Source organism: Leucobacter chironomi DSM 19883 (genome assembly GCF_000421845.1).
In the GTDB taxonomy this organism is placed as follows: domain Bacteria; phylum Actinomycetota; class Actinomycetes; order Actinomycetales; family Microbacteriaceae; genus Leucobacter; species Leucobacter chironomi.
Genome location: NZ_ATXU01000006.1, coordinates 1 through 51933, shown reverse-complemented (window position 1 = coordinate 51933; position 51933 = coordinate 1). Strand labels below are relative to the sequence as shown.

General features: G+C 67.3%; 74 protein-coding genes and 1 pseudogene (1 of these 75 only partly in view). 55 read left to right on the top strand and 20 right to left on the bottom strand.

Annotation, left to right across the window (positions count from 1 at the left end; genetic code table 11):
• Nucleotides 1-371, bottom strand: partial view of a UTP--glucose-1-phosphate uridylyltransferase GalU gene (gene galU, locus H629_RS0107860; RefSeq protein ID WP_024356740.1) — the 5' portion only. It extends 556 nt beyond the left edge of the window; the window shows 371 of its 927 coding nt (coding positions 1-371); its start codon is at nt 369-371; the stop codon falls past the left edge of the window.
• Between the two features lie 102 nt (nt 372-473).
• On the opposite strand from galU, the gene H629_RS0107855 reads away from it, so the two are divergent.
• On the top strand, nt 474-1070 hold the full coding sequence (locus H629_RS0107855; RefSeq protein WP_024356739.1) for a 5-formyltetrahydrofolate cyclo-ligase: 597 nt from the start codon (nt 474-476) through the stop codon (nt 1068-1070).
• 172 nt (nt 1071-1242) lie between these two features.
• The gene (locus tag H629_RS0107850; RefSeq protein WP_024356738.1) at nt 1243-1506 is read left to right on the top strand and encodes an FmdB family zinc ribbon protein; all 264 of its coding nucleotides are present in this window, start codon (nt 1243-1245) and stop codon (nt 1504-1506) included.
• 17 nt (nt 1507-1523) lie between these two features.
• Here H629_RS0107850 and H629_RS0107845 read toward each other — a convergent pair whose 3' ends face one another.
• The 8 genes from H629_RS0107845 to H629_RS0107810 form a co-directional block, all read right to left on the bottom strand.
• Complete coding sequence (locus tag H629_RS0107845; RefSeq protein ID WP_024356737.1) at nt 1524-1769, bottom strand: hypothetical protein; 246 nt, start codon at nt 1767-1769, stop codon at nt 1524-1526.
• Complete coding sequence (locus tag H629_RS0107840; protein WP_024356736.1) at nt 1766-5566, bottom strand: ATPase AAA; 3801 nt, start codon at nt 5564-5566, stop codon at nt 1766-1768. Before H629_RS0107840 ends, H629_RS0107845 begins: the two co-directional genes overlap by 4 nt.
• Nucleotides 5567-5777: 211 nt before the next feature.
• Complete coding sequence (locus H629_RS0107835) at nt 5778-7139, bottom strand: uracil-xanthine permease family protein (protein ID WP_024356735.1); 1362 nt, start codon at nt 7137-7139, stop codon at nt 5778-5780.
• A gap of 77 nt (nt 7140-7216) precedes the next feature.
• Nucleotides 7217-7576: a cupin domain-containing protein gene (locus H629_RS0107830; RefSeq protein WP_024356734.1), complete on the bottom strand. Its 360-nt coding sequence runs from the start codon at nt 7574-7576 to the stop codon at nt 7217-7219.
• Nucleotides 7573-8991: an NAD(P)/FAD-dependent oxidoreductase gene (locus H629_RS0107825; protein ID WP_024356733.1), complete on the bottom strand. Its 1419-nt coding sequence runs from the start codon at nt 8989-8991 to the stop codon at nt 7573-7575. Before H629_RS0107825 ends, H629_RS0107830 begins: the two co-directional genes overlap by 4 nt.
• Nucleotides 8992-9094: 103 nt before the next feature.
• The gene (locus H629_RS0107820) at nt 9095-9304 is read right to left on the bottom strand and encodes an HPP family protein (RefSeq protein ID WP_024356732.1); all 210 of its coding nucleotides are present in this window, start codon (nt 9302-9304) and stop codon (nt 9095-9097) included.
• 9 nt (nt 9305-9313) lie between these two features.
• A complete protein-coding gene (locus H629_RS0107815) occupies nt 9314-10048 on the bottom strand; it encodes a CYTH domain-containing protein (protein WP_024356731.1) in 735 nt (244 codons plus the stop codon).
• 44 nt (nt 10049-10092) lie between these two features.
• Nucleotides 10093-10965: an EamA family transporter gene (locus tag H629_RS0107810; RefSeq protein WP_029746728.1), complete on the bottom strand. Its 873-nt coding sequence runs from the start codon at nt 10963-10965 to the stop codon at nt 10093-10095.
• Between the two features lie 33 nt (nt 10966-10998).
• Here H629_RS0107810 and H629_RS0107805 point away from each other — a divergent pair, with 33 nt between their 5' ends.
• From H629_RS0107805 to H629_RS0107790, 5 genes and pseudogenes are all read left to right on the top strand, one after another.
• Entirely contained in the window at nt 10999-11529 is a 531-nt protein-coding gene (locus tag H629_RS0107805; RefSeq protein ID WP_024356729.1) for a hypothetical protein, read from the top strand.
• Nucleotides 11530-11694: 165 nt separating this feature from the next.
• The gene (locus H629_RS0107800) at nt 11695-12300 is read left to right on the top strand and encodes a helix-turn-helix domain-containing protein (RefSeq protein ID WP_024356728.1); all 606 of its coding nucleotides are present in this window, start codon (nt 11695-11697) and stop codon (nt 12298-12300) included.
• A gap of 38 nt (nt 12301-12338) precedes the next feature.
• A pseudogene (locus H629_RS15645) lies at nt 12339-13055 on the top strand (EamA family transporter); the annotation flags it as partial.
• 145 nt (nt 13056-13200) lie between these two features.
• On the top strand, nt 13201-13611 hold the full coding sequence (locus tag H629_RS0107795) for an antibiotic biosynthesis monooxygenase family protein (RefSeq protein ID WP_024356727.1): 411 nt from the start codon (nt 13201-13203) through the stop codon (nt 13609-13611).
• A complete protein-coding gene (locus H629_RS0107790; RefSeq protein ID WP_024356726.1) occupies nt 13608-14504 on the top strand; it encodes a dihydrodipicolinate synthase family protein in 897 nt (298 codons plus the stop codon). The genes H629_RS0107795 and H629_RS0107790 overlap by 4 nt, the downstream gene beginning before the upstream one ends.
• Before the next feature lie 21 nt (nt 14505-14525).
• Here the strand turns inward: H629_RS0107790 and H629_RS0107785 are convergent, their stop codons facing one another.
• The gene (locus H629_RS0107785) at nt 14526-15071 is read right to left on the bottom strand and encodes a dihydrofolate reductase family protein (RefSeq protein ID WP_024356725.1); all 546 of its coding nucleotides are present in this window, start codon (nt 15069-15071) and stop codon (nt 14526-14528) included.
• A gap of 69 nt (nt 15072-15140) precedes the next feature.
• Between H629_RS0107785 and H629_RS0107780 the strand changes: the two genes are divergently transcribed.
• Together H629_RS0107780 and H629_RS0107775 are read left to right on the top strand one after the other, a co-directional pair.
• Nucleotides 15141-15383, top strand: coding sequence for a ribbon-helix-helix domain-containing protein (locus H629_RS0107780; RefSeq protein ID WP_024356724.1), 243 nt, complete (start codon nt 15141-15143; stop codon nt 15381-15383).
• On the top strand, nt 15383-15724 hold the full coding sequence (locus tag H629_RS0107775; RefSeq protein ID WP_024356723.1) for a type II toxin-antitoxin system PemK/MazF family toxin: 342 nt from the start codon (nt 15383-15385) through the stop codon (nt 15722-15724). Before H629_RS0107780 ends, H629_RS0107775 begins: the two co-directional genes overlap by 1 nt.
• A gap of 86 nt (nt 15725-15810) precedes the next feature.
• Here the strand turns inward: H629_RS0107775 and H629_RS0107770 are convergent, their stop codons facing one another.
• The 4 genes from H629_RS0107770 to H629_RS0107755 all read right to left on the bottom strand — a co-directional run bounded on the left by H629_RS0107770 (nt 15811) and on the right by H629_RS0107755 (nt 18534).
• Nucleotides 15811-16095, bottom strand: coding sequence for a hypothetical protein (locus tag H629_RS0107770; RefSeq protein WP_152485681.1), 285 nt, complete (start codon nt 16093-16095; stop codon nt 15811-15813).
• Between the two features lie 104 nt (nt 16096-16199).
• On the bottom strand, nt 16200-17420 hold the full coding sequence (locus H629_RS0107765) for a tyrosine-type recombinase/integrase (RefSeq protein WP_024356721.1): 1221 nt from the start codon (nt 17418-17420) through the stop codon (nt 16200-16202).
• Between the two features lie 125 nt (nt 17421-17545).
• On the bottom strand, nt 17546-18028 hold the full coding sequence (locus H629_RS0107760) for a hypothetical protein (protein WP_152485680.1): 483 nt from the start codon (nt 18026-18028) through the stop codon (nt 17546-17548).
• A gap of 8 nt (nt 18029-18036) precedes the next feature.
• The gene (locus H629_RS0107755) at nt 18037-18534 is read right to left on the bottom strand and encodes a hypothetical protein (RefSeq protein ID WP_024356719.1); all 498 of its coding nucleotides are present in this window, start codon (nt 18532-18534) and stop codon (nt 18037-18039) included.
• A 167-nt stretch (nt 18535-18701) separates the two neighbouring features.
• Between H629_RS0107755 and H629_RS0107750 the strand changes: the two genes are divergently transcribed.
• The 16 genes from H629_RS0107750 (at nt 18702) to H629_RS0107675 (ending at nt 27291) form a co-directional block, all read left to right on the top strand.
• Nucleotides 18702-18965, top strand: a complete 264-nt coding sequence (locus tag H629_RS0107750; RefSeq protein WP_024356718.1) for a helix-turn-helix transcriptional regulator — start codon at nt 18702-18704, stop codon at nt 18963-18965.
• Nucleotides 18962-19192, top strand: a complete 231-nt coding sequence (locus H629_RS15195; RefSeq protein WP_152485679.1) for a hypothetical protein — start codon at nt 18962-18964, stop codon at nt 19190-19192. Before H629_RS0107750 ends, H629_RS15195 begins: the two co-directional genes overlap by 4 nt.
• A gap of 85 nt (nt 19193-19277) precedes the next feature.
• Nucleotides 19278-19577 (top strand): hypothetical protein, encoded by a 300-nt coding sequence (locus tag H629_RS0107740; protein ID WP_024356717.1) that lies wholly within the window; start codon nt 19278-19280, stop codon nt 19575-19577.
• Between the two features lie 211 nt (nt 19578-19788).
• Complete coding sequence (locus H629_RS0107735) at nt 19789-20169, top strand: RusA family crossover junction endodeoxyribonuclease (protein WP_024356716.1); 381 nt, start codon at nt 19789-19791, stop codon at nt 20167-20169.
• A 31-nt stretch (nt 20170-20200) separates the two neighbouring features.
• On the top strand, nt 20201-20536 hold the full coding sequence (locus H629_RS0107730; RefSeq protein ID WP_024356715.1) for a hypothetical protein: 336 nt from the start codon (nt 20201-20203) through the stop codon (nt 20534-20536).
• A complete protein-coding gene (locus H629_RS14535; RefSeq protein WP_024356714.1) occupies nt 20533-21567 on the top strand; it encodes a YqaJ viral recombinase family protein in 1035 nt (344 codons plus the stop codon). Before H629_RS0107730 ends, H629_RS14535 begins: the two co-directional genes overlap by 4 nt.
• The gene (bet, locus tag H629_RS14530) at nt 21567-22475 is read left to right on the top strand and encodes a phage recombination protein Bet (RefSeq protein ID WP_024356713.1); all 909 of its coding nucleotides are present in this window, start codon (nt 21567-21569) and stop codon (nt 22473-22475) included. Before H629_RS14535 ends, bet begins: the two co-directional genes overlap by 1 nt.
• The gene (locus H629_RS0107715) at nt 22472-22918 is read left to right on the top strand and encodes a hypothetical protein (protein ID WP_152485678.1); all 447 of its coding nucleotides are present in this window, start codon (nt 22472-22474) and stop codon (nt 22916-22918) included. Before bet ends, H629_RS0107715 begins: the two co-directional genes overlap by 4 nt.
• A complete protein-coding gene (locus tag H629_RS0107710; RefSeq protein ID WP_024356711.1) occupies nt 22918-23103 on the top strand; it encodes a hypothetical protein in 186 nt (61 codons plus the stop codon). Before H629_RS0107715 ends, H629_RS0107710 begins: the two co-directional genes overlap by 1 nt.
• Nucleotides 23100-23459 (top strand): hypothetical protein, encoded by a 360-nt coding sequence (locus H629_RS14100; protein WP_024356710.1) that lies wholly within the window; start codon nt 23100-23102, stop codon nt 23457-23459. Before H629_RS0107710 ends, H629_RS14100 begins: the two co-directional genes overlap by 4 nt.
• A gap of 5 nt (nt 23460-23464) precedes the next feature.
• Nucleotides 23465-24214, top strand: a complete 750-nt coding sequence (locus H629_RS0107700) for a helix-turn-helix domain-containing protein (protein ID WP_161608004.1) — start codon at nt 23465-23467, stop codon at nt 24212-24214.
• Nucleotides 24198-24545 carry a hypothetical protein gene (locus tag H629_RS0107695; protein WP_024356708.1) on the top strand — a complete coding sequence of 116 codons (348 nt, stop codon included), beginning with the start codon at nt 24198-24200 and terminating at the stop codon, nt 24543-24545. Before H629_RS0107700 ends, H629_RS0107695 begins: the two co-directional genes overlap by 17 nt.
• Nucleotides 24542-25858 (top strand): replicative DNA helicase, encoded by a 1317-nt coding sequence (locus H629_RS0107690; RefSeq protein ID WP_024356707.1) that lies wholly within the window; start codon nt 24542-24544, stop codon nt 25856-25858. Before H629_RS0107695 ends, H629_RS0107690 begins: the two co-directional genes overlap by 4 nt.
• 3 nt (nt 25859-25861) lie before the next feature.
• Nucleotides 25862-26398: a single-stranded DNA-binding protein gene (gene ssb / locus H629_RS0107685; RefSeq protein WP_024356706.1), complete on the top strand. Its 537-nt coding sequence runs from the start codon at nt 25862-25864 to the stop codon at nt 26396-26398.
• A 12-nt stretch (nt 26399-26410) separates the two neighbouring features.
• Nucleotides 26411-26656 carry a hypothetical protein gene (locus H629_RS0107680; RefSeq protein WP_024356705.1) on the top strand — a complete coding sequence of 82 codons (246 nt, stop codon included), beginning with the start codon at nt 26411-26413 and terminating at the stop codon, nt 26654-26656.
• Nucleotides 26653-27291, top strand: coding sequence for a hypothetical protein (locus H629_RS0107675; protein ID WP_051137845.1), 639 nt, complete (start codon nt 26653-26655; stop codon nt 27289-27291). The genes H629_RS0107680 and H629_RS0107675 overlap by 4 nt, the downstream gene beginning before the upstream one ends.
• A gap of 425 nt (nt 27292-27716) precedes the next feature.
• Here H629_RS0107675 and H629_RS15190 read toward each other — a convergent pair whose 3' ends face one another.
• The gene (locus H629_RS15190; RefSeq protein WP_152485676.1) at nt 27717-28094 is read right to left on the bottom strand and encodes a hypothetical protein; all 378 of its coding nucleotides are present in this window, start codon (nt 28092-28094) and stop codon (nt 27717-27719) included.
• 47 nt (nt 28095-28141) lie between these two features.
• Here H629_RS15190 and H629_RS0107660 point away from each other — a divergent pair, with 47 nt between their 5' ends.
• The 3 genes from H629_RS0107660 to H629_RS15185 all read left to right on the top strand — a co-directional run bounded on the left by H629_RS0107660 (nt 28142) and on the right by H629_RS15185 (nt 30057).
• The gene (locus tag H629_RS0107660; RefSeq protein WP_029746717.1) at nt 28142-28837 is read left to right on the top strand and encodes a DNA cytosine methyltransferase; all 696 of its coding nucleotides are present in this window, start codon (nt 28142-28144) and stop codon (nt 28835-28837) included.
• Nucleotides 28838-28921: 84 nt separating this feature from the next.
• A complete protein-coding gene (locus tag H629_RS15490) occupies nt 28922-29296 on the top strand; it encodes an ASCH domain-containing protein (protein WP_024356700.1) in 375 nt (124 codons plus the stop codon).
• A gap of 134 nt (nt 29297-29430) precedes the next feature.
• Nucleotides 29431-30057, top strand: coding sequence for a hypothetical protein (locus H629_RS15185; protein WP_152485675.1), 627 nt, complete (start codon nt 29431-29433; stop codon nt 30055-30057).
• Nucleotides 30058-30062: 5 nt separating this feature from the next.
• On the opposite strand, the gene H629_RS15180 is transcribed toward H629_RS15185, so the two are convergent.
• The gene (locus tag H629_RS15180) at nt 30063-30497 is read right to left on the bottom strand and encodes a hypothetical protein (protein ID WP_152485674.1); all 435 of its coding nucleotides are present in this window, start codon (nt 30495-30497) and stop codon (nt 30063-30065) included.
• Nucleotides 30498-30522: 25 nt separating this feature from the next.
• Between H629_RS15180 and H629_RS0107640 the strand changes: the two genes are divergently transcribed.
• The gene (locus H629_RS0107640) at nt 30523-31158 is read left to right on the top strand and encodes a hypothetical protein (protein WP_152485673.1); all 636 of its coding nucleotides are present in this window, start codon (nt 30523-30525) and stop codon (nt 31156-31158) included.
• On the opposite strand, the gene H629_RS15175 is transcribed toward H629_RS0107640, so the two are convergent.
• On the bottom strand, nt 31151-31567 hold the full coding sequence (locus tag H629_RS15175) for a hypothetical protein (RefSeq protein ID WP_152485672.1): 417 nt from the start codon (nt 31565-31567) through the stop codon (nt 31151-31153). The genes H629_RS0107640 and H629_RS15175 overlap by 8 nt on opposite strands.
• 474 nt (nt 31568-32041) lie before the next feature.
• Between H629_RS15175 and H629_RS15170 the strand changes: the two genes are divergently transcribed.
• From H629_RS15170 to H629_RS0107620, 3 genes are all read left to right on the top strand, one after another.
• Complete coding sequence (locus H629_RS15170; RefSeq protein WP_152485671.1) at nt 32042-32749, top strand: FxLYD domain-containing protein; 708 nt, start codon at nt 32042-32044, stop codon at nt 32747-32749.
• Nucleotides 32750-32825: 76 nt separating this feature from the next.
• On the top strand, nt 32826-33125 hold the full coding sequence (locus tag H629_RS14520; RefSeq protein WP_024356695.1) for an HNH endonuclease: 300 nt from the start codon (nt 32826-32828) through the stop codon (nt 33123-33125).
• A complete protein-coding gene (locus H629_RS0107620; RefSeq protein WP_152485670.1) occupies nt 33122-33349 on the top strand; it encodes a hypothetical protein in 228 nt (75 codons plus the stop codon). Before H629_RS14520 ends, H629_RS0107620 begins: the two co-directional genes overlap by 4 nt.
• Here H629_RS0107620 and H629_RS15165 read toward each other — a convergent pair.
• Entirely contained in the window at nt 33346-33813 is a 468-nt protein-coding gene (locus H629_RS15165; protein ID WP_152485669.1) for a hypothetical protein, read from the bottom strand. The genes H629_RS0107620 and H629_RS15165 overlap by 4 nt on opposite strands.
• Nucleotides 33814-33848: 35 nt before the next feature.
• On the opposite strand from H629_RS15165, the gene H629_RS0107615 reads away from it, so the two are divergent.
• The 23 genes from H629_RS0107615 to H629_RS0107500 all read left to right on the top strand — a co-directional run bounded on the left by H629_RS0107615 (nt 33849) and on the right by H629_RS0107500 (nt 51027).
• Nucleotides 33849-34064: a hypothetical protein gene (locus tag H629_RS0107615; RefSeq protein WP_024356693.1), complete on the top strand. Its 216-nt coding sequence runs from the start codon at nt 33849-33851 to the stop codon at nt 34062-34064.
• Between the two features lie 2 nt (nt 34065-34066).
• Nucleotides 34067-34315, top strand: coding sequence for a hypothetical protein (locus H629_RS0107610; protein WP_024356692.1), 249 nt, complete (start codon nt 34067-34069; stop codon nt 34313-34315).
• A gap of 290 nt (nt 34316-34605) precedes the next feature.
• Nucleotides 34606-34893 (top strand): hypothetical protein, encoded by a 288-nt coding sequence (locus H629_RS15570; protein WP_024356691.1) that lies wholly within the window; start codon nt 34606-34608, stop codon nt 34891-34893.
• Nucleotides 34856-36349: a hypothetical protein gene (locus H629_RS0107600; protein ID WP_024356690.1), complete on the top strand. Its 1494-nt coding sequence runs from the start codon at nt 34856-34858 to the stop codon at nt 36347-36349. Before H629_RS15570 ends, H629_RS0107600 begins: the two co-directional genes overlap by 38 nt.
• A complete protein-coding gene (locus tag H629_RS0107595) occupies nt 36274-37650 on the top strand; it encodes a phage portal protein (RefSeq protein WP_152485668.1) in 1377 nt (458 codons plus the stop codon). The genes H629_RS0107600 and H629_RS0107595 overlap by 76 nt, the downstream gene beginning before the upstream one ends.
• Before the next feature lie 221 nt (nt 37651-37871).
• Complete coding sequence (locus H629_RS14510; RefSeq protein WP_024356688.1) at nt 37872-38456, top strand: hypothetical protein; 585 nt, start codon at nt 37872-37874, stop codon at nt 38454-38456.
• A 65-nt stretch (nt 38457-38521) separates the two neighbouring features.
• Nucleotides 38522-39484 (top strand): phage major capsid protein, encoded by a 963-nt coding sequence (locus H629_RS0107585; protein WP_024356687.1) that lies wholly within the window; start codon nt 38522-38524, stop codon nt 39482-39484.
• A 3-nt stretch (nt 39485-39487) separates the two neighbouring features.
• Nucleotides 39488-39793 (top strand): hypothetical protein, encoded by a 306-nt coding sequence (locus tag H629_RS0107580; protein ID WP_024356686.1) that lies wholly within the window; start codon nt 39488-39490, stop codon nt 39791-39793.
• 20 nt (nt 39794-39813) lie between these two features.
• Nucleotides 39814-40230 (top strand): hypothetical protein, encoded by a 417-nt coding sequence (locus H629_RS0107575; protein WP_024356685.1) that lies wholly within the window; start codon nt 39814-39816, stop codon nt 40228-40230.
• Complete coding sequence (locus H629_RS0107570; RefSeq protein WP_024356684.1) at nt 40211-40561, top strand: hypothetical protein; 351 nt, start codon at nt 40211-40213, stop codon at nt 40559-40561. The genes H629_RS0107575 and H629_RS0107570 overlap by 20 nt, the downstream gene beginning before the upstream one ends.
• On the top strand, nt 40561-40830 hold the full coding sequence (locus H629_RS0107565) for an HK97 gp10 family phage protein (RefSeq protein WP_024356683.1): 270 nt from the start codon (nt 40561-40563) through the stop codon (nt 40828-40830). The genes H629_RS0107570 and H629_RS0107565 overlap by 1 nt, the downstream gene beginning before the upstream one ends.
• Nucleotides 40820-41269: a hypothetical protein gene (locus H629_RS0107560; RefSeq protein ID WP_024356682.1), complete on the top strand. Its 450-nt coding sequence runs from the start codon at nt 40820-40822 to the stop codon at nt 41267-41269. The genes H629_RS0107565 and H629_RS0107560 overlap by 11 nt, the downstream gene beginning before the upstream one ends.
• 66 nt (nt 41270-41335) lie before the next feature.
• Nucleotides 41336-41917: a hypothetical protein gene (locus tag H629_RS0107555; protein WP_024356681.1), complete on the top strand. Its 582-nt coding sequence runs from the start codon at nt 41336-41338 to the stop codon at nt 41915-41917.
• Nucleotides 41918-42001: 84 nt separating this feature from the next.
• A complete protein-coding gene (locus tag H629_RS0107550) occupies nt 42002-42421 on the top strand; it encodes a hypothetical protein (RefSeq protein WP_024356680.1) in 420 nt (139 codons plus the stop codon).
• Nucleotides 42364-42786 carry a hypothetical protein gene (locus H629_RS14090; RefSeq protein WP_036084678.1) on the top strand — a complete coding sequence of 141 codons (423 nt, stop codon included), beginning with the start codon at nt 42364-42366 and terminating at the stop codon, nt 42784-42786. The genes H629_RS0107550 and H629_RS14090 overlap by 58 nt, the downstream gene beginning before the upstream one ends.
• A gap of 13 nt (nt 42787-42799) precedes the next feature.
• Nucleotides 42800-45355, top strand: a complete 2556-nt coding sequence (locus H629_RS14505; RefSeq protein ID WP_024356678.1) for a phage tail protein — start codon at nt 42800-42802, stop codon at nt 45353-45355.
• The gene (locus H629_RS0107535) at nt 45352-46296 is read left to right on the top strand and encodes a hypothetical protein (RefSeq protein WP_024356677.1); all 945 of its coding nucleotides are present in this window, start codon (nt 45352-45354) and stop codon (nt 46294-46296) included. Before H629_RS14505 ends, H629_RS0107535 begins: the two co-directional genes overlap by 4 nt.
• A complete protein-coding gene (locus H629_RS0107530) occupies nt 46296-47774 on the top strand; it encodes a Gp37-like protein (RefSeq protein WP_024356676.1) in 1479 nt (492 codons plus the stop codon). The genes H629_RS0107535 and H629_RS0107530 overlap by 1 nt, the downstream gene beginning before the upstream one ends.
• 9 nt (nt 47775-47783) lie before the next feature.
• Nucleotides 47784-48494, top strand: coding sequence for a hypothetical protein (locus H629_RS0107525; RefSeq protein ID WP_024356675.1), 711 nt, complete (start codon nt 47784-47786; stop codon nt 48492-48494).
• A gap of 11 nt (nt 48495-48505) precedes the next feature.
• A complete protein-coding gene (locus H629_RS0107520; RefSeq protein WP_024356674.1) occupies nt 48506-49255 on the top strand; it encodes a CHAP domain-containing protein in 750 nt (249 codons plus the stop codon).
• Nucleotides 49256-49361: 106 nt separating this feature from the next.
• On the top strand, nt 49362-49775 hold the full coding sequence (locus H629_RS0107510) for a hypothetical protein (protein ID WP_024356673.1): 414 nt from the start codon (nt 49362-49364) through the stop codon (nt 49773-49775).
• Nucleotides 49775-50014, top strand: coding sequence for a holin (locus tag H629_RS0107505; RefSeq protein ID WP_024356672.1), 240 nt, complete (start codon nt 49775-49777; stop codon nt 50012-50014). The genes H629_RS0107510 and H629_RS0107505 overlap by 1 nt, the downstream gene beginning before the upstream one ends.
• Before the next feature lie 320 nt (nt 50015-50334).
• Entirely contained in the window at nt 50335-51027 is a 693-nt protein-coding gene (locus tag H629_RS0107500) for an SOS response-associated peptidase (protein ID WP_076623957.1), read from the top strand.
• Here H629_RS0107500 and H629_RS14795 read toward each other — a convergent pair.
• Nucleotides 50990-51325: a hypothetical protein gene (locus H629_RS14795; protein WP_024356670.1), complete on the bottom strand. Its 336-nt coding sequence runs from the start codon at nt 51323-51325 to the stop codon at nt 50990-50992. The two genes, H629_RS0107500 and H629_RS14795, sit on opposite strands and share 38 nt — an antisense overlap.
• A gap of 59 nt (nt 51326-51384) precedes the next feature.
• Nucleotides 51385-51933: transposase (locus H629_RS14790; protein WP_161608002.1), on the bottom strand; the 549-nt coding region annotated here is incomplete at its 5' end.

The window sequence follows — 51933 nt, the reverse complement described above, 5'->3', positions numbered from 1 at the left end:
GCGCAGGCGACGGCGTGCCCGAGGCCGAGGGGCTGGCCCTGGCGCAGGAAGTGGATCTCGGCGAGTTCGCTCGACTCGTGCACCTTGCGCAGCTTGTTCTGGTCGCCCTTCTGTTCGAGCGTGCGCTCGAGCTCGGGGACGCTGTCGAAGTGGTTCGAGAGGTTGCCCTTGTTGCGTCCGGTGATCACCAGCACGTCGTCCAGCCCGGCGGCGACGGCCTCTTCGACCACGTACTGGATCGCCGGCTTGTCGACGATCGGCAGCATCTCCTTGGGCGTCGCCTTGGTGGCGGGCAGGAACCGCGTTCCGAGGCCGGCGGCGGGAATGACCGCCTTGGTCACTGAGCTACGGGCGGGCTGAGTATCAGTCATGACGGCCAGCCTAGCCCCAGGCGCAACCGCGGCAAAGTCGCCAGTCCGGGGTCTTCCTGAGAGCTGCGACGCGTCTCCCCGCGGGCCTCTAAGCTGGCTCGCATGGGGTTCGGAGCCGCCGAGGCGATCGCGCAGCAGAAGTGGCATGTGCGCGAGGAGGTGCGCCGTCGCCGCGTCGGCATGGAGGCGGAGGAGCGGCTGCGAGCGAAGGATGCGCTCACCGATCACCTCGTGTCGCTGGTTCGGGATCGCGGCGCCTCGACGGTCTCCTGCTACGTGCCGCTGCCCGGCGAGCCCGACACCTCTGGTTTCCTGGACTGGGCGCACGATGCCGGTGTGGAGGTGCTGCTGCCGGTCTCGCTGCCCGGGAGCCGCCTCGCCTGGACTCGCTCCGACGGCTCGCCCCTCGTCCCCGGACGGCACGGCATCCTCGAGCCGAGCGGCGAGCAGCTGCCCGCGTCGGCCGCCGCCGGGCTCGATCTCATGCTGCTCCCGGCCTGCGCGGTCGATCTGCGGGGCACCCGTCTCGGCTGGGGCCTCGGCTACTTCGACCGCTGCCTGTCCGAACTGGATCGCCGACCGCCGCTCTTCGCCGTCGTGCACGAGGCCGAGGTGCTGCCGGCGCTGCCGGGCGAACTCCACGACATCCCTGTCGACGGCGTCGTCACCCCGGAGGCGATCCGCCTCTTCCCCCGCTGACGCGTCCGCCGCTGATCCGCTTCACGCCCACGCGGCAGCTCTCACGAAATCCGGGTCACTTTTGGCCGCGTGTCGCCGCACGACACGGCCAGAAGTGACCCCTATCCCTGCAGAGGGCATCGCGGCGCCAGCCGTCCCGGCCCCTCAGCCGCGGACGGTAGAATCATCTCTCGTGCCTACCTATGCCTACCGCTGCGCCGACTGCGAGCACGCCTTCGACATCTACCAGTCCTTCTCCGACTCCGCGCTGACCGAGTGCCCGGAGTGCGGCGGCAAGCTGCGCAAGGTGTTCGGCTCGCTGGGCGTGACCTTCAACGGTTCGGGCTTCTACCGCACCGACTCCCGCTCGGGCGGATCGGGGTCGGCTGGCGGATCGGGCTCCGCGTCCTCATCCAGCTCGTCGTCGACGCCCTCGAAGTCCTCGTCCGGCTCCTGACCGGGGCGGCGAAGGCCTTACCCCCAGTGGGGCGGGCGGTCGCCGAGCAGTCTGGCGTCGTTCTCGCGCTCCGAGCGTTGTTCGGTCGGCGGGTCGTAGGGTTCGGGGTCGCTGCCCTCCGGTGCGGGGCGGCTTGCCCGCCGTCGGCGCTTCACCGCCGCGTCGGCAGGCGCACCTGGCTCGTCAGACGCGCTCGACGCACGCTCGGCGCCCTCGTCCGGCCCACCGGGCGCGGCGTCGCGGGATCCCGGTTCGCCGATCACGCCGGCTCGGCCTCGCCCTCGTCGTAGCCGACGATGCGCGCGATGCGCAGCGCCACCTCGTCGGGGTCGGCGAACAGGTCGAAGCTGTGCACGCGGTGGTAGTGCCAGCCGAGGCGGCGCAGCACGGCCGGGCGCAGGCGCAGCGTGTCGCGCAGGCTGTCGCCGCCGTCGACACCGCCCAGGTCGAGGTCGATCGCGATCGCGCGGTCGCCGAAGGAGGCGGCCAGCGGGATCACGCCGCGGTAGTCGATCGCCACCGAGAAGCCCATCGCTTCGAGCCTGTCGGCCAGCTCGCCCATCATCGGGTCGCGCTCGGCCGGCAGGGCCGGCGCCTCGGGCTCGGGATGCTCGAAGGCGAGCAGCTCGGCGAGTTCGACGACGCCGTGCTTGATGCGATTGGTGTCGAGGTGCTCGGGCTTGAAGCAGCTCACGATCGTCATCGCACGGCGGGCGCGGGTCATTGCGACGGCGAGCAGCCGCTCGCCCCCGGGACGGCCGAGGCCGCCGAAGTTCGACAGCACGCGTCCGTGCGGAGTGCGGCCGTAGCCGATCGAGAAGATCACGCGGTCACGGCTCTGCGCGGTCGCCTGCTCGAGGGTGAGCACAGCGAAGGGCTCTGCCCGCTCCCCCAGCAGGAACTCCCGATACTGCGGGAACTTCGAGAACGCCTGCAGCACCGCCTGGCAGACGCGCACGGCGTGCCGCTCGCTCGCGGTGATCACCATGAGCGATTCGCGAGGGCGGTCGCTCGCGTGCTCGAGCACGAGCTGCACCACGCGGTCGACCTCGGCGTCGGTGCTCTCGACCGCGCCCGTCTGCTGGTCGGGCAACCCCTGGCCGCCGGGCACGAACTCGTAGGTGAGGCTCGAGTGACCGAGGAAGCTGCCCGCCCAGGGCAGGGTCTGGATCGCGCCGTCGTAGAAGCGGCTGTTGACGAGGTTCGTGAGATCCTCGCCGCCCGCGCGGTAGCTGCGGGTCAGGGTGAGCGTCGGAAGCACTTCGCCCAGCTGTGCGAAAGCAGAGCTGCGGTGCAGCGCGTCGACGTCGGTCACGGCGTCCTCCCCGTCGCCGGGCACCCCGCCGACCGGAATCTCGAAGGCCGACGGCGTCTGCGTCATGGTGTCGCCGAAGGCGACCACCTGATCGGCGCGGCGGATCGCACCCAGGTTCTCGACGAGCGTCGTCGCACCCGCGTCGACGAGCAGCGCGGTGTCGAAGCGCATCGTGTCGGGCAGCTGCGCCACCTCGTAGGGCGACATCACCCAGACGGGTGCGAGCACGCTCAGCAGGTTCGGGGATCGCTGCGCGAGCGCCGCAGGAGAGACGTAGCCGCTGCGCAGCGCCTCGCGCAAGGCCAGGGCCTCCTGCTTGTGGTCGAGCACGGCCACGCGCCAGGCGTCGGCGAGCGAGCCGGCGAGCAGCGAGCCGTTCGCACCGGCGTGCGCGTCGTCCACGAGCCGGAAGTCGGCCTCCAGCCGCTCGATCACGCTCGTGTTGGCGCTGAGCAGGGCCTGGTTGGTCTGCAGCATGCGCTCCAGCACCGACTGCCACCACGCGAGCTCGAGCTCGGACGCGACGTCCTCGGCGGGCACGTGGCGGGCCGAGAGGTCGTCGAGCAGCGGCTCGAGGTGGGCGGCGCGCATGCGCTCGACGATGGTGGTGCGCTCCTGGATGTTCTGCAGCACCTCGGACTCGCGGGCGAGGTCGGAGATGCGGTGCGCGAGACGGCCGAGCGTCAAGTTCTTCAGGCGATCCGCATCGCCCGTCGTGCCGAGCACCCGGTCGAGCTCGTCGAGATCCTGGTAGGCCGACTGGAACGCGACGACCACGTCGGCGATGCCGAGCGGCACCTCGGGCCGGGCGCCCACCACCGTGGTGTAGCGCTGCCAGAGCACGCGCTGCTGCTGGATCTGCACGAGACGCGAGTACATGTCGGTGATGTGCACGCCGGGGCGCACGTACTCGCGGGCGAGCTTGCGCAGCCGCCGCTTGTTGGCCGACGACATCTCGTCGCCGCCGCGCGGCGCGTGCGCCGCGATCACCTCGGTGAGGGAACGGTCGTAGACCTGAGGGGTGAAGCGGTCGAGCGTGTCTCGGATGCCCATGAGCAGCCGCAGGTAGACGCCCAGTTCGGCGACGGTGTCGTAGGGCCGCATGGAGGTCTGGCCGATGACCTCGTTCGCCATCGAGATGAGACGCGGCAGCTGCGATTCGGCGAGGTCGACGGCGAGGCCGTAGGCGGTGCGCGCCTCCTCGGTCGTCGTGAAGCTCACGCCGTACCAGGGCGAGTCCTCGGGGCCGTACTGGAACTGGCCGAGCCGGGCCACCTCGGTGAGCGCCTCCGCGACCGATGAGCGGTCGAGCGTGAGCTGGCCGAGGGCCTGGTCGTCGAGGCGCACGGTGGTGCTCGGCGGGCGCTCGTCGAGGGCGAGCACGGTGAGGCGGCGCAGCGCGTCGAGCGGGGAGACGCCGTAGCGCTGATCGGTGGTCGAGAGGGCCCGCTGGTAGTCGAGCAGCACGCCGCGCAGGCGGGTGAGCGCCTCGTCGACATCGCGCAGCTGCTCGCCGCGCGCGTTCTCGTTGCGGCTGATGGCTTCGACGAGGTTGCGGCGCAGACGGCGCGGTGTCACGGCGAGACCGGCGAGACCGGCCCGGGTGAGACGGTGCGTGATGCCATCGAGCGCGGCGCGGCGCGGCGACACGACCAGCACGCGCTTGCCGGCGCGCACGAGGTTGCCGATCGCGTTCACCACGGTCTGGGTGCCGCCCGTGCCGGGCAGGGTGTGCACCACGAGCGAGTGGCCGGCGTCGATCTGCGCGAGCACGTCCTCCTGCTCGACGTCGGCGTCGTAGAGGTTGCGATCGGTGTCCGGCGCGCGCTCGTCCGGCGGCGTCGGGCTCACGGGTCGGTAGGCCTCCGCGAGGCGACGGGCGGCGGGCTCGCTGCCGCAGATCGCGGCGAGGATCGGCGAGTCGAGATCCTTCGCGTCGGCCACCATGCGCTGCGACACGTTGTGGAACGATGACACCACGAGCCGCGGCTGCACGACGAAGCCGGGCACGCCGGCCGCCATCTGGCGCAGCCGGTCGATCACGGGCTGCGGCTTGAAGACGCCCTCCGACTGGGAGAGCTCGATGAGCGCGCGGGCGTCGACGACGATGCCGAACTGCTCGCGCAGCGCGCGGATCAGCTCGGAGTTGACGACGGGGAACTGCTTGAGCTTGAGCTCGAAGTCGCGGCCGTAGCGGCGGATCGCGAGGGGGCGCAGCAGGATCGGGGCGCAGAACTCCTCACCCTCGAAGCTCCACTTGGCGATGCCCACTCCGAGGTTGACGGTCTCGAGGCCGCGCACGGTGCGCATCTCGATCGCCTTGTCGGTGACGCGCGCGGCGGCGGCGCGCGCGTGGCGCAGCGCGAGATCGTCGCGGATCAGGGCCGACAGCAGGATCTTGTTGCCGGTGATGAACTGCGGCAGGCCACCGGGGTGCGTCGTGGAGAGCTCGATGCGATTGGCGGGCCGGTCGTCGAAGTGGAGCAGCGGGTTGCGTCCGCCGATGCGGGCGAGCGCGTCGCGCCACTCGGCGTGCTCGTCGGCGTAGGCGTCGACGAGCGAGACGGGGCCGGTCAGCTGGGCTGCGAGATCTGCGGCGGGAGGCGCGGAATCGTGCGCGGGATCGTGCGCTTTCGCAAGGGAGCCCTCGTTCTGAGGCAGCGCGACCTCAGCGGCCGCCTCATCCGGCGCGCCCTTGCCGCGACCATTGGCACCGTTCTGCCGTCGCCGATCTACACTCCACACACGGCCACCCTAAGCGGACCCGCCGAGAATCCCCGCAACCCGGGCGGTGTTTCGTCGCGCGGTCGCGCGTCGAGTCGGCCAGCCTCAGACTCAGCGCGAGGTCTCGGGGCTCACCGATGTTTCGGACCGCTCCGCGGGGTGCGGATCCGAAACATCGGTGTGCTCCGAGATTTCAGCGAGACCCGGCCTTCAGCGGGCCCAGGAGCCGCGGCTATTGCCCGGTGGAAACGCGGCTCGCTCCGGTCTCGGCAGTCACCACCGGATCCGCGACCTGCACCTCACCGCCGCGCAGCTTCGAGAGCCCGCTCATGAGGTGGTACACCGCGATCGCCGCGATCGTGCCGAGGGCGATGCCGTTGAACATCACGGAGCCGAGCTGCAGGGTGAAGTCGGCGATGCCGACGATGAGCGCCACGGCAGCGGTGAACTGGTTGATGGGCTTGCCGAAGTCGACCTTGTTGTCGATCCAGATCTTCACGCCAATGAGGCCGATGAGACCGTAGAGCGCGACGGTGACGCCCGCGAGCACGCCCGCCGGGATCGTGTTGATGAGGGCGCCGATCTTCGGCGAGAAGCTGAGCAGCACGGCGATGATGCCCGCCACCCAGTAGGCCGCGGTCGAGTAGACGCGGGTGGCCGCCATGACGCCGATGTTCTCGCCGTAGGTGGTGGTGCCCGATCCGCCGCCGAAGCCGGCGAGCACCGTGGACACGCCGTCCGCGAGCAGCGCGCGACCCGTCACGGGATCGAGGTCGCGACCGATCATGAGGCCGACGCTCTTCACGTGACCCACGTTCTCGGCGATGAGCACCAGCACGACCGGCAGGAACGCGGGCAGGAGGCCCCAGAGCGTGGGATCGGCGAAGGGGTTGCCGACCGCGTGGAAGGCGGGGAGGCCGATCCAGGCCGCGTCGTTGACCGACGAGAAGTCGACCTCGCCCATCGCCACGGCGGCGATGTAGCCGACGACCACGCCGAGCACGATGGAGAGACGGCCGATGAGGCCGCGGAACAGCACCGTGATGAGCAGCATCGCGACGAGCGTGATGAGCGCCACCCAGCCCGAGAGCTCAGTCGCGTTCCAGTTGTTCTTGACGGCCGGGCCCAGGTTGAAGCCGATGAGGGCCACGATCGCGCCCATCACCACGGGCGGCATGAGAGCGTTGATCCAGCCCGTGCCCCACTTCGTGACGATGATGCCGACGATCGCCATGAGCACGCCGATGGCGAGGATGCCGAAGGAGGCGCGTGCGAGCCCCTCGGCGCTGTCGCTGCCGCCCGCGGTCGCCGCCACGATCGGCGCGATGAACGCGAACGAGGAGCCGAGGTAGCTCGGCAGGCGGTTGCCGGTGATCAGCAGGAAGAGCAGCGTGCCGAGACCCGAGAAGAACAGGGTCGCGGTCGGGCTGAAGCCCGTGATGAGGGGCACGAGGAAGGTCGCGCCGAACATCGCCACGACGTGCTGGGCACCGAAGCCGATGGTGCGGGGCCAGGTCATGCGCTCCTCGGGCAGCACGATCGCATCGGGAGAGACGTGCTTGCCGTCTCGGTGCAGCTTCCAGGGCAGCGCCATCGGTGGCTCCTTCGGGTTCGGGATCGGCGCGTTCGCACCAACGCATTATCTTAATGCGCTGTGCGGTCCCTGCGCGCCTACTCGGCCGAGATGTAGACCTTGCGGATGTGATCCTCGACCGTCCATCGGGTGCGGGTGCCGGCGAGGAGGCGCATCACGTCGCCGGGCCCCACCTCGACGGTGCGATCCTCGTCGACAAGCTCGATCAGGGCGCTCCCCGAGATCACGACGAACAGCTCGTCGACCTCGGTGTCGGTAACCACTCCCCCGCGCAGCTCCCAGATGCCGGCCTCGGCGCCGCCGATGCTTCCGAGCTCGGCGATGCCCTGCTGCGGCGAGCCGGAGACGACGTCGCCCGCGGGCACGTCCTCAAGCTCCACGCCGGTGGTGAGGCCGTTCACGACGAGGTTCATGTCGTCGGGCAGCAGCTCGCTCATGAGTCGAACCCCAGTCCCAGTGCGTCGAGCGTCTTCAAGAGCACGTTGCGCTTGCCGCCGTTGTGGTCGGCCCGGTCGAGCGACCAGCGGGTGAGGTTGATGCCGATCGACGCCGCGGGTTCGGGCGGGAACGGGAGCGGCACCTGCTTGACCATCTCGAGCTCGGTGCGCTCGGTGACGCGGCCCTCGAAGCGGTCGACCATCACATCGGCCGCGAAGTGCGTGGCGCCCACGCCCAGCCCGGTGAAGCCCGCGACGTACTGCACACGGCCGCCGTAGGCCTGGCCGAAGAACGCGCAGAAGCGGGTCGAGGTGTCGATGACGCCGGCCCAGCGGTGGGTGAACTTGACGCCCGCGAGCTGGGGGAAGGTGGTGAAGAAGTGGCTGGCGAGCTTGCGGTGGCTCTCCATGCGGTCCTCGTACTCGCGCTTGATGCGGCCGCCCGTGAAGTAGACCGCGTCGTAGCCGCCCCAGAGGATGCGGTTGTCCTTGGTGAGCCGCGAGTAGTGGAACTGGTTCGCCATGTCGGCGAGGCCTTCGCGCCCCTCCCACCCGATGGAGGCGAGCTGCTCGTCGGTGAGCGGTTCGGTCATGAGCACGTAGTCGTAGACCGGCACGGTGTGGAACCGGTAGCGCTTCAGCAGCGACGGGAAGACGTTGGTGCAGAGGGCCACCCGTTCGGCGACGACGGTGCCGTGGTCGGTGGTGAGCTGGATCGGCGCCTCCGCCGAGCCGTCGAGGCGCGTGACGGGGCTCTGCTCGTAGATCTCGACGCCGATGGAGGCGGCGTGACGCGCGAGCTCGGCGGCCAGCTTGGCGGGGTGCAGGTTCGCGTTCTCGCGGGGCGAGAACTCGCCGCCGAGGAAGGTGGGCGACGCGATGCGCTGCTGCACCTGCTCGCGGTCGAGCGTGACCACGTGCGGATCGGCGCTCTCGCCCAGCCACTCGGCCTGGTAGGGCTCGTTCGCGACGGAGAGCTGCCCGGTGCGCTCGAAGTCGACGTCGAGGCCGTTCTCATCGATGAAGCGCTCGATCGCGTCGAGGTTCTCGTAGCCGAGGCGGCGCAGCGTGCCGGTCTCGTCGGGCCAGCGCGACTCGGCGTTGGGTTCGCCGTGCGTGATGCTCGCCTCGCAGAAGCCACCGTTGCGGCCGCTCGCGGCCCAGCCGACGTGCATGGCCTCGAGCAGCACGACGCGCCGCTCGGGGTGCTCGGTCTTCAGCTTGATCGCGGTCCAGAGGCCCGCGTAGCCGCCGCCCACGACGGCGTCGTCGACGCGCTGGTCGCCGTCGAGTGCGGGGTAGCGCGCAGCGTCTGCAGCGTCCTCGGTCCAGAAGACGCCGAGCTTCGTATCGGCCAGCGAGTCGTCGATGATCTTCGCGGCGGGGCGGTTGGTTTCGAAAATGGTGGGTTGCATGGGATCCTCGTCCTCGATTTCCTCACTGATCCTCGCACATCGCCACCCGAATGTAAATGCTAATGTCAATGGCGTTTACATCAGGGGCGCGCGACCCCTGCCGCTACTCGGCCGGCGGCTTCATGATGGCCCCCGTGGCGAGACCCATCGCGAGCCCCGCCGGCAGCCACAGCCAGAACTGGGTGAGCGCGGCGATCACCAGGCCCACCACGGCGCCGATCACCAGCGCCACGATGAACTGCTTGCGCCGCGCCCGCGGCGAGGGCGTCTCCCGCTGATCGCGCTGCTTCCGGGGTTTCAATCCGCTGTTCATGGCTCCAGCCTACGGCGTCCCCTCGGCCGCCGCCCGGCGATCCGAGACGTCGAGACGTTCGAGGGCGGCGATCTCGTCCTCCCCCGCGCCAGCGGCTCGAGCCACCGCGATCAGCTGCCCCGTCGCCCGAGCGATCTTCGCGAAGCTCAGCGACGGCACCGCGCCGGCCGCGAGCAGCACGGGCTCCACGCGATCCAGCACCGCCGCGCCGGCGGCGCCGGAGCCGGCGCCGGGCAGCAGCTCGGCCTCCCACTCCCGCCAGGCGCGTCGCACACCCGTCACCCCCTCACGGGCGCGCACCCGGTCGTCGGCGATCTCGACGAGCTCGCGCCCCTCCGCATCGCACAGCACCGTGGTGGAGCGCTCGGTCTCGAGCTCCGCGATCGGCACGAGGCGATCCGGCGAGACGCCGATCCGCCCCGCGATCTCCTCCCGCAGCGCCTCCGGCATGTCGGCGCCGTACGGCCAGAGCAGCTCGCGATTGCCCTGCGCCGTGCGCTGCTTCAGATGCCAGCCGGCGTCCTTGCCCCCCTGTCGCACCCGCACCGCGAAGCCGCCGCGCGCCAGAGCGCCCTCCGGGGTGTCGAAGTAGCGAGCCGAGAGCCGCTGGGTCTCCGGCGCTCGCGCCTCGAACCCCGCCGATCGGAACGCCTCCGCACCCGGCAGCCGCAGCCCGATCGCCGCCTCGTACTTGCGCTCGACCTCAAGCGATTCCGCCCCCTGGGCCGCTGTCTGTTCCGCCACACCGACAGCATACGGGCTGCCACCGGGCGCCCCGGCGGCGGCCGCTACGGCGCGCGCCGATCCCCCGCCGACCACACGATGCCCGCGCCGGCCACGACCACCAGCACGACACCGGCCACCGCCACCGGCGTGAGCAGCTGCCCCAGGAACACGGCGCCGATGACCGTGCCCACCACCGGGTCGAACGCGAAGAAGACGCCCAGCACCCGCGCCGAGGTGAGCCGCCCCGCCATCGTGTCGACCGTGAACGCGAGCGCCGTGCCGAGCAGTGCCGACACGAGCAGCGGCAGCAGATGGGGCGGCTGCAGCAGCGGCACCGCCGGGACCGAGAACGGCAGCATGAGGATCGCCGCCACCACCACCGACAGCGCCACGCTCGGCAGCCCGCCCTCGGACTGGCCGACGCGCGCCGCGAGCAGCGTGTACAGACCGAACGACGCGCCCGCGAGAGCCGCGAACAGCAGGCCCATCGGCTCGAAGGGCCCGCCGAAGCCCGCGATCAGGCCGACCCCGATCAGGGCGGCGACCGCGAGCAGTCCCTCCCGGGGCCGCCTCGACGCCGCCAGGGCGACGAGGCACGGCCCGAGGAAGTCGATCGTCGTGGCGACCCCGAGCGGCAGGCTGCCGAGCGCGAGGTAGAGGAACGCGTTCATCGCGGCCATCGCGACGCCGTAGAGCACGATCCCGGCCCACTCGCGCCCGCTGCGCCCACGCAGCGCAGGCCGGAACACCGCGAGCAGCACCAGTGCCGCGATCGCCATGCGCACCGAACTCGTGCCGAGCACTCCCAGATCATCGAACAGGCCGATCGCGATCGCGGCCGACGACTGCACGCCGATCGCTCCGGCGAGCACGAGGAGCATGGCGCGGATCGTAGCGCGGCGGGCGGCGGTCTGCGCAGCGGGAGAGGTGGTCACCGGCCACAGTCTAACCGCGGCTACACTGGCCGGATGACGGCTGAGATCTCCGACGCCGCGGCCCGGGCGGCGCAGGCGTGCGCTGCGACCGTCGCAGCGCTGCGGTCGGCCGGAGTGGCACCCGAGGCCCTCGCGGAGTATGTGCCGCCGCGGCGCGTGCTGCTCTGGACGCGGCCCGCCACCATGCGCCCCCTCGGCGAGGTGTGGCGCCTCGGCGCGCTGCTGCTCGGAGACGATGCGCGCCTCTACGCGGCGGGGCGGGCGACCCGCGCCGCCGAGCGAGGCCGGCCCGGCTACCAGTCGGTATCGCGCGAGGAACGCCGCGAGATCGCTGCCGCTGCCCTGCGGGGCGGCTTCGCGGCCGGAGCGCCCGTCGACTTCGACGCTGTTCCGATCACGCTCGACGCCGCCTCGCTGGCTGCGGCGCCGCCCGACAGTCTCGTCGGCTTCGCCGACGGCGAGGTGCGCGTGCGGTGGCGCGCCGGCGCTCCGCTCGCAGGCGCGCCCACGCTCGCGTCGTTCCTCGCGGAGCGCGCCGGTCTGCTCACCGACCCACCCTTGTAGCGCCCCCGCCAGGCCGACGCTTTCAGCGAGCGCGACTGTCCCAGCGCCCCCGAAGGAGTCGTGCTCGCTGGAACAGTCGCGCTCGATCCCGGTACCTCGCACCCCGGGGCAAGCCGAGCCGCCCTGGGCTCGCTCCGTGCACCAAAGATGCACTATCCTGCACCCATGAGCATCGATCCGGAGTCACTGGCACGCGTCATCGGCGCACGCGTCCGTCAGGAGCGCAAGAGCCGCGACTGGACCCTCGACGGTCTCGCCGCCGCGGCCGGCGTCAGCCGCCGCATGGTGGTCAGCGTCGAGCAGGGCGCCGTGAATCCGAGCGTCGGCACCCTGCTGCGACTCTCCGACGCCCTCGGCGTCGGCCTGCCCGCGCTCGTGGAACCGCCCGCCGACGACTCCCCCAAGGTCACCCGGCACGGCTCTGGCGCAGTGCTGTGGAGCGGCGATGCGGGCGGCCGGGGCGTGCTCGTGGCCGGCACCGAGCCGCCCGACGTGGTCGAACTGTGGGACTGGAGCCTCGCCCCCGGCGAACGGCACGCGAGCGAAGCGCACGCCCCCGGCACCCGCGAACTGCTGCACGTGCAGGAGGGCGTGATCACCGTCGATGTCGACGGCGAGGCCCACGAGCTCGGCACGGGCGACGCTCTCGCCTTTCGCGGCGACGTCGATCACGCCTACGCGAACCCCCATCGCGTCCCGGCGCGATTCTCGCTCTCGGTCTTCGAACCGGGCGTGGGGGCCGGGCACCGCAGCGAGGGGGCCCGCCCGTGAACGCCGCCGCGCCCCGTACCGGCATCCCGCCGTGGACGATGGCCGTCGCCGCGATGCTGCTGATCCAGGTGTCGAACGCGCTCTCCGTCGGGGTGATCGAGCACGCCGGCCCCGCGGGCACCGCCTGGCTGCGCATGTGCTTCGGCGCGGTCTTCCTCTGGGTCATCGTGCGCCCCTCGCTGCGGTCGCTGCGGATCCGGGATCTCCCGGCGCTGCTCGCCCTCGGCGCCGTTACAGGATTCATGACCACCTTCTTCCTCGCCGCGGTCGAACGCATCCCGCTCAGCACCGCCGTCGCGATCGAGTTCCTCGGGCCGCTCGCGGTGGCCGGCATCGCGAGCCGGCGGCGGAACGGGCTGGTCTGGCCGGCGCTGGCGCTGGCCGGCGTGGTGCTGCTGACCGAGCCCTGGCACGGGAACGTCGACCTGATCGGCATCGGCTTCGCGCTGCTCGCAGGCGTCTGCTGGGGCCTGTACAACGTGCTCACACAGCTCGTCGGCGACCGCTTCTCGGGGATCAGCGGGCTCGCCCTCACGATCCCCATCGCGGCCGTGTGCACCACTGCGGTCGGGCTGCCGCAGGTCGTCGCGGGCGCGCCCGACTGGCGGGTGCTGGCGCTCGCAGCGCTGATCGCGCTCATCACCCCCGTGATCTCGTTCGGCCTGGAGATGCTCGCGCTGCGGCGCATGACCCACACCGCCTTCGGCACCCTGCTCGCGATCGAACCCGCCTTCGGCATCCTGATCGGCCTGCTCGTACTGAGTCAGACGCCCGCACCGCTGCAACTCGTCGGAGTCGCGCTGGTGGTCCTCGCGGGGCGGCGGCGCAGCGCGGGGGCGCGCGCGCCGATCCGGATCCGCATCCCGATCCGCATGATCCGATCCGACCGCAGGAGGCCTCATGACGACCCCCAGATTCAGTTCGACATTCATCTTCGAGGTCGGCGAACTCGACGACGAGTTCCACCGGATCGACAGCGAGATCGCGCAGCGCGCCCGCCGGATCCCCGGCTTCCTCGGCGAGGAAGCCTGGCACAACGAGCAGACCGGCCTGCACGCGGAGGTCTACTACTGGTCGAGCATGGACGCGCTGCGCGAGCTCGTGGGCATGGACACGCACCTGCTCGCGAAACGTCGATACGGCGAGTGGCTGGGCGAGTACCGCGTCGTGATCGCAGAGGTGCAGTCGGTCTACGGCAACCCCGCCCTCGGCGTCGAGCACGCGCCGGAACTCACGGAGGGCGGCGGATCCCGATCCGCTTCCGACCCCGCCTCCAGCCGCCGTCCCGAAGCAGACGAGGCGAAGCGATGAGCATCTTCCGCGGGCTCAGCGCGTTCCCGCTCACGCCGCTGCGCGACGACGTCCTCGACGAGCCGGCATTCGCCTGTTCGATCGAGCGTCTGGCCGCCGCCGGTGTCGATTCCATCACCGTGCTCGGCTCGACCGGCTCCTACGTCTACCTCGATACCGAGGAGCGCGCCCGGGCCGCAGAACTCGCGGTCGAGCACGCCGGTGCAACCCCGGTCTTCGTCGGTGTCGGAGCGCTGCGCACCTCGCAGGTGCTCGCGAACGTCGACCGCGCAGAGCGGGCCGGAGCCGCGGGGGTGCTCCTCGCCCCCGCTACCTACCAGCCACTCACGGAGCATGACGTGTTCGAGCTCTTCCGCACGGTCGCGGAGCATGCCGCGCTGCCCGTCATCGTCTACGACAACCCCGGCACCACCCGCTTCGCGTTCACCGTCGAGCTGTACGCCCGGATCGCCGCACTGCCGAGGATCGCCTCGATCAAGATCCCAGCAGTGCCGGCCGAGCCCGACGCAGCCCGGCGACGAGTCGACGAGGTGCGGGCGGTGCTGCCCGACAGCGTCACCATCGGAGTCTCAGGCGACCCGTCGGCGGCCGCCGGCCTCAACGCGGGGTGCGATGCCTGGTACTCGGTCATCGGCGGCACCCTCCCGGAGCCGGCGCTCGCGATCACGCGGGCCGCTCTGGCAGGACGCACCGCCGAGGCCGTCGCCGAATCGGGTCGGCTCGCCCCGCTCTGGCAGCTGTTCTCGGAGTTCGGCGGCAGCCTGCGCGTGATCGCCGCGATCGCCGAACACCTCGGATACGCGCCGCCCGGATGCCTCCCCCTGCCGATCCAGGGCCTCGACGCGGCGCAGCGCGCACGGGTGGCGGAGGTGCTGCGCGCGCTCGAGCTGTAGGCAGGGGCCGCAGCTTGGCACTCAGCCGGCGTCGGGCTGTTCGAAGGTGGGCCGCACCCGGTAGCGGGCGCAGACGAAGTCGCGGTTGCGCGCAGTGTCGATGAGTTCGAAGTCGAGACGACGGGGCAGCAGCGGGCGCCCCTCGCCGAGCGTCACGGGCGCGAACTGCACCCAGACTTCATCGAGCAGCCCGGCCTCTGCGAACTGACCGGCGAGGTCTCCCCCGCCCACCACCCAGACATCGCGCTCGCCTGCCGACGCGACGATCGCCTCGTGCAGCTCGCGCACCTCGCCCTGCGCGAAGCGCACATCGGCACCATCCGGAACGGGCAGCTCACGGTGCGTGAGCACCCAGGTGGGCTGGGTGTAGCCCCAGCTGTCGTCGTTGCGCAGCAGCCACTCGTAGGTGGAGGCACCCATGACGAGCGCCCCGATCTCCTCGACGAAGGCGGGATACGCCATCGGGCCTTCGGTGTCGAAGTCTTGTGCGAACAGCCACTCGAGGGAGTGATCGGGGGTCGCGATGAAACCGTCGAGCGTCGACGCCGTGTAGAAGTGCGTGGCCATGCCCCCACCGTAACCGCCGCCGAACGAGGATCGCAGTCCCTTTCCAGTATGACTGGTTATACTTTGGCCATGAAGACCGCAATTTCGATTCCCGACCGCGACTTCGACCGCTTTGAACAGGTCGCCGCAAGGCACGGCATGAACCGCTCGGAGTTCTACCGCTCAGCTGCCCAATGGTACGCAGACGTGCTCGAAGGCTCTTCTGATCTCACCGCCATTGCGAATGCCGTGCTCGAACGAACCGGGCAACCCACGGACACCCCGTTCGCTGACGAGGTCGCCCGGAATATGCTGCGAGGGACCGAGTGGTGATGCGCCGAGGCGACATCACCTGGGTCGACTTCGGTGTGCCGCGCGGGTCCGAGCCCGCAAAGGTGCGCCCAGCGGTCGTGATGCAAGAGAACTGGCTGCTCGACACGGCGATCAGCACGGTGCTCGTCGTGCCGCTGACCTCGAACGCGGCACTCGAGGCGTTTCCCGGTAACGTGCTCGTCCCCACCGAGGCATCCGGGCTGGACCGCGACTCAGTCGCGGTAGTCTCGCAGATCGGCCCGGTCGGCCGCGAGTTCCTGGACCCCTATCCGCTCGGCCGGGTGCCCGGCTATCTCATGGCCGAGATCACCGCCGGGGTGCGGCTCACTCTGGGCATCTGAGGCCGCTCCGATCCGGACGGAACGCAGGGCTCGACACCTCGACAAGAGCACTGCTGCCGGTCGGAGACGAGACCGCTCGTCGACGGTCAGAGAGTCCAGAGCGACAACGCAGAGATGATGCCCGCGATCGAGAGCCCGAGCCCTACTCGCGCGACGACCCGCGCCGGCTTCTCGGCTGCCCGGCGCAGGGCCATCCCGGCGAGCGACGCGAGAATGATCCCACCGATCGGGCCGAGCACTCCGACCACGATGATGGCACCCCACTGCTGCGGGTCTGTGCGCGGCATGAGAGTGATGACGAGCCCGAGTGCCGCGAGCCCGCACACCACCGAACCCAGCACGAGGCCTCGACTATCCCGCCGTTCTTCCACGCAAGCCACGTTATCAGCGGGCGCGACACGAGCGCCGCGCGAGCGCCGCGACAGGGCACGCAGGAGCGCAGCGACGAAGTGCCCTGGAGAGGAATCGAATAGCATCAGGCCCCAGTCGCCGCCTCAACTTCCGCATGATTCTGCGAAACTTGGGGGGCATCGAGTGGCCTCAGGGGGCGTTGTGGGTGGTCAAGTGTGGGCAAAATGTGGGCACGCCGAGCGTCGTCCATCGCCGCACCAACCGCATCGAGATCGTCCTCAAAGAGGTCGGCGTAAACGTCGAGCGTCATCGCCGCCGACGCGTGCCCGAGCATCCGCTGCACCGCCTTCACGTTCGCTCCAGCCTGGATGGCCAGCGACGCGGCAGTGTGGCGAAGGTCATGCGGCGTGATGACCGGGAAAGTACTGTCGATCGCTCGGCATCGCTTTACGGCGCCGGAGAACCAGTTACGGCCCGCCGCCGGCGCCGACTGATGCGTCACTCCGTCGCCGATGACGAGCGCGTCGGGCCCGCGTCCTTCGACTTGTTCGAGCAGGTCAGCGAGGAGGAAGGCTGGGACAGGCACAGTCCGGGCGCGGTGCGTCTTTGGTGTGCCAGGGATGATCTTCCCTGCCACGGTTACGGCGTTGCGAGAGACGCGCAGGCGCTTCCGCATCTGGTCGATGTCGGAGACGTGCAGTGCGGTCGCTTCTCCCCATCTAAGACCGGTGTAAGCGAGCAGGTTGACCAGCAACGAGTGCTCTTTGGCTTCGCGGGCGAGGTGGGCGACCTGCGCGTGTGTGAGGTAGGCGTGGCGTCGGCCTACCTTACGTGGCAGCTTCACTCCTCGGGCAGGGTTCGACGCTATGAGGCGGTCGCGTGCGGCCGCATCGAGCACCGCGGAGAGCACGCTATGAGCGCGGTGCACTGTCGTAGCGCCCTTCGGCTTCCGCACCCACTCCCCTTCCTCGGGGCCAGGGATGCCCGCGGTGAGTTCCGACACCCACGCCTGGATCTCGGAGTAGGTGATCGATGCGACTTGACGACCACCCCATTGGGGTTCGACGTGTGTGCGCCACGACCCCGCGAACGCCGCCATAGAGGACGGTTTGAGGTGCGTCTGCGCGGCGAGCCAGGCCGCACCGATCACTCGGATCGTGGTGCGTCCGGCCTGCGGGTCGATGTATTCGCCAGTCGCTTTCGAGATCGTCGTCGACGCGAGGAACAGTTCAGCCTCACGCTTCGTCTTGAAGCCGCGCTTGTCGGTCTGGGCGCCGTCCGGCTTCCGATACCGGACCCGGTAGCGCTTCCCCGCCGCGGTGTCGTAGGGCTTGATCGTAGCCATCAGCGCCCCTCGTGGGGTGGCTCGAGTATCGTGTTCACTGGTTCACCTTTCGAGGTGGATCGTCTGGCCCTCGTGGCGTGGTTCTTGCTTGCCGGCGGAACACGCCACGAGGGCTTTTTCTGTTTCTAGGCGAAGACGCCGCAGCGCATACGGCGTTCGCGACGAAGGCTGTGGCGGAACATGCCGTCCTCGTCGTAGTCCTCGTCGGCGAGCTCGCCGAAGATGTCGCGCGGCGCCGCGAGCGCCTGCGCGTGCAGGTGGTGCTGCTGGTACAGCTCGACAATGCGGCGGGTGGTGCCGAGGCGGCGGGCGATCGCAAGCGGGTGCGGATCATCGATCTCGGCCGGCATGTACTCCTCGAGCCGGATGAGAATCTTCGACGCATAGATCCAGGCACGGAGCTCATTCGCTTCGGTGCTGCAGCGGTCGCCGTAGTGGCGGTGTGCGAGCTCGTGCGCCCCGGTCTCGGCGGCCTGCTCTTCGTCGAGCCTGTCGCTGATGAGAGTGAGGTCCTGGTCGGCGAGGTAGATGCCCCGCATAGGCGGCGGCAGGGATGCGAACGCGAGGCGTGCGCCGACACGTTTCGCTTCGTCAAGGACTCGTTGCATGTTGCCCCCTACGGCAGTTCCTGGGATTGCTCTTGTTCTTCTTCGATGCCGTCGCGTTCGTCGGCGGCGAGGGCGACTCCGCTGCGACGGAGAGCGTCGACGTCGACCTTGCCGACGTGAGGGAGGTCATCATCGGATCCGCCACTGACATTCGGCTCGGGGTAGTCGGCGGGGTTGAGGGGGTCCGTGAGCGCTTCGGTGGCGATGCCGCGACGGGCCCGGTCAAGGATCTCCTGGGCGAGCTGCTCGTCGGTGGCTGCGGCGAGAGCGACCCCTGCGCCGGCTGCGAGCGCTTCGGCTTCGGTGAGGAACCCGAAGCGGACGAGCAGATCGACGGGCTCGAGGTTGTCGTAGGCGCGGGCGATACCGATGAGTGTTTCGGCCTTGATGCCGGCCTTGATCTGCCTCGTGATGGTGCTCGGGTCGAAGCCCGCTTTGAGGGCGATTGCTCGCACGCTTCGTTCGCCGGTGATCTCGATCAGGAGGTCTGTTGCGTCGGTTTCCATACCTAGATCATGATGCATCTTTGCATCATTTGCAAGCGAGACTTCCGCATGATTATGCGAAATCGCATTACAACAATGTAATTCTGTGGCATTTTCTCCACACATTGATCCGATTCTGTGGCACACTTGCATCATCGCAAGGCAACAACGCATCAGAAAGGATCACGATGGCAGCGACAATTCGGATCAAGGAAGGGCTGCTGAAGCGACTCCGCGAGTCCCGCCAGATCCCCACCGAGGAGGTGCAGGCGCGAATGATCGGCGTCGACCGAGTCACCCTTCGCCGCATCGACGGTGGGGCATCGCCCTCGGCCGCGTTCATGGCCGGAGTTGTCGAAGCTTTCGGCCTCGGCCTCGGCGAGGCGTTCGACGTCGTCAGCACCAGCACGGTAGTCGAGCAGCCTGAGGTCCGCGAGGCGGTGGCGTCGTGAGCGCCGTCGTCTCCGCCATCCGCCCGTCTGCTGTGTCGGCGCCGGTCTGGCTCTCCCCCGCGCAGGTGTGTGAGCAAATCCCCGGCATGACCGAGGAGATCCTCTCCGAGCGTCGCAAGAAGAACCTCGCCCCCCGCTACTTCAAGCCGTCGCTCAAGACGGTCATCTACGACCAGTCGGACATCACCGAGTGGATCCGCTCGACGGCATCTGAGCCGCGCGCGTAGCAGCCCCACTCTTCTCCAGCTTCATCAATCCGACGCCACTGCTGGGTGGCGCGGTCTCTCACACCCATTTCCGGAAGGAAACCTCATGGACCCCTTGTTCATCGTCGGGATCGTGCTCGTCGCGGTCTGCGGCACCTACCTCGTGCACACGCTCCGGGTCGAGCGGCGCCGGCGTCGGAGTGAGCGTGCGCTCGTGAAGATGCTCGAGCTCGCGAACGATGCGATCGAGAACGAGATCCGGCGCGGCCCCCTCACAGCGATCCCGGTGGACTCGCCCGAGGGGCGGGCGATTCTCGAGCGGATCCGCATGGGGTGCGAGTGCCCGAACTGTGAAGAGTCGCGGCGGATCGCGCACGCTGAGGATCAGAAGCGGGGCGAGCAGTGAATGCGCGCCGCACGGACACGAAGGTGCTCCCCGTCGCTGGTGGTGTGGCGTCTCCTGTGCGGGCTCGCGATCACGTCGCTGCTCGTCACGGTGGCCGGCCTGATCCCGCCCGGATGGGTGGCGGTCGCCGCGGTGCCGGTGTGGGTCGTCGCTGGCTGCGTGCTCGTGGCTGGGTGGCGCGACTCGCAGAGCGCATGCCGAGGGCGACCCGATGACGTGGCAGCCGAGGTTCGCGTTCCGGGCCGGTGGCGAGCCGCTGCCGAAGGAGCGGCCGAGGGCGACGAAGACCGGCAGGTCGTTCACGCCGAAGCGCACCCGGGAAGCGGAGGGGCGAGTGCTCGCGGCGTTCCGGGCGGCTTACCCGAACGCTGAACCGCTCACCGGTCGCCTGCTGGTCGAGGCGCGCTTCTACCGGGCGACGCGGCGCGGCGTGGATGCCGACAACCTCGCGAAGCTCGCGATGGACGCCCTGAACGGGGTCGCGTTCGTCGACGACGAACAGATCGAAAAGTTCATCGTCGAGCGCCACTACGGCGCCGGCGACCGGGCCCGCACTGAGGTGCGGATCTACGAGAAAGACTCCCCCGCCTGACCGGGCTGGGGGCAACGGAAGGAAACCCATCATGGTACTCAAGTACACGTCGAAGCGTCCCGACGAGGAGCTCGACGGCATCCAGAGCCTCGAAGACCACTTCAAGGGCCACCAGCCCGGTGACGTGCTCGCGGTCGTCGTCGTCAGCGGTCACAGCATCGTCGAGCGCCTGGCCGACGGTGCTCGGACGGCGACTGTGCGGATCAAGCAGATCGAGCCGGTTACAGGTGCAGATGCGCAGACGGTGCGCACGCTCCTCGCTGAGCGGTATGAGCAGCGCACGGGGAACGCTCCCCTGGCGCTCGAAGGCATCGAGGAGGGTGCTGACGAGCTGCCCTCGATCCCGTGGGGCGGTGAGGAGCAGTGAGTCTCACGTTCACCGATCTCGATCCGGTGCCCGCGCTGCTCGACCTCGAGTCGCGTGCCGGCGCTTCGGACCAGGACCGCGAGGCCTGGCTCGCCGAGCGGCGTCAGGGCGTGACCGCGACCGAGCTCGCAAAGATCATGACCGCCAGCAACCGCGATGTCGCGATCCAGGATCTCGTGCGCAGGAAGCGCGACGGCGACCCCTTCACTGGGAACGCGTACACCGAGTGGGGGAAGCAGCGGGAGCCTATCATCGCGGCTGATCTCGCAGGGTTCGGGGTGGTGCCCGAGTCCCGGGTGATCCACGCCGCCGTGAACTCGCGCTACCTGGCCTCCCCGGATGGGGTGTCAGTCGATTTCGACGGGAACCTCATCCTCGACGAAATCAAGACCTCGGGGAAGCTGCTCCCGAAGGGTTCGGCGGCGCTCGCCGCAACCGGGTACGAGTGGCAGATGCAGTGGTGCTGCTACGTGGCCGGCGCGATCGGGTGCTGGCTGAATGTCGAGCAGCGCCTCGGACAGCCCGGCGACTTCCGTCCCGGTGATCGCTCCCGCGAGTACTTCCCCCGCGACGAGGGGATGGTCGCGCAGCTCGTCGAGGTCGCTGACCTGGTGCTCGCTGCCATGGACTACGACGAGGCGCCCGAGATCGACGAAGAGCAGGACACCAACGCCCTCAACTACCTCCGGGGCCTCGCCGCCGAGAAGGAGGGCAAGGCGCTCAAGGAGGCCTCGTACAAGGCGACCATCGAGCGAGGCATCTCGCAGGAGTCCCCGCTCGCTCGGGTGACGATCACGCCGGGCACCCCGGATGAAGAGTTCGACGACGAGGTGGTCGACCTCGAAGCGGCGGAGGCGGCGCACCCGAAGGAGGCGCAGCAGCTCGCCCGGGCGAAGGCCCGCGTGACGAAGCTGCAGGCCGCGTTCGACGAGTTGGCGAACCATCACACGAAGACGGTGCGAGCCGTGAAGAAGGGCAAGCCGGCGCGGGCAACGATCACCGCCGGCAAGCAGACGAAGGAGGCGAAGTGATGGGCACTGAGCTCATGGAGAAGCTGCCGCAGGACGCCAACATTCAGGCGTGGTCGGCCTCGCAGTATGCGCTCATGCAGCAGCTCGGTCTCGTGGATCGCAGCAACTGGAAGGGGAAGCAGCCCGACGCGCCGCTCGGCGTGATCGAGGCGTTCCTGATGCAGTGCCAGCGCACCCAGCTCGACCCCGCTGCCCGGCAGATCTACGCAGCGGAGATGGGTGGGAAGTGGACGGTGCTGATCTCGATCGACGGGTTCCGCCTGATCGCTGATCGCACTGGACTCTACCGGGGCAAGAAGCCGACGGAGTGGTGCGGCGACGACGGCATCTGGCGGGACGTGTGGCTGTCCAGCGAACCCCCTGCCGCGGCGCGTGTCGCGGTGATGCGAGAGGGCTTCTCAGAGCCGCTCGTGGCGGTCGCCACCTACGCTGGCTACTGCCCTCGTGACCGGAAGACCGGTGACCTCAAACCTTCTGGGCAGTGGATCAACAACCCGTCGAACCAGCTCGCAAAGTGCGCGGAGATGCTGGCGCTCCGGCAGGCTTTCCCGAACGAGCTCTCGGGCCTGTACGGAACGGAAGAGATGCAGCAGGCGGGCACTGCGAAGCCCGTGCAGCGCGCGCCGCAGCCTGCACCCCAGGCCGCTCCGTCTCCCGCCGCGGAGGAGGAGCCCGTGGAAGCCGAGGTCGTCGACGATGCACCGTCGTTCGAGCCGGCGGCGTGGGTGGAGCGCGTGCAGCAGTGCCTCGCGACCGAGGACGCGACTATCGCGGTCGACATGCTGCGCACGCTCTACGGGGAGGCGAAGGAGGCGGGCCTGCTGCGCCAGGTGCTCGTCGAGGACATGACCGTCGACCAGGTGCTGCGCGGCGCGAAGGCCGAGATCCTCGCCAGGGGTGAGGCGTGAACGCCATGCCGCACACCGCCGCGGAGGTCGAGGGGTGGGTGGCGAAGATGCGGCAGGAGATCGCGATCGAGCCGCCCGCCCCGGGCACCATCCGCACCCCCGACGAGATCATCTTCCAGCTCGAGCGCGTCGACTCCGTCGCGAACAAGGCGCTGTGGATCGTGAAGGAAGCCGACAGGGTGCGCGGGGACGCGGCCGAGGTGCTGCTGCGGGCGAAGTCGAAAGCGCAGGCTGGCGCTGAGGGGAAGAACGCGGCCGAGCGGACAGCGGCGGTGGATCTCGCGACCGAGCAGGAGCGGGCGGAGGAGGCCGCGGCGCAGATCGCGTACCGGTATGCGAAGGGCCTCGCCGACCTTGTCGACTCCCGCAAGAGCAGCCTGCAGACGCAGTCGAAGCTCGTGCTCGCCACGTACCAGCTCGCCTCGAACCCGAGGAGGGCGTGATGGTGAAGCTCGAAGAAATCCACGTCGGCGACGTCGTCCGCGTCGATGACGATCCGCAGCCGTGGCGGGTGGAGGGGCGGACCCGGAAGGGGATGCTCACGCTCGAGGCGCTGCACGCGATGAACCGGATGCGGTGGGAGGGCGTGCACGAGTTCCGTGTGCAGAAGTCCGGGGTGTTCGCATGAGCAACAAGCGGACCGGCCGGATGCCGCAAGAGCATGTCGACCTCCTCGAAGAACGCTCGGGAGGCATGTGCGAGTCGGGGTGCGGGAAGCGGGCAACGCAGATCCATCACCGCCGCTTCACGGGGCGTGGCGGGAAGCACAACATGGCGAACCTGCTCGCGCTGTGCGGGTCGGGTAACCACTCCGGCTGTCACGGCGTCGCCCATCAGGGGCACGCGCCGGCCGGGTGGGCGATCAGCCGGCACGAGCGACACCACGAGGACGCGGTCCCGTTCGTAGATCTCGGAGGCAGGACGTGGTGGCTCGATGACGAGGGCGGCAAGCATGACCGCCCGCAACACGCAGGAAGGAGATGAGAGAGATGGCAGAAGGATTCGCAGCGATCCCAACGTGGATGTTCCGTGAGCACGAGCGCGTGTCGCTCTACGCCGTGATGGTGTTCGGCGCCCTGGCAACTCGCGCGGGACTCAGGGGGAACTATCCGTCGCAGGCGACGCTCGCCGACGAGGCGCGCTGCTCGGAACGGAAGGTGCGTGATGCGCTCGCCGAACTCGAAGCGCTGGGCGTGGTTGAGCGGGTCAAGCGCGGCTCGAAGGCCGGCGGCCGACTTCCCGACGGTTACCGCCTGATGGATCGCCCTCTCAGTGCGCATGAGTTCCCGGCACCAGGTGCCGGAAAGGCTGGGGGGTTTCCGGCACCGGATGCCGAGGTTACCGGCACGAGCGAGCATTCGTACCTCTCTATAGAGGTAGATAGTTCTGAGGTAGATACCTGCGCAAATGCGCATGCGCAGAGTGCGCACTCCTTCGATGAGTGGTGGCAGGTCTACCCGCTCAAGAAGGACAAGGGCCGCGCACGCATCGCGTACAAGGCGGCACTCAAGAAGACGGCGCCCGATGTGCTCTTCGCTGCTGCAGTCGCTTACCGGGATGACCCGAACCGTGCGGAGGCGTTCACGAAGTATCCCGCGTCGTGGTTGAACGCTGAGGCGTGGGAGAACGGTCCCCTCCCGCAACGCTCGACCGCGACCGGTGGGACCGCGGTGGAGCGCATGGCTGAGCGTGCTCGGGCGATGCAGGCCGAGGGGGTGCGCCGTGAACTCGGAGCATGACGGCAAGACGCACGCGGAGCGCGCCGCCCTGGCCTGCACGGCGGGCGATCAGGCCCGCCTCGGCCAGTCGGTCACCCTCACCGGTTCTGAGGCCGCAGATCGCCGCCCGCGAGTGGCGTCTCAGAAGGAGGCGTTCGAGCTGCTCGCGTGGGCGGCAGCGTTCGACGGACGCGAGCGCGGCCCCTATGAGGCTGCGGCGTGGGCGGAGGCGCTGCACGGCCGCCCGTGTGAGGCCGTGAAGGACGCGATCACGGAGCATTACCGGCGCTCCCGCTACCCCGTCATGCCGGCGAACGTCATCGAGATCATCGAGGAAGGAGCAGCGCTGTGACCGCGCTCGAATACGACCCGGCCACCGAGGCGTTCATGCTCGGCGCCGTGTTCGCGCAGCCGTCCCGCATCTGGGAGATCCGGCAGATTGTCCGCGAGACGGACTTCTCGGTCCCCCGGAACGCGGCCCTGTTCTCGATCATGTGCGACGTCGCTGACCGCGGCGATACCGTCTCCCCGATCACGGTGAACGACCGTAGAGTCGCTGCGGGCCGCGCGCACGAGTTCGATGCGACCTACCCGCACGAGGTCAACGGGGTCGGAGCGTACGGCTTCCAGGCAATGCAGTTTGCGGAGATCGTGCGCCGGCACGGCGAGCGCCGCAAGCTGCACGAGGCCGCGGCCGGCATCCAGGAGCTCGCCGCGTCGGGTGACGCGGAGGGCGACATCGTGGAGAAGGCCGCTGGCATCATCGCTGAGTTGCGCGACGGCACCCTCAGGGAGTCGCGTCCGATCGGGCAGGTGTTCGGGGCGCTCGTCGACGAGATGAGCACGCAGGCCCCGTTCACGCCGACGCCGTGGCCGTCGCTGAACGCGATGGTGGGTGGGATTCGGCCAGGCAGCCTCTACACGGTCGCCGCCCGCTCCGGCGGCGGCAAGAGCATCTTCGGCTTGCAGCTCGCTCTCCACATCGCGGAGCTCGGGCAGCGGGCCGGGTACGTGTCGCTCGAGATGACCGAGAAGGACCTTCTCAAGCGGCTGATCTCGATGATGCAGGGCATCCACCAGTCCGCGCTGCAGAATCACCAACTCACGGATCAGGGGTGGGCGTCGGTGCGGGCGGCCGAGCAGGCCGTAGGGGTGCTGCCGTTGGAGGTGTATGACCGCCCCGGCGCCCGGTGGGAGGACATTACTGGTTTCGCGAATGCCCTGCACCGGAAGGGCGATCTGGGGTTGATCGTGATCGACTACCTCGGCCTCGTGAAGTCCCCGCCGGCGTCGAAGTCGCGGCAGCAGGATCTCGAGGACTGGGCGAACGCCGCGAAACAACTCGCGAAGCAACTCGGCTGCGCGGTCGTGATCCTCGAGCAACTGAACCGCAACATGACGAACCGGCCCAACCCGCGCCCCCTGATCACCGACCTGCGCGGCTCCGCGGGGCTTGAGCACGCATCTGATGCGGTCGTGCTCATGCACCGCGGCGAGAAGAAGCTGCAGGGCCGTGTCGTGAAGACCAGCGACATCGACTTCATCGTCGCGAAGAACCGGCAGGGAGAGGCCGGTACCAGGACGCTCCGTTTCGAGGGGCAGTTCGCACGCATCGTCCAGAAGGAACACGAAACCACGGCTCTCATCGAGCCGGGAGAGGTATAGATCATGGCCGGAGAGCCGCTCATCACCGTAGTAGGAAATCTCGTCGCCGACCCCGAGGCTCGTGTGTCTCAGTCGGGCAAGTCATGGGTGACGTTCCGCATCGCTTCGACCCCGCGGGTACGCGATCGCCAGTCCGGGGACTGGGCCGACGGCGAACCCCTGTGGCTCGGATGCCGCGCATATGGGGAGTACGCCGACAACATCGCGGCATCGCTCACGAAGGGCATGCGCGTCATCGTGCAGGGCCGCCTCGCGCAGCGCAGCTACACGGACAAGAACGGGGAACAGCGCACCTCCCTGGATCTCGACGTCGAGGAGGTCGGCCCGTCGCTCCGTTTCGCCACGGCCGCGGTCTCGCGCGCCGGCACGGGCCCCGCCGGAGGTGGTTACGCGAAGACCGGGAACGGTCAGCAGCCCGCCTACGGGCAGACCGAGGGCGGCGGCTACGGCCAACCCTCCTGGGGGTCACCAGCGGCACAGCAGCAGGCCGGCGAGGGGCAGCCGTCCCCCGGCGGCTTCGACGACGAACAGCCCTTCTAGGAGGCGATCATCATGGCAATTCAGGAACGCATCACGGTCGAGCTCGCATCGGTCGAGGTCGACGACGAGCTGCGCATCGAACTCCGTCAGGCGAAGAAGCGCATGCAGTATACCGCGTCGCAGGCGAGGGATCTCGCGATCGAACTGATCGACGCTGCTGAGCGGGTCGACGTGCTGATCGTCGAGGACATGACCGAGTGCGGTCTGCGCATGGCGCACGGCATGGTCGTCGCTGACAGCGGGGAGGTCGTGCTGTGAACGCCTGGCCCGACTCCATGAAGACCGGCCCGATCCGCGACTGGCCCGGCACGCTCACCCCAGAGCGGCGCCGAGCACAGTTCAGTGCGACGCTCACGAGCACGCTCCGCACTCTCGACCGCGAGATCTGGAACCTCGTCGACACCCGCGCTCAGCAGAAGTCCGCCGAGCTCCTCATCGCGATCCCCGCGGGCGCGTTCCGCCGAGACGGCCGACCCTACGCGAACGCCCGACCCGAACACCCGGGCGTGATCTTCTCGCTCGACTCCCGCCACGGCCACCTCTCGTACCCATGCGACACGTTCACCGCCTGGCAGGACAACCTCCGCGCGATCGCCCTCGCGCTCGAAGCGCTGCGGAAGGTCGACCGGTACGGGGTGACCCGTCACGGCGAGCAGTACCGCGGCTTCCTCGAGATCGAAGCGACGGCGGCGCCGGCCCGCTTCGCGACCGTTGACGATGCTGTCGCGTTCCTCGCGAGCTTCTCTGCGGCGCCGAGGGCCGCGGAAGCGCCGCCGCGGGTGCTGCTACGGCTCGCTCAGCGCCGCGCACACCCGGACCAGGGCGGGGACGAGGCCGCGTTCCAACGAGTCTCGCTCGCCGAGACCAAGCTCCGAGAGGCGGGCCTGCTGTGAAGAACAAGGAGCGCACCTGCATGCCTGGCCTCGGCCGTGGCACGACCTACTGCGGGCACTTCTCGGCGCCGATCGCGCAGTCGGGGGCGACGTGCAAGGACTGCCAAGCAGCGATCCGCGCCGCCGAAAGGTCAGCGCGATGACTGGGTTAACTACTCGACACAAATCTCTCGTAGAGATCGGAAATCGTTTGGACATCCTTGGGAGATCGTTCGCCTCTCAGACGCGCGGAGATCATTCTTCTTGCGGCTGCCATGATCCTCGGGTACTCGAGGTAGTCGGTTCTGAAACCATCGAGCTCGCGCACATCATCCCAGCCCCAGATCAACTGAATCACTTGTTCGAGGCGCTCTCGAGTCTCCTCATCATGCACGAGACCTGCCTCTTGGAAGAGCATTTCCAGAAGAGGATCTTCGGTGAAGTCTTTACCAGCCAGCAGCTTCTCTCTGGTTCCTTACAATCATTTGACAGACCAAGCCATAGGCCGTCTCGAGATGTACCGCGGAGGCTGCTTCGAGAGTCAACAGTCGTTGAGTCTCGCGTTGCTCTTCCTCGTAGCGTTTCTCCAAGAGGAGCGCTTTCTCTTGTTCGAATCTCTGTCTTTCGGCGATGCCCAGCTGATGCTGACGTTCCTCGGCACGCAGTTTATCTTCACGCTTTGCTGCTTCCTCTCGGACCGCGTCCTCGCGCTTGAACCGTCGCAGATCGGTGAGCCACGTAGTGACGAGGCTGCCACCGAGAGTAAGCACACCGCCTGCAGCCAGCAGTCCGACTTGTCCGGCGAATCCCGCACCATCACTCATGCTCCACACCATACTGGACACCCCCTTGGCCGAATCGAGGTCCAATCATGAGCGCCCTGATCCTGCTCGACCTGTTCTGTTGCCAAGGCGGCGCATCGCGAGGGTACGCGGATGCGGGGTTCGACGTCGTAGGCGTCGATATCGAGCCTCAGCCTCGGTACCCGTTCCCGTTCCTGCAGATGAGTGCGATCGATGCGCTGGTGTGCCTGATGGAAGGAGAGTGGCTGTCGTTCTCCCAGGCGTCAGGGGTGCCGCTCTGGCTTGATCCTGATGCGCTCGCCGCGGTCCACGCGTCGCCGCCGTGTCAGGCACACACGAACGCGCAGAAGATCCAAGGGAACGATCACCCAGACCTGATCGAACCTACGCGGTTCCTGCTCGAGGAGCTCGGCAAGCCCTACGTGATCGAGAACGTACCCGGTGCTCCGCTCCGCGATCCGGTTGAACTCTGCGGCTCCATGTTCGGGCTTGAGACGTACCGGCACCGCCTGTTCGAGACGAACTGGGATCTCACGGCTCCTGAGCACCCTGAGCACGTCGCGCGCACGACGAAGATGGGCCGCCCGCCCCAGCCAGGTGAGTACATGCACATCGTCGGCAACTTCTCCGGCGTGGAGAAGGGCCGAGAGGTGATGGGGATGCCGTGGGCGAACCGTGACGGGCTCCGTGAGGCGATCCCGCCGGCGTACACGGAGCACATCGGCCGACAGCTCCTCACCCATCTCGAGCGGGTGCCCGGATGACCGGCATCCGCCCCCTCACTGAGTCCGAGCTTGCTGTGCTTGCTCGTCTCGATATCACCTCCGAAGACCTGACAGGAGAACACCATGACGACACCTGAGATGCGGATCCTCACCGTCCGGCAGCCCTGGGCTTGGGCGATCATCCACGGCGGCAAGGACGTGGAGAACCGAGCACGGAACCTCGCGGGCGACTACCGCGGACCGGTTGCGATCCACGCAGGCGCTGTCTACGACCGCTCGGCCGACGAGCACCCCGAGATCCGGCGCATGGCCGACGCCCGCGGCGCGAGTTCGATGCGAGAGTTCCTGATCCCGTACGGGCACCTCGCTTACCGGCACATCGCCGGAGTCGTCAACCTCGTCGATGTGCACATGGCGACTCCCGACAGCCTTGGGCGGATCCGCTGTCAGCCTGAGGACAGGGCGCCCGGCGAGTGGCGGCCCGCGTGCAGCCCTTAGGCGCAAGAGGCGAACTACCACCTTGAACTCGCACACCCTCACCTGCTCGCCAAGCCGATCCCGTACCGGGGCGCGCTCGGCCTCCGCCGCCTCGACGACACCACCACCGCGCGGATCCTCGCGCAGATCGGAGCATGACCATGAAGACCACACCTAACCCGACCGCCGAGCAGATCATCGCTCAAGCTGCGCTCGACGCTGATACCGTGCTGCCCGACGCCCTGGATCCCGAGGAGCAGGCTGCCGATATTGGCAAGCTCGCGGCAGAGCGACTCTGCGCTGCTGGTCTGCTCGGGGGCGACCCCACCGAGGAGCACCTGTGCGGGGATTGGCCCGCGCCGTGCAACTGCGACGATTCAGAGACGCATGATGCTGCTGGTGTCGCCCCGCGGGAGCCGTCACCGGTCGCGTCGACTCCGACGGCAAGCGACGATAGCGGTCACGGCGGAGATGATAATCGCGGCGGCCGTGAAGATGGTCCAGAAGACGAGGGGCGCAGTCACCAGGCAACGGTAGCAGGCACCCCGCAGAGGCCGAGCGGGTGCGCCGAGTGCCACCGCGCTTCGGGTCACAAGATGGACTGCTCGCATCGCCTTGCTCCGTCTCCCGACCGCGAGCAGCTGATCGCGGAGGCGATCGCGGGCGCTCTCGACTCGGCAGGTATCGAGACGGCGACGGGTGAGGCATGGCGCACCGATTCGCACGAGGTCGTTACGCTGAGCGCCGCAGTGTCAGCAACGCTGAGGGGAGGTGAGCAATGACCACATCAGTCGATGTAGAGCACGCTCGTGTACTTTCTTCGGCGGAACCGACGGCCCTGACTCGGCGATTCGCGCCAAGTAACCCGGACGATGGTCGGGTATGGGCTCGCCATCGAGCGCTCATGCGAGAACGGATACCAGAGCCCGGGGGCAACATATGCAGGGAGTTCGGCTTTGCCCCGAACAGCATCCTGCAACCCATCGCTAATGTTCTCAAAGCCAAGCACTCGTGCCGCGACGCCCTCAGTGGTGTTCACCAGACGCCACTTTTCGGTTCGACCATTTTCGTTGCGCTCGTTGGAGATCTGCCAGACAACGTGACGTGCTTCAGCGCGGATCGCGCGGACCAGTGCATACCCCGCCAGAAACGCAGCCAAGATGCCACCGATTCCACCGAGCCAAGCCGGGAGAGTGTCCGAGAGAGACGTGATCAGTTCCATGACCGAACCCTATCGGGGGTGCAGCATGAACACAGTTGACCCCACCTGGCCCGAGTGGTTCCGCTGGCATCTCGATCAGGCTCCGTTCCAGATCCTGCACATGCGCGAGCTCGTGGAGACGACCGTGCGCGCGCAGGACACCGAAGCAGTACGGGTGTCGGGCGGCAGCGACCCGGCACGGCTCCCCTACAACGCGGACCCGGCCGACGACGCCGACGCCCTTTACGTCGAGCTCGTCCTGTTCGCGAGGGAGGTGTCCGAGCACACCGGGATCCTCGCCCCGGCCCCCGTGCGCAACGGCATGTGGCAGGGCGCGAGCGAACCCCAGGGCCTCCCCGTCTGCCGCCCCGATCAAGCGTTCGCGTGGGCGGGAGAAGTCCGCACCTGGCTCACCAACCAGATCAGCGACCTCGAACAACTCGCGCACGACGGGAAGCTCGGCGACGCCCCCGAACACCTCGTCGGCACGATTCGGGAGATGCGGAGGCACTACCCCCGAGCAGAGCCGAAGTTCAAGGCGTACCGGCCAAGGCCCTGCCCCACTTGCGGACAGCGGACCGTGCTGCCCATCTGGTCAGCAGTCGGTCTCGCAGGCGCGCAGTGCGACTCCTGCGGTGAAGAATGGTCACATCGGGCCGAGGGCAATCTCGATGTTAGCTAGTGAAGGCGAATGCCCAATCGGTGTAGTCAGCGTCAGTTGGTGCGGAACCTTCATCGCGGCTCCAAGCTCGGACTCGAGCGTTGGGTTCAGGCAAGTCGATAGCCGTAGCGTCAAAAATGAAGGTGACGTGATTGGAGTTGTGAAGAATCTTGCCGTTGACGTCCTCAAAGGCACGGAGGACGATTCCGTGCTCATCGAGAACGTCCACCCAGTTGGCTCTCGTCGGCTCGAACCTACAGCGAATCAAGATGCTGCCGTTGCCGCTCTGGGCGCGTGCGATCTCGATCCCAAACTCCCAGGACTTGGAGGTCGAAAGTGGCCCGTCAGTCCGAGTCTCAACAGTGCACACCCCGTCTTCAACGGACAATCGAACATCGAGAGGGCGTGGCCTACCAAAGATCTGGGTCATGCTCAGACCATATTCGCCAACTGTGACCGACTGCAATGATTACGCTCACCTATCGTGAAGCGGCGGTCCGCGTCTGCCGGTCTACGCGCACCATTAAGAGGTGGCGTCGAGAAGGCATGCCAATGACCTTCGACAGCTCTGGTCGCCGGATCGTCAGCGAACAGGTTCTACTCGCAGAGTTCCGACGGCGGCTCACATCAGACCCTGTCCATCAGCAGCGGATCCGCGCCCTGACACGCGACACGCCGCCGGACGACCTTCTTGACACCCTCTCGGTGTCACCCCCTACTGTGATGGTTGAGTAAGTGGGCCGGGAACGCAGAACATGCGCCCCGGCCCTTTCTCATTCCTTCCGACCCGCGGTGTGTGTCGGGCAAGGGCGCCCAAAGCCCGCGCACACCGTCGGATAACCAAATGGTCACGGAAGCGCGCATGCGGGATACATAGACGACGACCGTCTGCCATTATCTCCTCATGAGCACACCCAATGGCGAGCAGCCAACCAACGCCCAGCCCACCTACGCACCGCCGCAACCGCAGTATGCACCCCCTCAGCCCCCTTCCGCGCCGAAGGGTCTCGCGATTACTGCCCTCGTGGTCGGCATCGTCGCATTCCTTCTCGGCCTCATCCCGGTCCTGGGAATCATCCTCGGCTTGACAGGCGTGGCATTCGGAATCATCGCCCTCGTGAAGAAGCAGCCGAAGGCATTCGCGCTGACCGGCCTCATCCTCGCCGCGGTGGCTCTGATCGCTTCCTCCTTCACCACCGCCGGCCTCGGCGCAGCGGTCGAATCCGTAGCGAAAGAGACGGCCACCGCTCAGACCAACGAACCGAGCGAAGCCGAAGCTACTGAACCGGCGGCCGAGCCTAAGCCGGCGGAAGAACCTCAGCCGGAGCCCAAGGAGCGACTCACTCTCGACGAGGGGTGGACTGCTGCTCCTGACGAGTACGGGTTCTCGACTGTCGTAAGCGGCTATGTGTCCAACAACAGCGACAAGGCGATCACGAACTACGTCCAGATCACGTTCGATTCGTACGATGCTGCCGGCGCAAACCTCGGCACGTGCCTTGCGAACACGAACACGATCGACGCCAACGGCAAGTGGAAGTTCGAAGCTCTCTGCCTCGACACCAACGGAGAAATCGCAGAGGTCCGGTTCAAGGAGATCACCGGGTTCTAACCACCTGCCAGCATCCTCACCATCTGAGCCCCGGAGCCTTCACGGCCTCGGGGCTCAGTCGTTCCAGGAGGTGAGCGTGGGCACGCAGCAGATCCGCAATGGCCACGGCCACCGCGCGTACCGTCGCAAGCAGGCTGCGCTCAAGCGCCGCACCGCCCGAGAGGACCTCCCTTGCGGATGGGGCAGCGACTACGGATGCGGCCAACCGATCGACACGACCCTCCCCTACACGGATCCGATGTCGTTCACTGCCGACCACCCGGACGCGCTCGCGAACGGCGGCGACCTTGTGAAGCAAGACCTGCATCCGTTTCATCGGAAGTGCAACCGCGACAAGGGCGACGCCGCCACCGTCGAGATATGGGAGGCAACGTGAACCCGATCATCCTCGCAGTCTCCATGCACGATGCCGCCGAGTACGCGAAGCAGCGCGGATGGCGTCACCACGTCACAGTCACACCCCGCACCGCGTGGGCAGCACGTGGCCGCACCGGCCCCGTCTACGCCACCCAAGCTGCAACAGACCACCCTGACTACGACGCCATGCTCACCCAAGCCGCACCCTGCGCCCTCACCGTCGACCGCGACCGCGTCGCCTAGTCGCGGGGCCGAGAAGGAATCGGGAATCGCCAGGTCAGTGGCTCCTGGCTATCTGGCCGACGCCATGCAACGACGATGTCACGTGCCCACGGATCCGCCATAGTCGCGGCGTACATCACCTTGACAGCACTGCGCGCACCGATCATGCCGGGACAATCCATGCCGATTCGCAGACCAAGCCCGTCAGGTGCCGAGGAAATCACAACGTCGAGCGCATCAACCGAGCTCGTATTCGTGAGGAGGAAGGTGTCGCCGCTCCACCACTCGAAACTCCACGGTGGACTTTGAAAGGCGCTCTCCTGAATCACCAATGATCTCTCGCTGACCTTAGTAGCGCGATCCGCTGCCGCATTCGCGTCGACCTGCGCGCGAAGTGAATCACCTCTCGCGAACCAAGCGACCACCGCTGAAGCTACGGCTGCCGCCGTGCCGCCGAGTGCAATCCAGAGTGCTGCTAGTTCCATGACGACACCCTACCCATCGATAGGAGAAACTCACCATGACTTCAACACTCGGCACCGTCGAAGCGAAGCTCCTCGCCCAGATCGCAGAAGGCGAACCCATCGAGCTCGGCACCATCATTGTCCCGATCAACATCGAGACGTTCGGAAGCCGAGGTATCGGAGAGATCCGCATCGACGAAAGCTCCGTCCGAGCTTCCATCGCTAATGCCCTCGAAAACGGTGCACGGAACATCCGCAACGGACGGTCATAGATATGACTCCGGCACAGGGATACCAAGCCTCTCACTTCATCATCGACGAGGCCCGCCTACTCGGCACCGCACGCACCGATCACGGACAGCCACGCTTCGGGAGGACGAGCTTCGGGCGCATCGACGCCACCGCCGAGCAGTTCAGCTCCTACGTACTCCCAGCGTCCGACGTGGACGGCCGCGCAGCAGTGCGCACAGCCACCGAACGACTCCGACTCGACATCGTCGCCGGTCAGCTCCGCCACGCCTAGCAAGAGACCCCGGGGGTGCACCCCCAAGCCCGTCACGCCGCCACTCTCCCGCTCGGCCGAGGCAGGTATCCCCCCGTGCGAATTCGCGAGGGGTGCGAATTGAGTTAAGGGGGTGCGATATGGCGCGTCCAAAGGCCCCGTGTGGGACGTACGCGGCGTATCGGCGGCATCTGCGGGAGAAGTCCCCGGTGTGTGATGCGTGTAGGGATGCGAAGCGTGCGAATTCGCGTGAGCGGTCGAACTCGGCTGAGGTTCGACGGGAGAAGCAGGTCGCTCGCGAGGCTGAGAAGGTGTCGGTCCCGGTTGAGCCGGCGCCGACGACGCCTGAGGGGCACGTTTCCCGGCTGGAGACGCTGCGGGAGATGCTCGAACAGTCGCGGTCGGTGGTTGCCGCGTTGACGACGTCCGATCCGACGCGCGCGTACCTCGCGTTGCGGGAGCAGCGGGAGATCCTGCGGGAGATCTCGGAGATTCAGGGCAATGGCCAGTCGACGAAGGGGGTCACCCTTGAAGACCAGCTTGCTGCTGCCAGGGCAGAGCGTGAGCAGCGAGAAGCTGCTCGGGCTGCAGGAGCCTAGCCTTCTCCGTATCCCCGAGCGGGCCGGCTCCCGTGTCGGGGAAGCGCTCGACCTCGCGGCTGTCGCCGGACTTCGGGAGGATCCGTGGCAGGAACTCACGCTCGACGCGATTCTCTCAATCGACGCCTCGGACCGGTGGGTATGCACGGAGTTCGGTGTGCTCGTGAGTCGGCAGAATGGCAAGGGCAACATCATCTTGCCGTTCGAACTCGCGCACCTGTTTCTGTGGCCGAAAGCTGATGGGGAGCCGAAGACGATCCTCCACTCCGCGCACGAGGTGAAGACCGCCGTCGAGGCCTTCCGACGCCTGAAGCGGGTCATCACCTCGTCGCCGCTGCTCATGGGCGAGCTGCTCGGCGGCGAGCGCGGCATCAAGGACAACAACCAGTGGCGCGGCTTCGAGCTCGCGAACGGCAACCGCCTCATCTTCATGGCCAGGTCACGCAACGCTGGCGTCGGCTTTACCGTCGATGTACTTGTCGTGGACGAGGCACAGGAGACTCCTCAGCCCGCAATGGATGCGCTACTGCCAACCATGTCAGCTGTCGACAACACGCAAGCACTCTTCACCGGTACCGTCCCTGACGAGCTGAACAACTCGGAGTACTTCGAAGGAGTGCGCGACCGTGGCCGGGCGGGCACAGACCCACGCACCGGGTGGGCGGAGTTCAACCCGAAGGGGTCGCACGATCCCGACGTCGCGGAGAAGATCGACATTCGAGATCCCGAGGTGTGGCGGGCCGGGAATCCCGGCCTGGGCTACCGGCCGGGCCTGACTCGGGCGACGATCGAGGACGAGATCTCGCGTCTCGATCCTGAGTCAGTGAAGCGGCTGCGCTTCTCGATCTGGCCGAACCGCCGCGAAGAGGACGCCGTGCAGCTCTCCGAGCTCGATATCGCGGTGTGGAAGCGCGTCGCGGGCGACTACCCGGTGAAGGGTGACGGCGGCGTGATCGCGATCGCTGTCGGCCGTGGCGGCGGGTACGCGACAATCTCGAAAGCAATCCGCGTCGACGACGAGCACATCGCAGTCGAGCACCACAAGACCGACCGCAAGGTTCGGTGGGTGGCCGACGACGTCAAGGCACTCAAGGCAGAGCTTGGGAATGCGCTCGTGGTTGTTGACCCGAAGAACGCGGCGATGATCCTCGCGGACCTCGACCGTGTCGGCGTGAAGTACCTGCCGATGAGTATCGACGAGCTCGCCGCCGCGCACTCCATCTTCATCGAGATGTCGAACGACGGCCTCGTGCTGCACCGTGACCAGGCCGAGGTCACGAAGTCGCTCGAGCTCGCGACGACTCGCGCGATCGGCCGCGCCGGCTTCACGTGGGAGCCGTCCGACCCGACGAAACCGATCTCGCACGCCCAGTCGGTGACTTGGGCGGTGTGGGGCGTGATCAAGTCCGAAGCTTCCCCGAAGCGGGAGCCAGCAGTGGTGAGGGGGTATGCCTGATGCTCGATGAGACTGAGCTCGGTGAGCGTTGCGCCGCGGTGATGAAGGATGCGCGCCAGGAGTGGATGCGCCTCCGTAACTTGCAGCGGCACATCGACGGGAAGGTGCTCAGGACGTGGATGCCGGACGGCGCGGACGCGGAGTACAAGGATCTGCTGAACAAGTCGGGCGGCCCCTGGCTTGGGTTCTCGCGCGACGCGATCGCGCAGGGCTGCAGAATCAACGGCTACGCGAACGAGGACATCTGGAATCGCGTGTGGCGGGCCAACGGGATGGATGGTCGGCAGGGCGTGTCCACGAAGGAAGCGGTGGGGCTCGGCAAGAGCTACCTGATGCTGTTGCCCGCTGATGGTGATCAGGGTGTCGTGATGCGCCCGATGTCGGCGCACAACACCTTCGCCGTGTACGCAGACCCGTGGGACGATTTCCCCGAGTTCGTGCTCTACCGCGTGGGTGCTACGAAGCAGGGTCCGACGTTCTGGAACTCGCAGTGGTATGCCTTCGATAGCGAAGGCAGCTACCGGTTCGACGGGTCGCCGTCGACGCCGCAGAATCTCCGCCCTGCCCCGCATGGTCTCGACTTCGCGCCAGTGGTTCGGATCTCGAACTCGCTCGCGTCGGAGGGCGAACCGCAGTCGAGCGTGGAGCCGGGGATCCCGATCTACAAGCGCATCGTCGACGCGACCTTCGCGCTGCAGATGATCCAGAGATACGGTGCGTTCCCTCAGAAGTGGGGTGCCGGTGGAACGCTCGGCGAAGTACGGGTCGCGATCGACTCGCTGATCCACGCTCCTGGCGAGGCCGGTGAGACGGTCCGGTTCGGCACGTTCGAGGCGGCAGACCCTACGAAGATGGTCGCGGCGCTCGAAGCGCATGTGAAGCATCTCGCGGCTGTGCTGCAGGTGCCTCCGCACTACCTGCTGGGCGCCGTGGTGAACATGAGCGCTGAGGGCATCGCGGCTGCGGAGTCGGGCTATCACCGGAACATCGGTGACCGGCGCGACGCGCTCGGCGAAGGGTACGAGCTCGCGCTGCGAACCGGGGCACGGATTCTTGGTGAGTCGGCTGCGGCGAGCGCTCTGACCGATCAGGTGTCCTGGGCGAATGTGCAGTCGTGGTCGCTGGCGCAGGTGTCGGATGCGATCTCGAAGCTCGACGCCGTCGGCGCAGATCTGGGTCGGCTGTTCCAGATGCTGCCGGGTTGGTCGAGGCAGGACGCTCTTGAGTCCGCCGGGAGCGCCAAGGACAAGAAGATGCTCGAGATTGCGGCATCCTCGTCCAGCCAGCCAGCCAGGCGCTGAGCTGAGCGGCGCTACCAATGACCAGGCTGACGCCCTCGGCTCGCTCATCCGTGCCGGTGTCGCACCGGAGGATGCAGCACGCGGTGTCGGCCTCACTGGGCTGCAGTTCACCGGGGCGACCCCGGTCGCGCTGCGGCTCCCCGAAATGAACCTACCCACGCTCGTGGGGATGCAGGATACGGCACCTGCTTGAACATGCCGGCGAAGGAGAACCACCCATCATGTCCACCGAGAACCAGCCTGCGAACGAGAACCCGGCCGGCGACGAGCCGACGGGCGGCGGCAAGCCGGAGTACACGCCCCCGGCATCGCAGGAAGAACTCGACCGCATCGTCGAATCGCGTCTCGCACGCGAACGGTCGAAGTACGCCGACTACGACGACCTCAAGAAGAAGGCAGCCGACCACGACGCGTACCTCGATTCGCAGAAGGACGAGCACCAGAAGGCGCTCGACCAGACGAAGGCCGACACCGAGAGCGCGGTCGCGCAGCGATATCTCTCGAAGCTCGTTTCCTCGGAGGTGAAGGCGATCGCGTCGGCGTTGGGGTTCAACGACCCGTCGGATGCGCTCGCTGTCATCGACGCGGAGAAGCTGCCTGTGAAGGACGACGAGCCCGACACTGAGGCGATCAAGGCCGCGGTCGAGAAGCTCGCGACCGACAAGCCGTACCTCGTGAAGGCGGGGAGCGCTCGTCCCGCGACGCGCCCGCGTCCGAAGCAGGGTGAGCGGCAGGAGTCGGGCCCCGCGAAGGGTCGCGCTGCGGCTGCGCTGCGTCAGCTTGGGGCATCCAGGAAGTCCTCCTGACCCACATCATCAACACCATTCAGGCCGTCCTCTCGGGCGGCCTTTCGCATTGAAAGGGGCCATTCATGGCTGACATCTCTCGCAACGACGTTGCGACTCTCATCCAGGAGGAATACTCGAACGTGTTCCTCGACGCCGCGGCGAGCTCGGAGGGCTCCGCGGTGATCCAGGCGTTCGGTACCGTGCCGCTGGGCACGAAGATCACGAACGCGCCCGTGCTCACGACCCTGCCCGACGCCTACTGGGTGTCGGAGTCGGCTACCGCGCCCGAGGGTGTGAAGCCGACCAGCGAGGCGACCTGGGGCAACAAGCGGTTCGTGGTCGAGGAGATCGCGGTCATCATCCCGGTGCATGAGGATGTGCTGGAGGACATGACCGAGGACGGTCTCGAGGAGCTCTCGAAGCTGGGCGGTCAGGCGATCGGCAAGAAGCTGGACCAGGCGGTCCTCTTCGGTACGCAGAAGCCGACCACCTGGACCGATCCGGCGCTGCTCGCGGCGGCGATCGCGGGCGGCAACGTGTTCCAGATCTCGAACACGCCGGGCGCCGACGACCTCGCGGGGTCGATCTTCCAGGCGGCCGGCGCGGTCGCGGACTCGGGCGCCGATCCGACGACGATCTTCTCCTCGTCGGGCCTCCGCTTCCGACTCGCGAACCTCCGCGCCTCAGACGGTACCGCGATCCTCTCCCGCACGATGGGAGACGCGGGCTCGTTCTCCGACTCGATCGCCGGCCTCGACGCCGCGTTCGTGAAGAACGGCGCCTGGGACCCGGCGCAGGCGACCGCGATCGTCGCCGACAAGTCGCGCGTGAAGATCGGCCAGCGTCAGGACATCACCGTGAAGTTCCTCGACCAGGCCACCCTCGGCACCGGGGCGAACCAGATCAACCTCGCCGAGCGTGACATGGTGGCGCTGCGCTTCAAGGCGCGCTACGCCTACGCGCTCGGCAACACCATCACCGCCAACGGCACCTCCGCGGAGCCGGCGGGCGCCGTGACCCCGGCCGCGGCCGGCGAGGAGGGCTGACCCATGAAGCTCAAGCACGCACAGGGCCGCATCGTCGATGTGCCCGAGAACCTGGCCGAGGGCTACATCGCGCTCGGATGGGAGAAGGTGTCCGGGTCGCCCGACACCTCGGAGCCGACCGCCCCGTCGAAGTCGTGGAAGGTGGACGCGCTCAAGGCGTACGCCACTGAGCACGGCATCGACCTCGGGGCGGCGTCCAAGAAGGACGACATCCTCGCCGCGATCGAGGCTCACGAGACCGGCGGCGACGGTGACGAGGTGTCCGGTTCGCCCGACACCTCGGAGCCGACCATCGCTGAGGCCGAGTAGCAGACGGGAGGGACGGAGACATGGACCTCACAAGAGCGAAGCTGGACCCGTTCCTCCCGACGCTCTCCACCGCCCAGTCAACGAAGGTGAACGCGTGGATCACAGTTCTCGGACCACTGCTCAACCAGAGGTACGGGGACGCCATCACGACGGAGCTGGAGCCGGTGTTCGTCTCGGCGGCAGCAGATGCGATCATTCGGCGCCTCGAACGTCCCCGCTCGGGGGCGTTGCGAGAGCGCGTCGGACCCGCATCGATCGATCGGGACGCGCGCTTCCTGCTCGCAGCGTGGTTCCTGCCCGAGGAGCTCGCGCAGCTCGATGACCTCGTAGGCGCAGGTACGGGTGTGATCCGTTCGCACCGCACGCCCGCGCCGGACGAGCAACGCTTCGGCAATCGCTACCGCCCGGAGGTGCCCGATGAGCTTCCCATCTGGTGAGCAGGTCGTGCGCCTCCGGCGCCGCGAGCTCCTCGACGACTACTCCGGCACGGTGACGCTCGGTGATTGGGAGAGCACCAACGAGTTGGTGCTCGAAGGCGCGTACGTTGCATCGTCATCGACGTCCGCTCGGCGAGATGCGGCCCGGAACGAACTGCTCGAAGAGAAGAGCCTGTATCTGGACGACCCAGCCGCGGACGTACAAGCACAGGATCGGGTCCGGGCTCAAGGCGTGACCTACTCGATCGACGGCATGCCTTCCGCTGATGTGAATCCGTGGACGGGCTGGCAGCCGATCCGAGAGATCCCGTTGACGAGGGTGGTGGGGTGATGGAGTTCCAGAACGGATACTTCGAGTCCCTGCTGCGATCGGCACCAGTCCGCGCGGTCGTCGACGAGGCTACCGAGAGAGTTGCAGTGAAGGCACGGTCGACCGCTCCTGAGGACGGCGGCGACTACAAGCGCAAGATCACGACCGGCGGCAAGATGCAGAAGCGTTACGTCGGCGTTGTGACGGCGAGCGCGCGGCATTCCATGAAGGTCGAGGCCCGCACCGGGAATCTGGCGCGCGCGGTGAGGAGCTCAGGCCGTGGCCGGTGAACTCCTCGACCCAGACATCGAACGCTTCCTCACGGGAGAGATCCGCACCCGCCTTGCGGCACTTGCTGGCGCCGAGTTCCCCGCAGCGAAAGGGCACGTGTCGAATCGGCGCTGGACGCCACCCGCTGCCGCACCTGCCACACCGCCACCGGCGTGGCAGGTGATCGTCCGTGACGACGGTATCAACGACGTCGACCTTTCGCTTGGTGACGCGGGCGTGGGAATCGTGTGCGTCGCAGGCTCTCAGGATAACCCGGGCCCGGCGATCCGGCTCGCGAAGCTCGTGAAGGCGATCGTCAAGGCCTCGCCGCGTCCTGGACCGTCATCCCCAGTAGCCGCGGTCCTCGAGTTCCATGGCCCTTACCCGGTGCCGGAGGACTCGCAGTACGAGCAGCGCTACATGACGTGCTCGCTCGCGGTGGTATCGACACCGCTCTAGACCCACCGATCAACATCCATTTGCCCCTGGCGCTGCCGGGGGCTTTCTCATTGAAGGAGAAGAACCATGGCAGCAGATGCCGAAGGCAACGACATCGGTCTCGTCGGGATCCCCATCACGGGGTTTCTCGCATGGGCGCCGATCGGTACCGCAATCCCGGCGAAGTCGGAGGGTGCGGAGCTCGATCTCGAGCTCGCCGCCGCGTTCGCGAAGGTCGGCCTGATCAAGCAGGACGGCGGTTTCGACTGGACCGGCGAGGCGTCCGGCGACGCGATCGAGTTCTGGCAGGAGGGCTACTCGGTCCCCACCGGTCTCGCGAACGTCACCATCGCCGCGACTCTCGCCGAGCACAAGGCGAAGAACCAGGAGCTCCTCTATGGGGAGGCTCCGGACGCCGACGGTGCCGCTGACATCGAAGAGGCGTCGAACGACAAGCGTGTCGTTCTGTTCTCGCATGAGGTGTTCAAGAGCGGCTGGATCCGTCGTCGGGCGATGCCGAACGTCGGCGTGCAGCTCGTGAAGCTCGACAAGTCCGAGCGCGGCAGCGTGCAGGGCCAGGCTGTCACGTTCAAGGTCGACCGATCGGGGGCGGTGGGTAACCGCCACTACCGGCAGTGGATCATCCCGCCGGTCCCGGTCACCCCGTAACAGGCCCCGGGGCAGCGCTCGGTGGGTGCGCTGCCCCGGTTACTCCCCTACCCACCGCTCACCCACCACACGAAGGAACCCACCATGAACGAGAACCCCACCCCCGAGGCCGTCGACGAGGCTACCGACCCCCTCGAGGAAGAGCTGCTCAACGTCGACGAGTACGAGATCCCCGTCGTAGAAGACGACAGCGACGATCGCTTCCCCTGCTTCATCGCCGGGTCGACGCTGATCGTTCGCCTCGAAGATCCCGGCGAGCTCCGGCTCCCCCTCAAGCTCTCGTACAACCAGATCCAGGATCTGAAGGGCCGCACGTCTGAAGACGCTGACGAGCTCGATCAGCTCCTCGTTCTGCTCGAGATCATCGGCGACGCGAAGACCGTCGAGACGCTGAAAGATATCGACATGGCCGACGCGATCGCGGTATCGCTGCTGTTCTTCCGCGCGTGGAAGCAGCGGACGCAGGTGTCGCTGGGAAAATTGCGACGCTCGCCGCGACGGTAAAGACCTATCGCGCCGAGCTTGCCTTCGACTTCCGGCACGAGTTCGGGGTGCCCCTCTCTGATATCGGGGAGGGCATCCCGTGGCCGGAAGCGATCGACCTGATCGATGAGCTCGGAAATCACCCGGGCTCGCATTACTGGTCGTCTTTGAACGGTATGGCATCGCCGACGACTTACGGCGAGATCGCATCGATCCTCCACGCGACGCGAATGATCAACCTCTACCGACCGGACGGGGCGGAGCCGGTGCAGTTGCCGAGCCCGTTCCCAGAGCGTGGCTCGCCTGAGGCTGACGTCACCCCGGAGGAGCGCGACGAGCTCGTGGAGTATGCGCGAGCCACTGCACCGTTCTCGCTCGACGACTGAGAGGAGGCCGACTGTGGCGACTCAGGTAGGTGTCGGCGAGGTCGCGATCGTCCCGACGATCAAGGGGTTCCGCCGCGCGGTGGGCGCCGAGGTGGATGCCACCACGAAGGAAGCCAAGGGCGCCTTCGAGAAGGGATTCGCCTCGGCCGGGACCAAGGCGGGCACTGACTCGGGTAGAGGCTTCCACTCTGCATTCGGTGGGGAGACGAAGAAGACCGTCGAGCAGCTCACGAAGAGCATGCGCTCGGATGTGGCGAAGGCCGCACGCGAGGTGTCGCAGGCGCGACTCAAGGAGCAGGACGCTGCAGGCAAGGTGCGCCTTGCCGAGGTCCAGCTCGCCGAGGCTCGCAAGAAGTACGCGTCTGATTCGTCTCAGGTCGTCCGCGCGGAGGAGCGCCTGCAGGCCGCGCAGCGCACGCTCTCGGCCAGGCAGGAAGAAACGAAGTCTTCGACCGACAAGCTGAGCACTGCGCAGTCGCGCCTCGCGGATGCGACCGATAAGGCGGAGCGCGAGCTCAAGCAGGTCGAGAACGCAGCAGACGGCGCTCAGGGCGGCTTTGGTGAGCTGACACGCTCAGCTGACCGAGCGGGCACTGAACTCAGCTCTGTCGGCGACTCAGGTGGCAAGAAGTTCTCTGGCGGCATCGCCTCCGGCATTGGCAAGGCTGCCCCCCTGATACTTGGGGCCGTCGCAGCGCTCGGCATCGCGTCGATGGTGAGCAACGCGATCGACACCGCAGTGTCGTCGGTCATCAACTACGTGAAGGACTCGGTCAGCGCCGCGTCGAGCCTCGAGCAGTCGATGGGTGCAGTCGACGCGATCTTCAAAGAGAACGCGGAGACCATCAAGGCGTGGTCGGCCGAGTCTGCCCAGTCTGTAGGCCTCTCGCAGGTCAAGTATCAGGAGTTCGCGACGGTCGTCGGCGCGCAGCTCAAGAACATGGGTCTCCCCATGGGTGACGTGATATCGCAGACCGGGAACCTCATCTCCCTCGGAGCCGATCTGTCCGCCCAATTCGGCGGAGAGACTTCGGATGCGGTGGATGCTCTGTCGTCCGCACTTCGTGGGGAGCGAGATCCGATCGAGCGCTATGGCGTTTCGATCAAGCAGGCGGACATCAACGCTCGCCTCGCTGCGAAAGGCCTAAACGAACTCGAAGGCGACGCTCTCAAGGCTGCGGAGGCCAACGAGACGCTCGCGATGATCTACGAGCAAACCGCTGACGCCTCGGGTACCTTCGCCCGTGAGTCGGACACGCTTGCCGGCCAGCAGCAGCGACTCACCGCTGAGTGGGAAAACGCGCAGGCGAAGCTCGGCACATCGCTCATGCCGACGCTGACGGAACTCGCGAAGATCGCGAACGACGAGCTCGTGCCCGTCCTGAACGATGTCATCGATCAGGTAGGCCCCGAGCTCGGAGCCGCAGTCAAGGAGGCGGCGCCTTCCCTGATCGAGCTTGCGAACGCGGTCGCCGAGAACCTCCCGAAGTGGATCGAGCTCGGAACCGATGCGCTACCGGTCATCGTCGATGCCCTCGAAACAATCACTCCGATCCTCGTGGATGTCGCGAACGCGTGGGGCGTCTGGGGCGAGCAGATCAGTGCGCTGCTGGGCTGGCTGTCGGGCGACTCGAGCCTGTCTGAGACTGCTGAGAAGCTCGGCGGGATCGCGGGCTCATCGGAATCGGTGCTCGATGCGATCTCCGATCTGATCATCTGGTTCAACGATTTCTCGGTCGTCGTGGCGGAGACCGTCGGCCCCGTGATCGCGTGGCTGTCGGAGAAGTGGACCGAAGTGAAGTCCGGACTCGAATCAGTCCGGCAGTTCTTCGCTGATATCTGGCAACAGATCGGCCTCGCCCTCGGCGGGGCGCTGCAGTTCATCGTCGGCCTGATCACCGGCAACATGGATCTAGCCAAGCAGGGGCTCGACCAATTCCTCGGCGCAGCCCGGAGCATCTGGCAGAACGTCTCTGGCGCCTTCCGGTCCGGGGTCGAGTCGGCGGTGAGCTTCGTGACCGGTCTCCCCGGCCGGATCGTCTCCGCTCTGAGCGGTGCTGGATCGTGGCTCGTCTCGGTGGGTCGGGATATGGTGCAAGGCTTGATCAACGGCGTGAACGACATGGTCTCAAACGCCGTGCGTGCTGTCACCAATCTCGGCAGTTCCATGGTGAGCAAGGTGAAGTCGTTCCTCGGCATCGCCTCGCCGTCGAAGGTGTTCAAGCAGCTTGGCGTGTGGACTGGTGAAGGCCTCGTCATCGGGCTCGACAGCCAGCGCTCGAAGGTTGAAGCATCGAGCGTTGGGCTCGCGTCCACGCTTGCTGATGCCTTCTCTGGTGGGAGCGGGAACTCCCTGCAGACGAGAGTGTCGGCAGTGATGGATCTTGCGCTCGGCGGCACCCAGCTCGCAGTGGCGGGAGGGGTCCCGGCCGCCGGGAGTGCCGGTGGCGCGTCCACGGTGGTGCAGATCAACGGCCCCGTGTACGGCAACCCCGAAGGCGTGGCCGAGGAGATCGACAAGAAGCGCCGCCGAGCGGACGCCGTCTATGGTGTGGGAGGTATCCGATGATCCGTCACGAGCTGAGGATGCCGCACCCCACCCAGGCGGCCCGGTTCGTCGTGTGGGATCTCACGGAGGCCCGATATCGGATCGAGACCGCGGCTGGCACCGTCGTCTCTTCCGGTGTCGGGCCTCGCGTCGCTACCGGCATCGAAGGCATGGGCGGCCCCGGAATCGACGTGTTCGCGCGCGAGACACCGCGCGGCGCCGGCCGCGTCCGCACCGGCACCCGCGCGAAGCACCGCACCGCCTTCCTCCCCGTCGTCTTCGAGCAACGCGGCCAGGAATGGGTGACCGTCCAGCGGCTGTTCTGGTCGTGCCTGTCCCCGGACCGGGATGCCGCATGGCGGGTATACGCGTCCGATGGGTCGTGGCGTGAGCTGCTCGTCTTCCTAGACGAGAACGCTACGGTCTACGCTCACGATCCGACGGAGATCCGACAGGTCATCGGCGTAGCGCTCACCGCCGACAACCCGTTCTGGTTGGGCCCGGAGCAACTTGCGGTGACGGCCGTCCAGCCGTCCGTCGAACCGTTCTTCGGCGCGTCGAATGCCGCACCCCCGTTCTACATCGTGCCGGGTGCTCAGGACGGTTCTACGGGGCTGACGGTGGCCGGTGATGTTGAGGCGTGGCCGACGCTCACGATCCTGGGTCCCGCGAGCGCTTTCAGCACGCAGCCGCTGTTCGTGGAGTCGGCTGTGTCGGCGGAGATCCCGGTGTCGGGGTCGGAGCAGCTCGTGCTCGACTTCGATCCGACGGCTCAGGCGGCGATGCTGCGCGCTAAGGGTGCGACCAGCGGCGGCACGAACGTGACCGCGCAGCTCACCGGGCGTGCGTTCTTCCCGATTGCGCCGACCTTCGAGCCCGACGTGCAGGTAGTGCTGCTCACACTGGCCGGTGCGGGCGAGGCGCGGCTTTCGTACCGACCTAGATATTGGAGGGCGATCTGATGGCACTGCTCGACGATAGCTTGGAGATCCGGCTGTGCTCTCCCGACTACCAGGAGGACTGGGGTGTGCTCGGTGACCCGATGCACGTCGTGCTCACGAAGATCCGGTCGTCGGCAGATGTGCTGGAGATCGGGGTGGATGCGGACTCGCCGCAGCGGGAGCTGCTGATGCGGGAGATGTGCGGCGTCGTCGTCAAGTTCCGCGGCCGGTGCGAGTTCATCGGGCACGTCTACCTGCGTAACGGTGGGGTTCGACCGGACGCCGCTATCACGGTGTACGCGCGCAGCGAGGACGAGGTGTTCGATAACACGCTGGCCTGGGTGATGCCGACGCCCGCGGTCTACTCTAACTCTTGGGGCGGCCTCTACTCCTCCGCGAAGGTCGAGCCGGAAGCGGCAAAGGACACTGCGCAGTCGTTCCCGGATCCGTTCCTAGATCCGGGACACTACATGTGGTCGTGGCCGTACACGAACGCTGAGCTGTGGGACTGGAAGCGGGTTCCGACATTCGCTGGCGAGCTGCTGTGCCCGCTGCTGATCAACAACCTCCGGCGGGTCGGCTATCTCTCTCGCGGAACTCTGTGGAGCGGGCCGGAGGAGGTGTTCTCGTCCGGCATCGGGTTCGGCACGTCGAACGGCGCACCCTACGAGGTCGTGAACGCGCAGGCATGGACGTCGCCCACTGACGCACCCCCGTGGATGAACGGGTTTGACGGGTTCTCGCCCCGACTTCACACGCTGCGGGAGACGCTAGCGGCGTTCCAGGCGTGGGCCGACGACACCACAGAGCGGAGCTTCAATGTGTTCGCGCGCGGAGAGATCGGCGGCGGCCCGTGGAACGTCCGTATCGGGATCGAGCAGGCACCAGCCACCTACCCGGTGCCGCTGTCGGTTTCGGCGGGAACCGTTATCGACGGGAGCTGGTCGATATCAGATCACACCGGGTCGCGCGTGATCCTCGGCGGCCCCGGCGAGCAGGAGCAGCGCATCTTTCAGGAGCGCCAGCAGCTCGACCGGGAGCAGCACGGCCGCGTCATCGAGGTGTTCAAGGACGCGACCGGGGCGAAGCTCATGTCGCTCAACCAGCAGGGGTATGAAGATTTCCCGCGCTACTACTTTGTCGATTCGACCGTGCCGCAAGGGTACAAGGATCGCGCCCGCCGATACTTCGATCAGCAGGGCGTCCGCTATCTCGCTGAGGCGTCGCCTGAGACCGAGGTATCGGTGGAGCTGCAGGAGACGAGCGAGATCCACTACGGCGGCGAGTCCGGCTACGTCCTCGGCCAGATCGTCTCGATTGACCTGGGGTGGATGGTGCTGCGAAAGCGCATCGAGAAGGTCACGATCACGCTCTCCCGCGAGGACGGGCTAAAGGTGACCCCGCAGGTTGGGTCTGAGGTTGCGTCGTCGGATGAGGTGCAGGCGCGCGCACTGCGGGCGGTCGCCGATCGCCAGCGCAGAGACAACTCAAGCAGATAGGAGAGCCAAATGGCTATGACAATCGCGGGCTTCCAGGGCACCGTTTCGGAGACACAGTGGGCGCAGATCATGACCGCCGTGGCGCAGAAGTACACGCTCACCTCCGGGGATCCCGTGCGCTCGTCCGGTCGGACCCTGCTCATCGACCCTCGCGCATCGGTCGGTGCCGGGGTGTTGGTCGCGACCGACACCCTCACATCGGTGACGGTGCCGGCACCCGCAACGGGGCAGTGGCATCTGCTCGTGTTGCGCCGCACCTGGGGGGCGTCTCGCTCGGCGCAATACATGCTGATCCCGGGCGCGACCGGCCCGAACTCAGCGCAGACCGCCCCACCGACTACGCTGCCCGCCGGCCGCAACCAGTCGGTCGGTGTCGTTGATGACGAGCCGGTTGCGTGGGTGTACGCGCGGTCCGGCACCACCGAGTTGCAGCTCTGGCAGTTGAGCGAGCGCGTCGTTGAAGGGACGTTCACGACAGCACTCGCGGGATCGGTCGCGACGGCGTCGGGGTGGTACTACCAGGACCAGACGCAGGTGCTCTTCTCCACTCCGTTCTCTCGCCCGCCCCGTTTGCTCTTTTCCACTGAGACCCCGTGGGGAGCCGTGCAGGTCGACCAGCTGTTCGAGGTCACCGGGGCCGGATTCCGGTTGAGGTCGATCCGCCTCGGTGTGCAACCCATCCCAACGAAGGGCTCGTTCCGAGCCATCGGACCTGTCTAGGAAGGGATCTGATGGTCACCGAAACAGAACTCGCCGCCTACGTGCAGCGCGTCCGCTACCAGTGGATCGATGTCGACCGGGTGTTCGGCGCGCAGTGCTGGGACCAGTGGTCGCACTACGCGACGAACTTCCTCGGCGTGCCGTCGTGGCCGACGTACACGAACGCCGGCGGCACGCACCCGCACTCGGGATACGCCTGCAACGTCTTCCACAACGCTGCCCGTTCGGGCCTCGGGCAATGGTTCGAGATCCTGCCCGCCACCGCCACGCCACAGCCCGGGGATGTGGCGTTCTGGGAGTACGGATCCGCCTGGTATCCGCTCTCGCACGTCGCCACTGTTCTTGAAATCACGCACGGCGGGCGAATGCTGCGGTGCCTCACCCAGAACCCCGGCACGGTACAGGTATCGGACCTCGTCATCGATGGTCTCATTGGATATCTCCGGCCCCGCGCAATCTCTGTCGGCATGGTCGACACCTCACGCACCGCGGCGATCGCCGCTTCTCACAAGCTGGCCGCGCTCGCACGTGCTCGGCGACGAAAGGACGACCCCATGCATTTCGTAGCACTCACAGAAGGAGCCCGACAGGATGGCTCTGCAGCTTACGCGATCTACCGCCCCGGGCACGCTGGCTCGTGGGAAGAGTTTGACAGCGCAGGCCTCCGCGGTCGCGCCGCGGATGCGATGGCGTCGCAGTTCGGGCAGCCGACCGTCCTCTCGGCTGCTCGCTGGCTCGAGCTGAAGGCGAAGTACGCGTGACCGTCACAGCGGTCCTCCTCATCGGTCTCGGCCTCGCATTCGCGGGTGCCGGGGCCACCCTCGGAGCTCACATGATGCTGCGGCGGCTCACGAATCGGAGGCGCGAATGACGGAGGAACAACTGACACGCCTGTTTGGCGACATCACCGTGGTGCAACTCGTGCTCTGGGCGCTCGCGGCTTTCGTGCTCATCGTCGCGATCGTGAAGGTGTGGCCGCTGCTGCGTCGGTTCGTCCAGACGATCGACGCGCTCGCGGAGCTGCCCGCGAAGATGCGCCTCCTCGATGAGATCCACCACGAGGTGCGCCCGAACACCGGCACCAGCCTCAACGATGCCGTGCGCCGCGTGGAAGCTGAGCAGACTCGCCAGGCGGTGCAGCTCGACCAGCAGACACAACAGCTCGCCGAGACCACGGAGAAGCTCACCGGCCTGCAGCAGCTCATGGAGACGGGCGATGACGAGCTCTCCGAGCGCGTCACTGACATCGAGAAGACCCTCAACCCCCGGAAGGAGCAGTGATGTTCACTCTCGTTTTCTGGCGCGACGCGATCGAGCGCGCCATCAAGACCGCAGCCCAGACCGCCACGGCCCTCATCGGCACCGGCATGGTCGGCATCCTCGATGTTGACTGGGTGCAGGTGGGATCCGTCACGCTCGTGGCGGCTGCACTGTCTGTGCTCACGTCGATCGGGTCAGGCCCGGTCGCGGATCCTGGCACGGCTTCGCTCGTGCGTCGTGGCCGGTACGCCGCCGACTGACCCCTATCGAAAACTAGGGAAAATCTGGTTTTCGTTTTCTTTACGCACTGCGCCCCCGCGCTCACTCTCACGAGTGGGTGCGGGGGCGCTTGTTGTGTTGAGGAAGGCGGGTGCCCCGGCCTTGGGGAAGGCCCCACATCGCAGCGTCCACGAAATGGGGTGGGAATCCGGAGCACCCTAGGCACAGAGTACCCCGTGGAGTTGGGCCTGCCGGTACTCACAGCAAGCCGTGATGTAGGAGGTGGACGCGAGACCCGCCGTCACCATCAATTGACGGGCTGCCCCTTTTCGTGCGTTTACGGGGCGCGTAGCCTGGGCGCATGTGCGGGAGGGTCATCGTCGACTACGACGAGAACATGGACGTAGCGGGTGGAAGCGAGCTGGCCGAATGGCTGACGGCGCGACCCACTGGATACAAGCCTTCATGGAACGTGAAGCCGACACAGCAGATCCCGGTCGCGCTGACCTCCACGAAAGACGGGGCGAAGCGATTTGAGATGGCGCACTGGTCCTTGGTGCCGCCGTGGGCGAAAGAGATGAAGTCTCGGTATCCCACGTTCAACGCCCGTTCGGAACAGCTTTCGGAGAAGGCGACATTCAAGGGGCCGCTCAAGCGGCAACGGTGCGTGATCCCCGTCACGGGTTTCTACGAGTGGACGGGGGCGAAGACCGCTCGCACTCCACACGCGATCTTCGGACCCGCGCAGATCCTCCCGATGGCTGGCCTGTACTCGTGGTGGCGTGAGCCCGATGCCGCTGAGGGTGAGGGGTGGCACCTCACGGCTACGATTCTCACGCGAGCCTCGGCAGGAGTGATGACCGACATTCATGACCGCATGCCGGTCTTCATGGCAGATGAGCTGCTGCAGGACTGGCTCGACCCCGAGACCGAGGGTGACCAGCTACTCGTCGACGCGGTGTCGGAGGCGTCGGCGCCAATCTCGGAGCAGCTGCACGAGTGGGCGGTGCGCCCACTCAGGGGTGACGGTCCTGAGTTGATCGAGCCAACTTGATATCACCGCGGGGCATCTTGCTCATGTTCGGGTACCCCGGGGCCGGGCCGACAGTGTCCCTTGCTCTCTTGAGCGCTTCGGAGTTGTCCCAGAGCACGGCACGGTCGGCTTCTTCGAGGCTGCCGTAGATCCCATGCATGCGTCTCCGGGCAGGCACCGCATTCCAGACCATGAGCAGGAAGCGGGCCTCTCCCCCAGTGTCGGTGACGCGACTCACGAGGGCCTTGGGCTGGGCAGGGTGCTCGCGCATGATGATCCAGGTGTCGGTGTCAATCTGAATCGGGGCCGGGTTGGACATCACACCTCCATTCGAAACTATGTTCGAAAAGGGTACGCCGCTCCCCCGACATTTACGGCTCATCGCATTTGAGGGTGTAGTCGTGGTCTGAATCCGCCGGCCTCGAGCAGGGATCTCGCGATGTAGTGGGCCAGGTTTCGGAAGCCCAGTGCCGAGCCACGCAAGTGCTCGAGTCTGCCGTTGATTGCTTCGGTCGGTCCGTTCGAAGTTCTTGGGTGATCGAAGTACGCGAGGATGTCTGCCCGGCGCCGGTCGAGCGTGTACGCGAGCTTGCGGAGTTCGACGAACCAGGATGGCGTGGTGGCTTTCACCGTGTCGATCAATTCACGGAGCCGACGTCTGCCGTTTCCCGAGAACTTCTCCCGATACGAGTTCACGACCTGTTGGTAGACCCGCCACGCACGCCACACATCCGCATGCGCGGGGTCAGAGAACACTGCGTCGAGCTTCGCTTGTTGTTTCTCGGTGAGGAACGCTTCGCCGGTGCGCAGCACTTTCCGGATCGCGTAGAGGGGATCGCCCCGGCGTCCGCGGTGTCCGAGCGTTTCCTGCTGGACTCGCTGCCGCACCCGATCGAGCGCGTCACCGGCGAGCTGACCCACGTGGAA

Bases quoted from the DNA above. Each gene is read 5' to 3' on its own strand.
- H629_RS0107615 (WP_024356693.1), top strand. From the start codon at position 33,849: ATGACTTCAACACTCGGCACCGTCGAAGCGAAGCTCCTCGCCCAGATC.
- H629_RS0107585 (WP_024356687.1), top strand. From the start codon at position 38,522: ATGGCTGACATCTCTCGCAACGACGTTGCGACTCTCATCCAGGAGGAA.
- H629_RS0107580 (WP_024356686.1), top strand. From the start codon at position 39,488: ATGAAGCTCAAGCACGCACAGGGCCGCATCGTCGATGTGCCCGAGAAC.
- ssb (WP_024356706.1), top strand. From the start codon at position 25,862: ATGGCCGGAGAGCCGCTCATCACCGTAGTAGGAAATCTCGTCGCCGAC.
- H629_RS0107825 (WP_024356733.1), bottom strand. From the start codon at position 8,991: ATGCAACCCACCATTTTCGAAACCAACCGCCCCGCCGCGAAGATCATC.
- H629_RS0107820 (WP_024356732.1), bottom strand. From the start codon at position 9,304: ATGAACAGCGGATTGAAACCCCGGAAGCAGCGCGATCAGCGGGAGACG.
- H629_RS0107680 (WP_024356705.1), top strand. From the start codon at position 26,411: ATGGCAATTCAGGAACGCATCACGGTCGAGCTCGCATCGGTCGAGGTC.
- H629_RS0107735 (WP_024356716.1), top strand. From the start codon at position 19,789: ATGACGTGGCAGCCGAGGTTCGCGTTCCGGGCCGGTGGCGAGCCGCTG.
- H629_RS0107520 (WP_024356674.1), top strand. From the start codon at position 48,506: ATGGTCACCGAAACAGAACTCGCCGCCTACGTGCAGCGCGTCCGCTAC.
- H629_RS0107750 (WP_024356718.1), top strand. From the start codon at position 18,702: ATGGCAGCGACAATTCGGATCAAGGAAGGGCTGCTGAAGCGACTCCGC.
- H629_RS0107800 (WP_024356728.1), top strand. From the start codon at position 11,695: ATGAGCATCGATCCGGAGTCACTGGCACGCGTCATCGGCGCACGCGTC.
- H629_RS0107565 (WP_024356683.1), top strand. From the start codon at position 40,561: ATGGAGTTCCAGAACGGATACTTCGAGTCCCTGCTGCGATCGGCACCA.
- H629_RS0107570 (WP_024356684.1), top strand. From the start codon at position 40,211: ATGAGCTTCCCATCTGGTGAGCAGGTCGTGCGCCTCCGGCGCCGCGAG.
- H629_RS15170 (WP_152485671.1), top strand. From the start codon at position 32,042: ATGAGCACACCCAATGGCGAGCAGCCAACCAACGCCCAGCCCACCTAC.
- bet (WP_024356713.1), top strand. From the start codon at position 21,567: ATGGGCACTGAGCTCATGGAGAAGCTGCCGCAGGACGCCAACATTCAG.
- H629_RS0107640 (WP_152485673.1), top strand. From the start codon at position 30,523: ATGAACACAGTTGACCCCACCTGGCCCGAGTGGTTCCGCTGGCATCTC.
- H629_RS0107780 (WP_024356724.1), top strand. From the start codon at position 15,141: ATGAAGACCGCAATTTCGATTCCCGACCGCGACTTCGACCGCTTTGAA.
- H629_RS0107790 (WP_024356726.1), top strand. From the start codon at position 13,608: ATGAGCATCTTCCGCGGGCTCAGCGCGTTCCCGCTCACGCCGCTGCGC.
- H629_RS0107785 (WP_024356725.1), bottom strand. From the start codon at position 15,071: ATGGCCACGCACTTCTACACGGCGTCGACGCTCGACGGTTTCATCGCG.
- H629_RS0107535 (WP_024356677.1), top strand. From the start codon at position 45,352: ATGATCCGTCACGAGCTGAGGATGCCGCACCCCACCCAGGCGGCCCGG.
- H629_RS15490 (WP_024356700.1), top strand. From the start codon at position 28,922: ATGACGACACCTGAGATGCGGATCCTCACCGTCCGGCAGCCCTGGGCT.
- H629_RS0107805 (WP_024356729.1), top strand. From the start codon at position 10,999: ATGACGGCTGAGATCTCCGACGCCGCGGCCCGGGCGGCGCAGGCGTGC.
- H629_RS0107710 (WP_024356711.1), top strand. From the start codon at position 22,918: ATGGTGAAGCTCGAAGAAATCCACGTCGGCGACGTCGTCCGCGTCGAT.
- H629_RS0107755 (WP_024356719.1), bottom strand. From the start codon at position 18,534: ATGGAAACCGACGCAACAGACCTCCTGATCGAGATCACCGGCGAACGA.
- H629_RS0107775 (WP_024356723.1), top strand. From the start codon at position 15,383: ATGCGCCGAGGCGACATCACCTGGGTCGACTTCGGTGTGCCGCGCGGG.
- H629_RS0107760 (WP_152485680.1), bottom strand. From the start codon at position 18,028: ATGCAACGAGTCCTTGACGAAGCGAAACGTGTCGGCGCACGCCTCGCG.
- H629_RS0107830 (WP_024356734.1), bottom strand. From the start codon at position 7,576: ATGAGCGAGCTGCTGCCCGACGACATGAACCTCGTCGTGAACGGCCTC.
- H629_RS0107740 (WP_024356717.1), top strand. From the start codon at position 19,278: ATGGACCCCTTGTTCATCGTCGGGATCGTGCTCGTCGCGGTCTGCGGC.
- H629_RS0107500 (WP_076623957.1), top strand. From the start codon at position 50,335: ATGTGCGGGAGGGTCATCGTCGACTACGACGAGAACATGGACGTAGCG.
- H629_RS15175 (WP_152485672.1), bottom strand. From the start codon at position 31,567: ATGACCCAGATCTTTGGTAGGCCACGCCCTCTCGATGTTCGATTGTCC.
- H629_RS0107550 (WP_024356680.1), top strand. From the start codon at position 42,002: ATGAACGAGAACCCCACCCCCGAGGCCGTCGACGAGGCTACCGACCCC.
- H629_RS15185 (WP_152485675.1), top strand. From the start codon at position 29,431: ATGACCATGAAGACCACACCTAACCCGACCGCCGAGCAGATCATCGCT.
- H629_RS0107530 (WP_024356676.1), top strand. From the start codon at position 46,296: ATGGCACTGCTCGACGATAGCTTGGAGATCCGGCTGTGCTCTCCCGAC.
- H629_RS14795 (WP_024356670.1), bottom strand. From the start codon at position 51,325: ATGTCCAACCCGGCCCCGATTCAGATTGACACCGACACCTGGATCATC.
- H629_RS0107505 (WP_024356672.1), top strand. From the start codon at position 49,775: ATGTTCACTCTCGTTTTCTGGCGCGACGCGATCGAGCGCGCCATCAAG.
- H629_RS0107700 (WP_161608004.1), top strand. From the start codon at position 23,465: ATGGCAGAAGGATTCGCAGCGATCCCAACGTGGATGTTCCGTGAGCAC.
- H629_RS14100 (WP_024356710.1), top strand. From the start codon at position 23,100: ATGAGCAACAAGCGGACCGGCCGGATGCCGCAAGAGCATGTCGACCTC.
- H629_RS0107525 (WP_024356675.1), top strand. From the start codon at position 47,784: ATGGCTATGACAATCGCGGGCTTCCAGGGCACCGTTTCGGAGACACAG.
- H629_RS0107555 (WP_024356681.1), top strand. From the start codon at position 41,336: ATGGCAGCAGATGCCGAAGGCAACGACATCGGTCTCGTCGGGATCCCC.
- H629_RS15180 (WP_152485674.1), bottom strand. From the start codon at position 30,497: ATGGAACTGATCACGTCTCTCTCGGACACTCTCCCGGCTTGGCTCGGT.
- H629_RS0107610 (WP_024356692.1), top strand. From the start codon at position 34,067: ATGACTCCGGCACAGGGATACCAAGCCTCTCACTTCATCATCGACGAG.
- H629_RS15190 (WP_152485676.1), bottom strand. From the start codon at position 28,094: ATGAGTGATGGTGCGGGATTCGCCGGACAAGTCGGACTGCTGGCTGCA.
- H629_RS0107765 (WP_024356721.1), bottom strand. From the start codon at position 17,420: ATGGCTACGATCAAGCCCTACGACACCGCGGCGGGGAAGCGCTACCGG.
- H629_RS15165 (WP_152485669.1), bottom strand. From the start codon at position 33,813: ATGGAACTAGCAGCACTCTGGATTGCACTCGGCGGCACGGCGGCAGCC.
- H629_RS0107510 (WP_024356673.1), top strand. From the start codon at position 49,362: ATGACGGAGGAACAACTGACACGCCTGTTTGGCGACATCACCGTGGTG.
- H629_RS0107855 (WP_024356739.1), top strand. From the start codon at position 474: ATGGGGTTCGGAGCCGCCGAGGCGATCGCGCAGCAGAAGTGGCATGTG.
- H629_RS0107575 (WP_024356685.1), top strand. From the start codon at position 39,814: ATGGACCTCACAAGAGCGAAGCTGGACCCGTTCCTCCCGACGCTCTCC.
- H629_RS0107795 (WP_024356727.1), top strand. From the start codon at position 13,201: ATGACGACCCCCAGATTCAGTTCGACATTCATCTTCGAGGTCGGCGAA.
- H629_RS0107835 (WP_024356735.1), bottom strand. From the start codon at position 7,139: ATGGCGCTGCCCTGGAAGCTGCACCGAGACGGCAAGCACGTCTCTCCC.
- H629_RS0107660 (WP_029746717.1), top strand. From the start codon at position 28,142: ATGAGCGCCCTGATCCTGCTCGACCTGTTCTGTTGCCAAGGCGGCGCA.
- H629_RS0107730 (WP_024356715.1), top strand. From the start codon at position 20,201: ATGGTACTCAAGTACACGTCGAAGCGTCCCGACGAGGAGCTCGACGGC.
- H629_RS14510 (WP_024356688.1), top strand. From the start codon at position 37,872: ATGTCCACCGAGAACCAGCCTGCGAACGAGAACCCGGCCGGCGACGAG.